Annotated in this window: 55 protein-coding genes and 2 pseudogenes (2 of these 57 cut by a window edge); 34 read left to right on the forward strand and 23 right to left on the reverse strand. The window is 63.0% G+C overall.

The features are described 5' to 3' along the window. From H7828_RS17040 to H7828_RS17060, 5 genes are all read left to right on the forward strand, one after another. On the forward strand, positions 1–508 hold the 3' portion of the coding sequence (locus tag H7828_RS17040) for an amidohydrolase family protein (protein ID WP_226782270.1). Its footprint begins 368 nt before the window's first position; 508 of the gene's 876 nt are visible here — the last part of the coding sequence; the start codon falls outside the window, past its left edge; its stop codon occupies positions 506–508. Positions 509–519: 11 nt separating this feature from the next. After that, entirely contained in the window at positions 520–1,368 is an 849-nt protein-coding gene (locus H7828_RS17045) for an N-acyl homoserine lactonase family protein (RefSeq protein WP_226782271.1), read from the forward strand. 3 nt (positions 1,369–1,371) lie between these two features. After that, entirely contained in the window at positions 1,372–2,973 is a 1,602-nt protein-coding gene (locus tag H7828_RS17050) for an isochorismatase family protein (protein WP_226782272.1), read from the forward strand. Positions 2,974–3,197: 224 nt separating this feature from the next. Next, positions 3,198–3,644, forward strand: coding sequence for a type II 3-dehydroquinate dehydratase (gene aroQ / locus H7828_RS17055; RefSeq protein ID WP_226782273.1), 447 nt, complete (start codon positions 3,198–3,200; stop codon positions 3,642–3,644). Next, positions 3,641–4,384 (forward strand): LuxR family transcriptional regulator, encoded by a 744-nt coding sequence (locus tag H7828_RS17060; protein WP_226782274.1) that lies wholly within the window; start codon positions 3,641–3,643, stop codon positions 4,382–4,384. The genes aroQ and H7828_RS17060 overlap by 4 nt, the downstream gene beginning before the upstream one ends. Before the next feature lie 255 nt (positions 4,385–4,639). On the opposite strand, the gene tsf is transcribed toward H7828_RS17060, so the two are convergent. Then, on the reverse strand, positions 4,640–5,515 hold the full coding sequence (gene tsf / locus H7828_RS17065; protein ID WP_226782275.1) for a translation elongation factor Ts: 876 nt from the start codon (positions 5,513–5,515) through the stop codon (positions 4,640–4,642). Positions 5,516–5,620: 105 nt separating this feature from the next. Further along, positions 5,621–6,487 carry a 30S ribosomal protein S2 gene (gene rpsB / locus H7828_RS17070; RefSeq protein WP_226782276.1) on the reverse strand — a complete coding sequence of 289 codons (867 nt, stop codon included), beginning with the start codon at positions 6,485–6,487 and terminating at the stop codon, positions 5,621–5,623. 304 nt (positions 6,488–6,791) lie between these two features. On the opposite strand from rpsB, the gene H7828_RS17075 reads away from it, so the two are divergent. The 3 genes from H7828_RS17075 to H7828_RS17085 all read left to right on the forward strand — a co-directional run bounded on the left by H7828_RS17075 (position 6,792) and on the right by H7828_RS17085 (position 9,378). Next, positions 6,792–7,679 carry a PfkB family carbohydrate kinase gene (locus H7828_RS17075; RefSeq protein WP_226782277.1) on the forward strand — a complete coding sequence of 296 codons (888 nt, stop codon included), beginning with the start codon at positions 6,792–6,794 and terminating at the stop codon, positions 7,677–7,679. Next, entirely contained in the window at positions 7,679–8,602 is a 924-nt protein-coding gene (locus H7828_RS17080; protein WP_226782278.1) for a pseudouridine-5'-phosphate glycosidase, read from the forward strand. Before H7828_RS17075 ends, H7828_RS17080 begins: the two co-directional genes overlap by 1 nt. Before the next feature lie 74 nt (positions 8,603–8,676). Continuing rightward, positions 8,677–9,378, forward strand: coding sequence for a DUF502 domain-containing protein (locus H7828_RS17085; protein ID WP_226782279.1), 702 nt, complete (start codon positions 8,677–8,679; stop codon positions 9,376–9,378). Between the two features lie 4 nt (positions 9,379–9,382). On the opposite strand, the gene H7828_RS17090 is transcribed toward H7828_RS17085, so the two are convergent. From H7828_RS17090 to H7828_RS17100, 3 genes are all read right to left on the reverse strand, one after another. Continuing rightward, the gene (locus H7828_RS17090) at positions 9,383–10,402 is read right to left on the reverse strand and encodes a patatin-like phospholipase family protein (protein WP_226782280.1); all 1,020 of its coding nucleotides are present in this window, start codon (positions 10,400–10,402) and stop codon (positions 9,383–9,385) included. Then, the gene (locus H7828_RS17095; RefSeq protein ID WP_226782281.1) at positions 10,399–11,172 is read right to left on the reverse strand and encodes a 3-hydroxybutyrate dehydrogenase; all 774 of its coding nucleotides are present in this window, start codon (positions 11,170–11,172) and stop codon (positions 10,399–10,401) included. The genes H7828_RS17090 and H7828_RS17095 overlap by 4 nt, the downstream gene beginning before the upstream one ends. 114 nt (positions 11,173–11,286) lie before the next feature. Continuing rightward, complete coding sequence (locus tag H7828_RS17100; RefSeq protein ID WP_226782282.1) at positions 11,287–11,427, reverse strand: hypothetical protein; 141 nt, start codon at positions 11,425–11,427, stop codon at positions 11,287–11,289. 220 nt (positions 11,428–11,647) lie between these two features. Here H7828_RS17100 and H7828_RS17105 point away from each other — a divergent pair, with 220 nt between their 5' ends. The 3 genes from H7828_RS17105 to H7828_RS17115 all read left to right on the forward strand — a co-directional run bounded on the left by H7828_RS17105 (position 11,648) and on the right by H7828_RS17115 (position 15,590). Beyond that, positions 11,648–13,462 carry an extracellular solute-binding protein gene (locus tag H7828_RS17105; RefSeq protein WP_226782283.1) on the forward strand — a complete coding sequence of 605 codons (1,815 nt, stop codon included), beginning with the start codon at positions 11,648–11,650 and terminating at the stop codon, positions 13,460–13,462. Between the two features lie 242 nt (positions 13,463–13,704). After that, positions 13,705–14,355 (forward strand): DsbA family oxidoreductase, encoded by a 651-nt coding sequence (locus H7828_RS17110; protein WP_226782284.1) that lies wholly within the window; start codon positions 13,705–13,707, stop codon positions 14,353–14,355. Then, positions 14,352–15,590 (forward strand): multidrug effflux MFS transporter, encoded by a 1,239-nt coding sequence (locus tag H7828_RS17115; protein WP_226782285.1) that lies wholly within the window; start codon positions 14,352–14,354, stop codon positions 15,588–15,590. Before H7828_RS17110 ends, H7828_RS17115 begins: the two co-directional genes overlap by 4 nt. A 173-nt stretch (positions 15,591–15,763) precedes the next feature. Here the strand turns inward: H7828_RS17115 and H7828_RS17120 are convergent, their stop codons facing one another. Next, positions 15,764–16,636 carry an NAD(P)-dependent oxidoreductase gene (locus tag H7828_RS17120; RefSeq protein WP_226782286.1) on the reverse strand — a complete coding sequence of 291 codons (873 nt, stop codon included), beginning with the start codon at positions 16,634–16,636 and terminating at the stop codon, positions 15,764–15,766. A 71-nt stretch (positions 16,637–16,707) separates the two neighbouring features. Between H7828_RS17120 and H7828_RS17125 the strand changes: the two genes are divergently transcribed. Beyond that, complete coding sequence (locus H7828_RS17125) at positions 16,708–19,164, forward strand: penicillin acylase family protein (RefSeq protein WP_226782287.1); 2,457 nt, start codon at positions 16,708–16,710, stop codon at positions 19,162–19,164. Positions 19,165–19,229: 65 nt separating this feature from the next. On the opposite strand, the gene H7828_RS17130 is transcribed toward H7828_RS17125, so the two are convergent. Then, complete coding sequence (locus H7828_RS17130) at positions 19,230–20,768, reverse strand: helicase HerA-like domain-containing protein (RefSeq protein WP_245398767.1); 1,539 nt, start codon at positions 20,766–20,768, stop codon at positions 19,230–19,232. After that, positions 20,765–21,076, reverse strand: a complete 312-nt coding sequence (locus tag H7828_RS17135) for a hypothetical protein (RefSeq protein WP_226782289.1) — start codon at positions 21,074–21,076, stop codon at positions 20,765–20,767. Before H7828_RS17135 ends, H7828_RS17130 begins: the two co-directional genes overlap by 4 nt. 94 nt (positions 21,077–21,170) lie before the next feature. Here H7828_RS17135 and H7828_RS17140 point away from each other — a divergent pair, with 94 nt between their 5' ends. Next, entirely contained in the window at positions 21,171–21,815 is a 645-nt protein-coding gene (locus H7828_RS17140; protein ID WP_226782290.1) for an invasion associated locus B family protein, read from the forward strand. Positions 21,816–21,888: 73 nt separating this feature from the next. On the opposite strand, the gene H7828_RS17145 is transcribed toward H7828_RS17140, so the two are convergent. From H7828_RS17145 to H7828_RS17160, 4 genes are read right to left on the reverse strand one after another with little or no spacing between them, the layout of a single operon-like run. Continuing rightward, complete coding sequence (locus H7828_RS17145; protein WP_226782291.1) at positions 21,889–23,097, reverse strand: beta-ketoacyl-[acyl-carrier-protein] synthase family protein; 1,209 nt, start codon at positions 23,095–23,097, stop codon at positions 21,889–21,891. Next, positions 23,094–23,363, reverse strand: coding sequence for an acyl carrier protein (locus H7828_RS17150; protein ID WP_226782292.1), 270 nt, complete (start codon positions 23,361–23,363; stop codon positions 23,094–23,096). Before H7828_RS17150 ends, H7828_RS17145 begins: the two co-directional genes overlap by 4 nt. A gap of 36 nt (positions 23,364–23,399) precedes the next feature. Further along, positions 23,400–24,488 (reverse strand): UDP-3-O-(3-hydroxymyristoyl)glucosamine N-acyltransferase, encoded by a 1,089-nt coding sequence (lpxD, locus tag H7828_RS17155; RefSeq protein ID WP_226782293.1) that lies wholly within the window; start codon positions 24,486–24,488, stop codon positions 23,400–23,402. A gap of 28 nt (positions 24,489–24,516) precedes the next feature. Then, the gene (locus H7828_RS17160) at positions 24,517–26,124 is read right to left on the reverse strand and encodes a L,D-transpeptidase family protein (RefSeq protein ID WP_226782294.1); all 1,608 of its coding nucleotides are present in this window, start codon (positions 26,122–26,124) and stop codon (positions 24,517–24,519) included. Between the two features lie 356 nt (positions 26,125–26,480). On the opposite strand from H7828_RS17160, the gene mepK reads away from it, so the two are divergent. Next, complete coding sequence (gene mepK / locus H7828_RS17165) at positions 26,481–27,050, forward strand: peptidoglycan L,D-endopeptidase MepK (protein ID WP_226782295.1); 570 nt, start codon at positions 26,481–26,483, stop codon at positions 27,048–27,050. A 188-nt stretch (positions 27,051–27,238) separates the two neighbouring features. On the opposite strand, the gene H7828_RS17170 is transcribed toward mepK, so the two are convergent. Then, a complete protein-coding gene (locus H7828_RS17170; protein ID WP_226782296.1) occupies positions 27,239–28,783 on the reverse strand; it encodes a trimethylamine methyltransferase family protein in 1,545 nt (514 codons plus the stop codon). A gap of 181 nt (positions 28,784–28,964) precedes the next feature. Between H7828_RS17170 and guaA the strand changes: the two genes are divergently transcribed. From guaA to H7828_RS17215, 9 genes are all read left to right on the forward strand, one after another. Then, a complete protein-coding gene (gene guaA / locus H7828_RS17175) occupies positions 28,965–30,527 on the forward strand; it encodes a glutamine-hydrolyzing GMP synthase (RefSeq protein ID WP_226782297.1) in 1,563 nt (520 codons plus the stop codon). After that, on the forward strand, positions 30,518–31,432 hold the full coding sequence (locus tag H7828_RS17180; RefSeq protein ID WP_226782298.1) for a DMT family transporter: 915 nt from the start codon (positions 30,518–30,520) through the stop codon (positions 31,430–31,432). The genes guaA and H7828_RS17180 overlap by 10 nt, the downstream gene beginning before the upstream one ends. Before the next feature lie 93 nt (positions 31,433–31,525). Next, positions 31,526–32,671: an OmpP1/FadL family transporter gene (locus tag H7828_RS17185; RefSeq protein WP_342592305.1), complete on the forward strand. Its 1,146-nt coding sequence runs from the start codon at positions 31,526–31,528 to the stop codon at positions 32,669–32,671. Between the two features lie 125 nt (positions 32,672–32,796). Next, a complete protein-coding gene (locus H7828_RS17190) occupies positions 32,797–33,726 on the forward strand; it encodes a DMT family transporter (protein ID WP_226782299.1) in 930 nt (309 codons plus the stop codon). 27 nt (positions 33,727–33,753) lie between these two features. Continuing rightward, positions 33,754–34,632, forward strand: coding sequence for an ATPase (locus H7828_RS17195; protein ID WP_226782300.1), 879 nt, complete (start codon positions 33,754–33,756; stop codon positions 34,630–34,632). 51 nt (positions 34,633–34,683) lie between these two features. Further along, complete coding sequence (gene metA / locus H7828_RS17200; RefSeq protein WP_226782301.1) at positions 34,684–35,601, forward strand: homoserine O-acetyltransferase MetA; 918 nt, start codon at positions 34,684–34,686, stop codon at positions 35,599–35,601. Beyond that, positions 35,576–36,556 carry an alpha/beta fold hydrolase gene (locus H7828_RS17205; protein WP_226782302.1) on the forward strand — a complete coding sequence of 327 codons (981 nt, stop codon included), beginning with the start codon at positions 35,576–35,578 and terminating at the stop codon, positions 36,554–36,556. The genes metA and H7828_RS17205 overlap by 26 nt, the downstream gene beginning before the upstream one ends. 45 nt (positions 36,557–36,601) lie before the next feature. Then, positions 36,602–37,468 (forward strand): polyphosphate kinase 2, encoded by an 867-nt coding sequence (gene ppk2 / locus H7828_RS17210; protein WP_226782303.1) that lies wholly within the window; start codon positions 36,602–36,604, stop codon positions 37,466–37,468. Further along, positions 37,461–38,078, forward strand: a complete 618-nt coding sequence (locus H7828_RS17215; RefSeq protein WP_226782304.1) for a TetR/AcrR family transcriptional regulator — start codon at positions 37,461–37,463, stop codon at positions 38,076–38,078. The genes ppk2 and H7828_RS17215 overlap by 8 nt, the downstream gene beginning before the upstream one ends. A 322-nt stretch (positions 38,079–38,400) precedes the next feature. Here H7828_RS17215 and H7828_RS17220 read toward each other — a convergent pair whose 3' ends face one another. Together H7828_RS17220 and H7828_RS17225 are read right to left on the reverse strand one after the other, a co-directional pair. Beyond that, positions 38,401–39,120, reverse strand: a complete 720-nt coding sequence (locus H7828_RS17220; RefSeq protein ID WP_226782305.1) for an ImmA/IrrE family metallo-endopeptidase — start codon at positions 39,118–39,120, stop codon at positions 38,401–38,403. After that, positions 39,117–39,437 (reverse strand): helix-turn-helix domain-containing protein, encoded by a 321-nt coding sequence (locus H7828_RS17225; RefSeq protein ID WP_189044636.1) that lies wholly within the window; start codon positions 39,435–39,437, stop codon positions 39,117–39,119. The genes H7828_RS17220 and H7828_RS17225 overlap by 4 nt, the downstream gene beginning before the upstream one ends. A 185-nt stretch (positions 39,438–39,622) precedes the next feature. Between H7828_RS17225 and H7828_RS17230 the strand changes: the two genes are divergently transcribed. The 3 genes from H7828_RS17230 to H7828_RS17240 are packed head-to-tail and all read left to right on the forward strand — an operon-like array spanning position 39,623 to position 42,353. Further along, positions 39,623–40,870 carry a nucleotidyltransferase domain-containing protein gene (locus tag H7828_RS17230; RefSeq protein WP_226782306.1) on the forward strand — a complete coding sequence of 416 codons (1,248 nt, stop codon included), beginning with the start codon at positions 39,623–39,625 and terminating at the stop codon, positions 40,868–40,870. Then, the gene (locus H7828_RS17235; protein WP_226782307.1) at positions 40,870–41,322 is read left to right on the forward strand and encodes a type II CBASS E2 protein; all 453 of its coding nucleotides are present in this window, start codon (positions 40,870–40,872) and stop codon (positions 41,320–41,322) included. The genes H7828_RS17230 and H7828_RS17235 overlap by 1 nt, the downstream gene beginning before the upstream one ends. Continuing rightward, positions 41,319–42,353, forward strand: a complete 1,035-nt coding sequence (locus H7828_RS17240) for a CBASS cGAMP-activated phospholipase (protein WP_226782308.1) — start codon at positions 41,319–41,321, stop codon at positions 42,351–42,353. The genes H7828_RS17235 and H7828_RS17240 overlap by 4 nt, the downstream gene beginning before the upstream one ends. A gap of 22 nt (positions 42,354–42,375) precedes the next feature. On the opposite strand, the gene H7828_RS17245 is transcribed toward H7828_RS17240, so the two are convergent. Beyond that, complete coding sequence (locus tag H7828_RS17245; protein ID WP_226782309.1) at positions 42,376–42,816, reverse strand: hypothetical protein; 441 nt, start codon at positions 42,814–42,816, stop codon at positions 42,376–42,378. Between the two features lie 368 nt (positions 42,817–43,184). On the opposite strand from H7828_RS17245, the gene H7828_RS17250 reads away from it, so the two are divergent. The 4 genes from H7828_RS17250 (at position 43,185) to H7828_RS17265 (ending at position 47,167) form a co-directional block, all read left to right on the forward strand. Further along, a complete protein-coding gene (locus tag H7828_RS17250; RefSeq protein ID WP_226782310.1) occupies positions 43,185–43,394 on the forward strand; it encodes a hypothetical protein in 210 nt (69 codons plus the stop codon). Further along, positions 43,391–45,847 carry an ATP-binding protein gene (locus H7828_RS17255; protein ID WP_226782311.1) on the forward strand — a complete coding sequence of 819 codons (2,457 nt, stop codon included), beginning with the start codon at positions 43,391–43,393 and terminating at the stop codon, positions 45,845–45,847. Before H7828_RS17250 ends, H7828_RS17255 begins: the two co-directional genes overlap by 4 nt. Positions 45,848–46,454: 607 nt before the next feature. Further along, positions 46,455–46,700 (forward strand): DsbA family protein, encoded by a 246-nt coding sequence (locus tag H7828_RS17260; RefSeq protein WP_226782312.1) that lies wholly within the window; start codon positions 46,455–46,457, stop codon positions 46,698–46,700. Next, positions 46,694–47,167 carry a GNAT family N-acetyltransferase gene (locus tag H7828_RS17265; protein ID WP_226782313.1) on the forward strand — a complete coding sequence of 158 codons (474 nt, stop codon included), beginning with the start codon at positions 46,694–46,696 and terminating at the stop codon, positions 47,165–47,167. The genes H7828_RS17260 and H7828_RS17265 overlap by 7 nt, the downstream gene beginning before the upstream one ends. Here H7828_RS17265 and H7828_RS17270 read toward each other — a convergent pair. From H7828_RS17270 to H7828_RS17290, 5 genes and pseudogenes are all read right to left on the reverse strand, one after another. After that, positions 47,159–47,299: a hypothetical protein gene (locus tag H7828_RS17270; RefSeq protein ID WP_226782314.1), complete on the reverse strand. Its 141-nt coding sequence runs from the start codon at positions 47,297–47,299 to the stop codon at positions 47,159–47,161. The two genes, H7828_RS17265 and H7828_RS17270, sit on opposite strands and share 9 nt — an antisense overlap. Before the next feature lie 241 nt (positions 47,300–47,540). Beyond that, a complete protein-coding gene (locus H7828_RS17275) occupies positions 47,541–48,044 on the reverse strand; it encodes a MaoC family dehydratase (protein WP_226782315.1) in 504 nt (167 codons plus the stop codon). A gap of 102 nt (positions 48,045–48,146) precedes the next feature. Further along, positions 48,147–48,971, reverse strand: a pseudogene (locus H7828_RS17280) (conjugal transfer protein TrbE); the annotation flags it as partial. Between the two features lie 6 nt (positions 48,972–48,977). Beyond that, a complete protein-coding gene (locus H7828_RS17285; RefSeq protein ID WP_111774803.1) occupies positions 48,978–49,271 on the reverse strand; it encodes a VirB3 family type IV secretion system protein in 294 nt (97 codons plus the stop codon). A gap of 77 nt (positions 49,272–49,348) precedes the next feature. Then, positions 49,349–49,930 (reverse strand): annotated as a pseudogene (locus H7828_RS17290) (ATPase, T2SS/T4P/T4SS family); the annotation flags it as partial. 624 nt (positions 49,931–50,554) lie between these two features. Between H7828_RS17290 and H7828_RS17295 the strand changes: the two are divergent. Genes H7828_RS17295 through H7828_RS23000 form a run of 4 tightly spaced genes read left to right on the forward strand, consistent with a single transcriptional unit; the run spans position 50,555 to position 54,692 of the window. Next, the gene (locus H7828_RS17295; RefSeq protein ID WP_226782316.1) at positions 50,555–51,838 is read left to right on the forward strand and encodes an HNH endonuclease; all 1,284 of its coding nucleotides are present in this window, start codon (positions 50,555–50,557) and stop codon (positions 51,836–51,838) included. Between the two features lie 12 nt (positions 51,839–51,850). Further along, positions 51,851–52,432 carry a hypothetical protein gene (locus H7828_RS17300; RefSeq protein ID WP_226782317.1) on the forward strand — a complete coding sequence of 194 codons (582 nt, stop codon included), beginning with the start codon at positions 51,851–51,853 and terminating at the stop codon, positions 52,430–52,432. Continuing rightward, on the forward strand, positions 52,429–53,163 hold the full coding sequence (locus tag H7828_RS17305; RefSeq protein WP_226782318.1) for a hypothetical protein: 735 nt from the start codon (positions 52,429–52,431) through the stop codon (positions 53,161–53,163). Before H7828_RS17300 ends, H7828_RS17305 begins: the two co-directional genes overlap by 4 nt. Next, complete coding sequence (locus H7828_RS23000) at positions 53,163–54,692, forward strand: hypothetical protein (protein WP_425354957.1); 1,530 nt, start codon at positions 53,163–53,165, stop codon at positions 54,690–54,692. Before H7828_RS17305 ends, H7828_RS23000 begins: the two co-directional genes overlap by 1 nt. A 70-nt stretch (positions 54,693–54,762) precedes the next feature. Here H7828_RS23000 and H7828_RS17320 read toward each other — a convergent pair whose 3' ends face one another. Next, the gene (locus H7828_RS17320; protein ID WP_226782320.1) at positions 54,763–55,851 is read right to left on the reverse strand and encodes a PIN-like domain-containing protein; all 1,089 of its coding nucleotides are present in this window, start codon (positions 55,849–55,851) and stop codon (positions 54,763–54,765) included. Between the two features lie 3 nt (positions 55,852–55,854). Beyond that, a protein-coding gene (locus tag H7828_RS17325; RefSeq protein WP_226782321.1) for a hypothetical protein crosses the window boundary here: on the reverse strand, positions 55,855–56,210 show its 3' portion. The gene runs 172 nt beyond the window's last position; only the last 356 of its 528 coding nucleotides appear in the window; its start codon lies off the right edge, out of view; the stop codon is at positions 55,855–55,857.

Consider the following 56,210-nt stretch of genomic DNA (forward strand, 5'->3'; position numbering starts at 1 on the left):
CTACCGCTTTGCCCGCGACCCCGACCTGTGCCGCGATGAAACGGTGCAGAAGAACATCGCCCGTTTGGGGGATTACGGCTGGTCCTTCGATCTTCAGGTCTTTGCGCCGCAGATGGCGGGCGCGGTGGACCTGGCCCGTGCCTGTCCTCACATCACCTTCATCCTGCAACATGCCGGAATGCTTGAGGATCTGTCGGACTCAGGGCGCAAGCAATGGCAGGACGGGATGAAGGCGCTGGCCGATTGCCCGAACGTGGTGACAAAGCTCAGCGCCTTTGGCACCTTCATCCACCGCAACGATCCCGATTTCATCGAAGAGATGATCGTGACCACCGAAGGCATCTTCGGCGCCGAGCGGTGCATGTTCGGCAGCAACTTTCCCATCGAAAAGCTCTGGACCAGTTATACCGAGCTGTTCAACGCCTTCAGATCGGGCGCCAAATCACTGAGCAAAAAGAAACAATCCGCAATCTTCAACGACACGGCCGCCCGTGTCTACGGCATCTAGGGAGGGGCAGCATGGCCTTGCAAATTCACGTTCTCGATTATGGCGACATCGAACTGGAAACCTCGTTCCTGGTTCTGGGCCATGAATGCGGTCGGGTGCGCCGGGTGCCGGTTTACGGCTTCTTGATCACCGGGGGCGAATATCCGGTCCTGGTCGATACCGGCTACCGCGACAATGCGATCATGGAAAGCCTGGGGATGCGGGGGCTGCAATTCCACGACAACATGATCGAAAACCAGCTGGCCAAGCACGGGCTGAAGCTGGGCGATATCCGCTATATCCTGCACACCCACCTGCATATCGACCACGCCGGGCAGGACGACAAGTTTCCGATGAACACCACCGTCGTCATCAACCGGCGCGAGATGGAGTTTTCGGTCAGCGGCATTATGTTTCCGCAATACCCAAAGCCCGACATCAAGCACCTGGTGGACCGCATCTATGAGCCCGAGGCGATGCGTTTCCTCGACCTCGACATCACCACGGCGGAAGAGATCATTCCCGGCGTCTGGTGCGAATATGCCGGTGGCCACACCGAGGGCAGCATGAACGTGGTGGTGGAGACCGCCGAGGGCCTGGCCTGTATCTGTGGCGACGTGATCTATGATTTCAACGACCAGATCGTGAACCATGTCTACACCAACAACTGGATGGAACCGCGCGTCACCGGCAACCACAGCCAGTCGAAACGCGAGGAGAAGGGCGCGATCAAGAAGCTGCTGAACAACTACACTTTCCTTCTGCCCATCCACGACAAGCCCGCCAAGATCGAGCGCCAGAAGGTTGTCGGGCGGCTTGGCATGACGGTGCCGGGGCCGCTGACCCAGACGCTGCCCGACCGCCCCTGGTTCCCGGTCTGAGCCATGGGCCACACTGCCATCTCCGACAGCTTCCGCGCCATCATCGACGAACACGAACCGGTGCGCCAGCTGGCCACCGGGTTCATCTTTACCGAGGGGCCGCTGTGGCATCCGGTGGATCAATCGCTGATCTTCTCGGACATGCCGGGCGACGTGCGGCGTCAGTACGTGCCGGGGCAGGGCGTGCGTGAAATCGCAAGGCCCAGCAACAAGGGCAACGGCATGACCTATGATGCCGGGTTGAACCTGCTGGTCTGCGAACATGCCACCTCGTCGGTGGTGCGGCTGCGCCCGGATGGCACGCGCGAGGTGCTGTGTTCGCATTTCCAGGGGCGCGAGTTGAACAGCCCCAACGATATTGTCGTCGGCAATGACGGCGCGATCTGGTTCACCGATCCCACCTATGGCCGGCTGGAACATTTCGGCGTGCCGCGTCCGACGCAACTGGGCTTTCAGGGCGTCTACCGTCTTCCACCCGGTCACCAGCCTGGTGCAGAACCTGAACTTGTGGTAGACAAGTACCTGTTTTCACAGCCAAATGGCCTATGCTTTTCACCGTGTCAGCGCTGGATGTGGGTGAACGATACCGATCAGGCGAACATCCGCATGTTCGACGTGGTGAACGGGCGGCTTGAGAATGGCCGGGTCTTCGCCGGTGGCATCAAGGACGATCTGAAACCCGGCGTGCCCGACGGAATGAAGGCCGACAGCAAGGGCAACCTTTACGTCACCGCGCCCGGGGGGATCTGGGTCTATTCCTTCCATGGAGAGCTGATCGGCAAGATTTCCTGTCCCGAGATGGTGGCGAATTTCCACTGGGGCGGCCCGGATTGGAGCACGCTGTACCTCTGCGCCATGACCTCGCTTTATTCGGTGCAGACGCGGGCGAAGGGGCGCGACGAACCCTTCATGTATCCGGTTGTGCAACCGCCACGTCGGGTACAGGCGCAGGCTCCGCAAACCGTCCCGGCAGCACCTTCGCTGATAACGCACCCGGTGGAACAACCCATCATTGCGTCGCGTAGCGCCTTGATCTTGCAGGATCTTCAGAACGACGTGATCATCGACGGCGGCGCCTTTGCGGCATCGGGTTCGCCGGAGCACGCCCGCAGCCAGAAGGTGCTGGCCAATGCGGCGCGGCTGGCGGCGGCGGCAAGGGCACAGGGCGTGATGGTGGTGCATGTCTGGATGGTCTGTGAACCGGGGCATCCGTACCTGGCGCAGCACGCCGACCTGATGCGCGGGCTCAAGGGCGAGAACGCGCTGGTGCGCGGCACCTGGGGCGTGAAACCGGCACCGGGCATCGAACCGCAGCCCGGCGATCTGATTGTCGAGAAAATGTCGATGAGCGCATGGGAAACCTCCCGTCTGGAAAGTTATCTGCACCACGGCGGGCGCGACACGATCATCAACTGCGGCGCCTGGACGAACATGAGCGTCGAACACACGGCACGTACCGCCGCTGACAAGGGGTTTCGCGTCATCGTGCCCGAAGATGCCTGTTCGTCGATGAACGCCGACTGGCACGCGGCATCCATCAACTATGCGATGCAGAACGTCGCAACGGTCACCACGACCGACGCGATCCTTGCAAAACTGGCCTGAAGGGGGGCCGCTCGGTGGGTTAACAGAATCTTAATAATCGGTATTATGTGTATTTTAGACGTGACGAAACACTGATGAACCCCTGACAAGGCCGTGCTATACAAGGACAAAGCCGATCCTTCGATCGGATTTGTCACCCCTGCGTCGTGATTTCCGGCCAAACGGTCTCGACAGCGTGGCGGGCGCGCGGCTAATTGCAATGGCACAGTATAGGAAAGCAACAGATGCCATCGGTCTTGATCTTGAACGGTCCCAACCTGAATCTCCTGGGCCAGCGCCAACCCCAGGTCTACGGGCATACCACCCTGGCCGAGGTCGAGCAGCAGTGCCGCGAGGCTGCGGGCCCCCTGAACCTTGAGATCCAGTTCGAGCAGACCAACCACGAAGGCGGCATGGTGGATCTGATCCACGCGGCGCGCGGCAAGCATCAGGGAATGATCCTGAACGCCGGCGCCTATACCCACACCTCCATCGCCTTGATGGACGCGATTTCGTCGGCGGAATTGCCCACGATCGAACTGCACCTGTCCAACGTCCACGCCCGCGAGGCGTTTCGCCACCAGTCCTATATCGCCCGGGTCGCCATCGGCGTGATCTGTGGCTTCGGGCCGCGCGGCTATACCCTTGCTCTCGAGGCGATGGCAGATCACCTGGCGGAGAAAGATCCATGATCGATCACCTGGAACGGATTGTCGAAGCCACCTCGGTCGAGGATGTGTGGCAACTGCACTGCGACAAGATGCTGAGCTATGGCTTTGACCGGCTGCTCTATGGCTTCACGCGGTTCCGGACGGCAACGGGTTTCGGGGATCGCGAGGATTTCCTGATCATGACGAACCATGACCCGGAGTATGCCGACAAGTTCATGAACGGTGGTTTGTATTTCCATGCCCCGATGGTGCACTGGGCGCTGAACAACAACGGCGCCTGCAGTTGGGGCTGGTGGGCCAACAATGCCGACAGCCTGACCCCCAGCGAACGAAAGGTCGTCGCCTTCAACCTGTCGCACGGCGTGACGGCGGGCTATTCCATCAGCTTTCGTGACGCCTCGATCCGCAACAAGGGCGCCATCGCGCTGACGGCCCGCCGCGGCATGAGCCAGGACGAGGTTGAGGAGATCTGGAGCGAGCACGGCCGCGACATCACGGTGATGAACAACGTGGCGCACCTGAAGCTGATCCAGCTCCCCTACTCCACCCCCGCGCGCCAGTTGACGAAACGCCAGCGCGAGGCGCTGGAATGGGTGCGCGACGGCAAGACAACCCAGGACGCCGCCGAGATCATGGGCCTGACCGCCGCAACCGTCGAAAAGCACCTGCGCCTTGCGCGCGAGGCTTTGGACGTGGAAACCACCGCCCAGGCCGTTCTGAAGGCATCCTTCCAGAACCAGATTTTCGTCGTGGAGCGTTGAGCGCACCGCTTACGGGCCAACATCCCCGCGTTTCGTGACAAAGCCTGTCAGCAATGGCCGCCCGGCTTCCCGTGCCCACGCGAAATTGCGAAAAGGATGGCGTTCCGCCTGTGGTGGCATTTCGGCCATGGAACAGCCCCCCGATGCGCCTGTTATTGATCGGGAGGGATCGGGGGGCACCCTTCTGCCCGCCCCCCAAACGCAAAAAAGGCGCGCCATGACGACGCGCCTTTCCCGAATGCTGTTGCTTAGGGCTCAGCCCTTGGCGGCCTTGGCAACCTCGGCGGCGAAATCCTCTTTCACCACTTCGATGCCTTCGCCCACTTCCAGGCGCACGAAACCGGTGACGGTCACGCCGGCTTCTTTCGCGGCGGCCTCGACCGTGAGGTCGGGGTTCACGACGAATGCCTGGTTCAGCAGGGTCACTTCGGACATGAATTTCTTCATCCGCCCGACGATCATCTTCTCGATCACGGCTTCCGGCTTGCCGCTTTCGCGGGCAATGTCCATCTGCACGGTCTTTTCCTTTTCGACGACGGCAGGATCAAGATCCTCTTCCGACAGCGAAGCGGGGTTGGTGGCGGCGATGTGCATGGCGATCTGCTTGCCGATGCCGTTGTCCGCACCGTTCAGCGCGACCAGCACGCCGATCTTGCCCATGCCTTCGGCGGCGGCATTGTGGACGTAGGACACGACGGTTTCACCGGTGATCGACGACATGCGGCGCACCGACATGTTCTCACCGATCTTGGCGATGGCGTCGGTGATGACGGTTTCAACGGGCTTGCCGTTGATCTCGGCCGCCTTCAGCGCCTCGACGTTGTCGACGGTCAGGGCAACATCGGCGATGTCGCTGACCATCTTCTGGAACTCGGCGTTCTTGCCGACGAAATCGGTTTCCGAGTTCACCTCGACGGCGATACCCTTGCCACCATCCACCTTGACGGCAACAAGGCCCTCGGCGGCGGTGCGGCCCGATTTCTTGGCGGCCTTGGCCAGGCCCTTGGTGCGCAGCCAGTCGACGGCGGCTTCCATGTCGCCATCGGTTTCGGTCAGCGCCTTCTTGGCGTCCATCATGCCGGCACCGGTGGTGTCGCGCAGTTCTTTCACTTGAGCAGCGTTGATTGCCATGGCGTGGCTCTCCTTCATGAAACGTGTCGGGATCGAAGCAGGAGGCATGGCCCGCTTCGATGACAATGTAGTGACAGGCGCGCCGGCATGCGGCGCGCCAAAGGCTCAGGCCTTCTGGTCTGCGGGCTTGTTGTCCAGGTCATAGGGGGCATCCTTGGCGATGCCGCTGTTGGCCTGGGTCATCTCGGTGTCGCCCACGGGGGTCTCGGCGGCCTGCTGCTCGGCGAGAACCTCTTCGACGGCGGCTTCTTCCATGGCGCCCATGTCGACGCCGGCGGCGCTCATCTGGGCGGACATGCCGTCAAGTGCGGCGCGCGCGGCCAGATCGCAGTACAGCGCGATGGCACGGGCGGCGTCGTCGTTGCCGGGGATGATATAGTCGATGCCATCGGGCGAGCAGTTGGAGTCGACCACGGCAACCACGGGAATGCCCAGCTTCTTGGCTTCGGCGATGGCCAGGTCTTCCTTGTTCACGTCGATCACGAACAGAAGGTCGGGCACGCCGCCCATTTCGCGGATACCGCCCAGCGATGCGTTCAGCTTGGCCTGGTCACGCTCCATGCTCAGGCGTTCGCGCTTGGTCAGGCCCTCGGCGCCCTGCTCCATCTTCTCGTCGATGGATTTCAGGCGGTTGATCGACTGGGAAACGGTTTTCCAGTTGGTCAGCGTGCCGCCCAGCCAGCGGTGGTTCATGTAGTACTGCGCGCATTTCTCGGCGGCGTCGGCGATGGGCTTTTGTGCCTGACGCTTGGTGCCGACGAACAGGATGCGGCCGTTCTTGGCGACGGTGTCACGGATGACCTTCAGCGCCTGGTCCAGCATCGGAACCGTCTGGGTCAGGTCGAGAATGTGAATGCCGTTGCGGTCGCCGTAGATGAATTCCTGCATCCGCGGGTTCCAGCGCTGAGTCTGGTGACCATAGTGAACGCCAGCTTCCAGAAGCTGACGCAGGGAGAAATCGGGGAGCGCCATGTCCATTTTCCTTTTCCGGTTTGCGCCTCGGCAGGGCCATCAGAGCATACGCTCAACCGGCGGACCGTAACGGGATGTCTCCCCGTCAGGCCCAAGCCCCACCTGTGAAGTGGGGGCGCGATACACCGGTTGCGCGCCATGTGCAAGGGCGGCGATGCAGGAAACCGCAGGACGCCTCCGGCGGGAGTACTTGGGCAAGAAAGAAACCCGACCGTCGCGGACCGGCTTCTTCGTTGCGAAAATACTCGGATGGCGTAGCGTCCGCCATCTTGCGCCAGGGGGCGGGCTGCTGCAAAACCGCCGGATGAACACGCCTGACATCCTTTGCATCGGTTCCGTCCTGTGGGACATCATCGGCCGCACCGCCACCCCGATGCGGCTGGGCTCGGACGTGGCCGGGCGCATCACGCGCCTGCCCGGTGGCGTTGCCATGAACATCGCGATGACCCTGCGCCGCTTCGATCTGACGCCCGTGCTTCTGAGCGCCGTGGGCCGCGATGCCGAGGGGGACGAGCTTTTGGCCGCCTGCGCCGGCCTTGGCATGGTCACCGATCACGTCCACCGCCCCGAGAGCCTGCCCACCGATCTTTACATGGCCATCGAGGGGGCCGGCGGCCTGGTCGCCGCCATTGCCGATGCCCACACGCTTGAGGCGGCGGGCGATGCCATCCTGGCACCCCTTGGCGACGGGCGCCTGGGCACCGCCGATGCGCCCTTCGGCGGGATGATCGCGCTGGACGGCAACCTTACCATCGACCTGCTGAGCCAGATCGCGCTGAGCCCCTTGTTTCGCGCCGCCGATCTGCGCGTCGCCCCCGCGTCCCCCGGCAAGGCCGAACGCCTGGCGGGGCTGTTCGACCATCCGAACGCCACCTTCTATGTCAACCTGGAAGAGGCCGGCATCCTGGCGCAGACGCCGTTCACGAATGCCGCCAGCGCCGCCGCCACGCTGATCGAACGCGGCGCGCACCGGGTGCTGGTGACCGATGGCGGTTCGATGGCGGCCATGGCGGACGCCAGCGGCGTGCTGACCGCCCTGCCCCCGCCGATCACCGTTGCCCGCGTCACCGGCGCCGGCGATACCTTCATGGCCGCCCACATGGCGGCCGATCTGGGCGGTGCGCCGCCACAGGATGCCTTGCACCGCGCCCTGGGCGCGGCGGCCGAATATGTTTCAGGAGTTTCCCTCTGATGTCGCTTCCCCTGCGTTTTTCCCCCGAAGTCGAAGAGGCCCGCGAAGGTGGCCTGCCCATCGTCGCCCTTGAAAGCACGATCATCACCCACGGCATGCCCTATCCGCAGAACGTGGAAACCGCGATGCTGGTGGAACAGACCGTGCGCGACATGGGCGCCGTTCCCGCCACCATCGCCGTGATCGCCGGTGCCATTCACATCGGGCTGAGCGAGAGCGAACTGACCGCCCTGGGCCAGGCGCAATCGGTGGCCAAGCTGTCGCGCGCCGATCTGGCCGCCTGCGTGGCCACCGGTGGCACCGGCGCCACCACGGTTGCCGCCACCATGATCGCCGCCCGGCTGGCCGGGATCGAGGTTTTCGCCACTGGCGGGGTTGGCGGTGTCCACCGCGGGGCCGAGCGCAGCTTCGACGTTTCGGCCGACCTTCAGGAACTGGCGCAGACGGCGGTGACAGTGGTGGCCGCCGGGGCCAAGGCCATTCTCGACGTGCCCAAGACGCTTGAGGTGCTGGAAACGCTGGGCGTTCCGGTCATCGCCTATGGGCAGGACAGTTTCCCGGCCTTCTGGTCGCGCGAATCCGATCTTGCGGCGCCGCTGCGCATGGATGGCGCCGGCGATATTGCCGCGGCGCATGTGATCCGGGGGCGGATGGGTCTGCCCGGCGGGCAGTTGATCGCCAACCCGATCCCCCGGGACGAGGAGATTCCCGCGGCCGAACTTTCGCCGATCATTGCCCAGGCGGTGCAAGAGGCCGAGGCCCAGGGCATCGGCGCGAAATCGGTCACGCCCTTCCTGCTGGCGCGGATATTCGAACTGACCGAGGGCCAGTCCCTGCGCGCCAATATCGCGCTGGTGCTGAACAATGCGCGGCTGGCCTCGGAAATTGCCCGCGAAATCAGCGCCCTGCGCCGCCAGTCCTGACAAGCACCGCTGTGACATTGCGCGACGCCCGTCGAGCCCCTAGATAGCATGGGCAGCGATTACAACGGTTCCAGATGACACCCGGACATAACGACGAACACGATTCCAAGCGGCGACGCCCCCTCTTCGGCAGCCTGCGCGCCAGCTTTCTGACCGGTCTGGTGGTGATCGCGCCCATTGCGCTGACCATGTGGCTGATCTGGTCCGTCGTCGGCTGGATCGACAGTTGGGTGCTGCCCTTCGTGCCCCATCAGTTCAAGCCGGAAACCTATATCGGCATCAACCTGCGCGGTGTGGGCGTGGTGATCTTCCTGATCTTCACGGTGATCGTCGGCTGGATGGCCAAGGGGCTGATCGGGCGGTCGCTGATCCGCTGGGGCGAGGGCATCGTCGATCGCATGCCGGTGGTAAGATCGGTCTATAACGGGTTGAAACAGATCGCGGAAACCGTCTTTGCCCAGACCGACACCTCGTTCGACAAGGCCTGCCTGATCGAATATCCCCGCCGGGGCATCTGGGCCATCGCTTTTGTCTCCACCGATGCCAAGGGCGAGATCGAGGCGCGGATTCCCGCGGACCAGGGCAAGATCTCGGTGTTCCTGCCCACCACGCCCAACCCGACCTCGGGGTTTTTGCTGTTCGTGCCGCGCTCCGAGGTGATCGAGCTGGACATGTCGGTCGAGGATGCGGCCAAGCTGGTGATTTCCGCTGGCCTTGTCTATCCCACGCCCAAGGCGGCCCCGCCCCTGAAGCTGCCCGACCGGGCGGCGGAATAGGCGCCTAGCCGAACATCTGTTTCAGATCGACGGTGCCGACCGTGTTCAGATCGTCCAGATGGGCGCTCAGGAACCGGTCGGCCGCCCCACGCCCCGCCGCCCGCAGCCGCGACACGATCACCGGGGTTGCCACGGTTTTCGTCGCGACCCCCAGATCGTTCATCAGGGCATCGTCCGCGATCATGTGAACCAGCACGCGCTTCATGGTGCCCGGCGGCATGCGGCCTTCATCCAGAAGGCGCTGGACGAAATGCACCGCCCGCAGCTCCCGCAGGAGCGAGGTGTTGAAGCTGATCTCGTTGATGCGGTTGACGATCTGCTGGGGGGTGACCGGGATCGACGCCCGTTCGATGGGGTTGATGTTCACCACCACGATGTCGTCGGGAAACCGGTCTTCATACAGCGGATAAAGCGCCGGATTGCCCGTGTAACCGCCATCCCAATAGGCCGCGCCGTCAATCTCGACCGCGCGGAACAGCGTCGGCAGGCAGGCCGAGGCCAGGATCGCATCGGTGGTGATCGCGTCGCCGCTGAACACCTTGATCTTGCCGCTGCGCACATTGGTGGCCCCGATGAACAGCTCGGGGCCCTCATCGGCACAGACATTGGCAAAGTCCATCTGTTCGACAATCCGGCGCAGGGGGTTCTCGATCCCCGTGCCAAAGGAATAGGGGCTGGCGGCGCGGGTCGCGGCATCCAGCATGAGATAGGCGGGCGACATCTCGAGCATGGCGCTGAACATGTCGGTGGGCATGGCCAGCGACGACAGCCAGTCGGCCACCTTCATGTCGTCCAGCCCGCTGACCTTGCTCCAAAGCCAGTCAAGATTGTCGCGCGCGCCCTGCCGCCCCCCGGCCACCAGCCCGGCCTTCAGTGCGGCACCGTTCAGTGCCCCCGCCGAGGTCCCGGAAATGCCGGCGATCTCGATCCGCCCTTCCTCAAGCAGCCTGTCCAGAACGCCCCAGGTAAAGGCGCCGTGAACGCCGCCCCCCTGAAGCGCCAGGTTGATACGCTTTACGCTCACAATGCGGTCCAGCCACCATCGACGCTGATGGTGGTGCCGGTGATCTGGGCCGCCGCATCCGAACAGAGGAACACGCAGGTGCCGCCCATCTGTTCGACGGTCGCGAATTCCTTCGAAGGCTGGCGTTTGAGCATGACCTCCTTGATGACGGTCTCCCGGTCCATGTCGTATTCCTTCATGGTATCGGGGATCTGCGATTCAACCAGCGGCGTCAGGACATAGCCGGGGCAGATGGCATTGCAGGTGATCGGCTCCTGCGCGGTTTCCAGCGCGACGGTTTTCGAAAGTCCCACGATGCCGTGCTTGGCTGCGATATAGGCCGATTTATAGGGGCTGGCGGTCAGACCATGGGCGCTGGCGATGTTCACCACCCTGCCCCATCCGGCCTTGCGCATCATCGGCAGGGCGGCGGCCGTGGTGTGAAAGGCGCTGGTCAGGTTGATGGCGATGATCGCGTCCCACTTGCCGGTCGGAAACGCGTCGATGGGCGCGACATGCTGAATGCCGGCATTGTTCACCAGGATATCACAGCGACCGGCCTGTTCGATCAGGGCGCGGCATTCCTCGCCCTTGCTCATGTCGGCCTTGATATAGCGGGCCGTCACCCCTGTTTCCTCGGCGATCTCGCGGGCCAGCGCGTGATCCTCGTCGCGGTCGGTGAAGGAATTCAGCACCACATCGGCCCCGGCCCGCGCCAGTTCGCGCGCGATGCCCAACCCGATGCCCGAGTTTGATCCGGTGATGATGGCGGTCTTGCCTGAAAGTTGCATGTCAGCTCCTGCGTGAAATCCCTTATGCGCATCCTAGCGCCCATCGCCGCAATGGCCATGGGGCACGACACCATTGTGATCGCGGGGGATTCGCAGGGTCGATTCGACGCGCCATCAGGCACTTGCGCCGCGCTCCGAGACATGAGACAGGCGCACATCACCGGCGTCCTGCCACGGGCGCACGCCACCGGTGGAAAACAGCGGATCATCAAGGATAAAAGGCGTTTCAGCGCGGCTGCGCCATTGGCCGTACATGCAGAACGCCGGACAAACCTGCCGGATCAAACGAAAAAAAACGCCCGCACAAGGCGGGCGTCAAGTTATTGAGGCAGGTTTCATACAGGCAAGAAACCTATCGAGCAGTGACGCCTTTATACCCAATTACGTTCCGGCATCCAAGCTAAAAGTTTGAAACACTTGGCAGACCTGCTTAGGGTCGGGTCAGACCCGAGGGAACGAAAGGACAAACCCGAAGATGAGCATTCATCGTTTCCATTTCCTGCGCAATTCCGCCCTTGCCCTGGTGGCCACCCTGGCTGGCGGGATGGCCCTGGCCGAACCGAAACATGGCATCGCTATGTATGGAGAGCCCGCCAACCCACCGGATTTTGTGTCGCTACCCTTCGTCAACGCCGATGCCCCCAAGGGCGGGCGCATCGTACAGGGCGAGGTGGGCAGCTTCGATTCCCTCAATCCCTTCATCCTCAAGGGCTCCACCCCCTGGCAGCTTCAGTTCCTCGCCTTCGAGACGCTGATGGGGCGCAGCTATGATGAACCCTTCACGCTCTACGGCCTTCTGGCCGAATCGGTCGAAACGGACCCAGACCGCACCTGGGTGGAATTCACCCTGAACCCCGCCGCGAAATTCTCTGACGGCAGCCCCGTCACCGTGGAAGACGTGATGTGGAGTTACGAGACCCTGGGTACCGAGGGCCACCCCAAGTACCACGGCACCTGGAGCAAGGTCGAGAAGATGGAACAGACCGGCGAACGTTCGGTCCGCTTCACCTTCAACGTGCCCGACCGCGAACTGGCACTGATCATGGGCATGCGCCCGATCCTGAAAAAGGCCCAATGGGAGGGCAAGGATTTCGCAGCCAGCGGAATCGATGACATCCCCATCGGCAGCGCGCCCTACGTCATCGCCGACTACGAACCGGGCCGCTACGTCTCGCTGAAACGCGATCCCGATTACTGGGGCGCCGACCTGCCCTTCCGCAAGGGCACCAACAACCTCGATGAAATCCGCATGGAGTTCTTCGGCGACGGCACCGCCATGTTCGAGGCCTTCAAGGGCGGCCTGCTGAACACCATGCGCGAAACCAACGCCGAAAAGTGGAATACCCAATACGATTTCCCGGCGGTTCAATCGGGTGACGTGGTGAAATCGGAAATCCCGCACAAGCGCCCCGCCGGGCTCAAGGGGCTGGTAATGAACACCCGCAAGCCCCAGTTCGCCGACTGGCGCGTGCGCGAGGCGCTGATCCGCGCCTTCAACTTCGAATTCATCAACCAGACCCTGAACGGCGGCGTGAACCCGCGCATCACCTCCTATTTCGCCAACTCGGTCCTCGGGATGGAAGACGGCCCCGCCCCCGAACCGGTGCGCAGCCTTCTCGCCCCCTTCAGCGACAGCCTGCTGCCCGGCGCGCTCGACGGCTACGAGATGCCCGTCAGCGATGGCTCGGAACGCAACCGCAAGGGCATTGCAAGCGCGATCGACATGATGGCCGAGGCCGGCTGGACCATCCAGAACGGCCAGATGAAGAACGCCGAGGGAATGCCCTTCACCTTTGAAATCCTGCTGAAACAGGGCGCGAACGAACCCCAGCAGATCGTCGATCTCTATTTCTCGGCCCTCAAACGCATGGGCATCACCCCCACGATCACCACCGCCGATACCGCTCAGTACAAGGAACGCACCAACCGCTTCGATTTCGACATGGCCTATCACCTGATCGGCCTCTCGCTCAGCCCGGGTAACGAACAATATCTCTACTGGGGGTCAAAGGCCGCCGATACCGAAGGTTCGCGCAACTGGATGGGCATGAAAAGCGACGCCGCCGAGGCGATGATCGACGCGATGCTGAACGCCCCCGACCGCGAGGGTTTCATCAACGCCACCCGCGCCCTTGACCGGGTGCTCACCTCGGGGCGCTACGTCATCCCGATCTGGTACGATCCCGTTTCCTTCCTGGCCCACGCCAGACAGCTGAAATATCCCGACACCATCCCGATGTACGGCGATTGGCAAGGCTTCCAGCCCGATACCTGGTGGTGGGAAGACTGAACCCGTGAAATGGGCGCGGATCACACCGCGCCCTTTTCTTTCTTGCACCAAATACTCTCGCCGAAGGCGTCCCTGCGCATCAGCCTTCACCACGCCCGATAACCTTACCCGCAGCCCGCCACGCGCGCCCGCAAAACATGTCGTGCGGGCGTCAGCCCGCTCCGCCGGATCACCCTTGCACCACCCGGCGTGACTCTCCCCAAGGACAGGCGTAGGAGGGCGCCATCCCGAAAGGAGCCGCAATGACATCCGTGAAACTCGATATCCTGTCCGACCCGATCTGCCCCTGGTGTCTGATCGGCAAGACCTGGCTTGACCGCGCGCTGGAGCAACGCCCCGACCATCCCTTCCACATCGAATGGCACCCCTTCCAACTCAACCCCGACATGCCCCCCGAAGGCATGGAGCGGCGCGCCTATCTCGAGGCCAAGTTCGGCGGCAAGGAGGCCGCGGTGCGCGTCTATGCCCAGATCGAAGAGGCCGCCGAAAAGGCCGGCATCTCCATCGACTGGTCCAAAATCACCCGCACGCCCAACACCCTGAACGCCCATCGCCTGATCCATTGGGCCGGGCTGGAGGGCCGGCAGACGGCGGCGAAAAGCGCGCTGCTGAACGGGTACTTCCGCGAAGGGCGCGATATCGGCGACACCGGCGTCCTGCTCGACATCGCCGAGAAGATCGAGCTCGACCGCGACCTGATCGCACGGCTTCTGAACACCGACGCCGATGCCGATGACATCCGCGCCCGCGATGCCCATGCCCGCGAACGTGGCGTCTCCGGCGTGCCGACCTTCGTGCTGGCCAACGCCCATGTGCTGCCCGGCGCGCAATCCACCGATCTCTGGCTCCAGGTGCTCGACGATATTGCCGCCCAGGCGGCGGATGCGTCATGACGGCCCCGACGCGCGCCCTGCGCCAGGGGGAATTCGTCGCGCTGATGGCAATGATGATGGCCACCGTGGCCTTCTCCATCGATTCGATGCTGCCGGTCCTGCCCGAGATCGCGGCCCAGCTGACCCCCGAGGCGCCCAACAACGCCCAGCTCATTCTCACAACCTTCGTGCTGGGCATGGGAATCGGCACCTTCGTGGCCGGGCCGCTCTCAGACACGCTGGGGCGGCGCACCACCATGCTGCTGGGCTTCGCGCTCTATGCCCTGGGGGCCATCGCGGCGGTCTTCGCACCGACGCTGGAAACCCTGCTGGCCGCGCGGCTGGTCCAGGGGCTGGGCGCCTCGGGGCCGCGCGTCGTGTCCTCGGCGATGATCCGCGATCTCTACCAGGGCCGCCGCATGGCACAGATCCTGTCCTTCGTGATGATGATCTTCATCGTCATTCCCGCCATCGCCCCCTTCATCGGCGCACAGGTGATCGGGCTTTTCGGCTGGCGATCAATCTTTGGCCTTTTCGTGATCTTCGCGATGACAGGCGCCCTCTGGATGATGCTGCGCCAGCCCGAAACCCTGCCCGTCGATCAGCGCCGACCCTTCCACCTTGCCCCCCTGCGCAGCGCCTTCATCGAGGTGCTGGCCAACCCCATGGTGCGCCTCTACATCCTCGTGCTGTCGCTGGGCTTCGGCCAGATGTTCGGCATGCTCAGCTCGATCCAGCAGGTTTTCGACATCACCTTCGGTCTGGGCAACAGCTTCCCGCTCTATTTCATGGGCATCGCCATCCTGTCGGGGCTGGGCACGGTGCTGAACGCGCGGCTGGTGATGCGGCTGGGCATGCGGCGCCTGGCCATCACGGCCTATGCCACGCAGACGGTCCTTTCGGGGGTTATCGTGCTGGTCACGCTGGCCGGGCTGATGCCCGCGGCACTGGCGCTGCCGGTGTTCCTTGGCTGGGCGGTATCGGTCTTCTTCATGGCCGGGCTGACCTTCGGCAACCTCAACGCCCTGGCGCTTGAGCCTCTGGGCCATATCGCGGGCATGGGGGCATCTGTCGTCGCGGGGGTCTCCACCGTCACGGCGGTGCTCATCGCCATCCCCATCGGCCTGGCCTTCGACGGCACGCCGGTGCCCCTGACCCTGGGCACCCTGGCCTGTTCGGCCGCGGCATGGTGGCTCATGCGTAAATCGCGCGAGGCCGATCCGACACCGAAGAAGACGCTTCCAGATCCGGGCTGACCCGCCCGAACCGGAGGGGCGCAAAACACGCGCCCTTCCCATCTTTGGTCTTCAAATATCCCCGCCGGAGGCTCCTGCGCTTTCCCCGGCCACAACGATGGCGGGGAAGCGCCGGGCGCCCGTCATGGGCGCCCCAAAGCCATGTCGTGCGGGCGTCAGCCCGCGCCGCCGGATCAGTCCAGCGCCTTCAGACGCTTGAACAGCGACGAGGTGTCCCAGCGCCCGCCGCCCATCTTCTGCACATCCTTGTAGAACTGGTCGACCAGCGCCGTCACCGGCAGCGACGCGCCGTTCTCGTCGGCGGTGTCCAGGCAGATGCCCAGGTCCTTGCGCATCCAGTCCACCGCGAAACCGTGGTCGAATTTGTCGTCCAGCATGGTTTCATAGCGGTTGGCCATCTGCCACGATCCGGCCGCGCCCTGGCTGATCACCTCGACCACGGCGCGCCCGTCCAGCCCGGCCTTGTCGGCGAAATGCAGCGCCTCGGACAGCCCCTGCACCAGGCCCGCGATGGCGATCTGGTTGCACATCTTCGTCATCTGGCCCGCCCCCGACCCGCCGATCCGGCGGCACAGCTTGGCATAGACCTCCATCACCGGTTCGGCCTTGTCATAGGCTGCCGCATCGCCGCCGCACATGATGGAAAGCTGGCCGTTCTCGGCCCCCGCCTGCCCGCCCGAAATCGGCGCATCCACGAAGGCGATGCCCGTCTCGGCGGCCAGGTCGTAAAGCTCGCGGGTCACCAGGGCCGACACCGTGGTATGGTCGACAAAGACCGCGCCCTTTTCCATCCCGGCAAAGGCGCCCTCCTCGCCCCGGCAGACCGAGCGCAGATCGTCGTCGTTGCCCACGCAGGCCATCACGAAATCGGCACCCTCGGCGGCGGCCTTGGGTGTCTTGGCGGCGCGCCCGCCGTGGGCCTTCACCCAGTCTTCGGCCTTGCTGAACGTACGGTTGTAGACGCATACGTCGTGACCGGCCCTGGCCAGGTGGCCCGCCATGGGGGCCCCCATGACGCCAAGTCCCAGAAACGCTATCTTGGTCATTGCTTTCCTCCGGGTTTCAAATCGCTTACGACCTTCCTAACCATCGCTTCCCAATGGTCAACCGAGGTTTCATGTCCCTGTTCTTTCGCTGGCTGCTGCGCATCTTCATCGGTCTGACCGGCCTTCTGCTTCTGGTGCTGGTGGTGGTCTACAGCTTCACCAGCCGCTCGATCCCGGATTACAGCGCGACATTCCGCGAACCGGCGCTTTCGGCGCCTGTCGAAATCGTGCGCGATCATGCCAATGTGCCGCATATCTTCGGCAGCCAGGATGCCGATGTCTATTTCGGGCTTGGCTTTGCCCATGCGCAGGACCGGCTGTGGCAGATGACCATGCTGCGCCGCACCGCCCAGGGGCGTCTGTCCGAGCTGTTCGGCGAACGCACGGTGCGCACCGACGATCTGTTGCGCCGTCTGGACATCTACAACCTGGCCACCCAATCCTTCGAGGCGCAGTCGGGGGAAACCAAGATCGCGCTGCGCGCCTATGCCGCCGGTGTGAACGCCTGGCTTGAGCAGGTGAACGACGGCGCCCGGGGCCGTGGCGCGCCCGAATTCTTCCTGTTCTCGCCCCAGATCGCCCCCTGGCAGCCCGCCGACAGCATCGCCATCATCAAGCTGATGGGCCTGCAACTTTCCTCGCACCTGGAAAACGAGGTGCTGCGCGCCCGCACCTCGCTGATGCTGCCCGACAACCGGGTGCGCGACATCCTGCCCGACGCGCCGGGCACCGGCATTGCCGCCCTGCCGGAATATGCCGCGCTCTTTCCCGATGTGCCGCGTTACGCGGCCGGAGATCCCACGCCCCCCGATCCGCTTTCGCCCTTCAAGCCGCGCGCCTTTGCCGGTGCGTCGAACGCCTGGGCGGCGGCGCCGTCACGCTCGGCCTCGGGGGGGACGCTGCTGGCCAACGATCCGCATCTCGGGTTCACCGCGCCCACCATCTGGTATCTGGCGCGCCTCGAGCTGCAATCGGGCGGCGTGATCGGTGCCACGATCCCGGGCCTGCCTGTCGTGCTGGTGGGCCGGTCGGCGCGGCTGGGCTGGGCCATCACCTCGTCCTATGTCGACGATCAGGATGTCTATATCGAGAAGCTGAATCCCGAAAACCCTCAGGAGGTGCTGACGCCCGATGGCTATGCGCCCCTGCGCACCCGCACCTCGATCCTGAACATCAAGGACCAGGACCCCCGCACCCTGACCCTGCGATGGAGCGACAACGGCCCGATCCTGCCCGCCCATCACTATGACCTGGGCACCGTCACGCCGCCGGGCCACGTCGCCTCGGTGGCCTGGACCGTGCTGTCGGATGCCGACACCTCGATGACCGCCGCGATGGAGCTGATGCAGGCCGGTTCCATCGCCGAAGGCATGGAGGCCGGAGAAGGCTTCATCGCCCCCGCGCAGAACCTGACCTTGGTGGATGAAACCGACATCGCCATGAAGGTGATCGGCGCGATGCCCGCGCGCCATGACGATCATCAAAGCCTGGGGCGGATGCCCACGCCCGGCTGGCTTTCTGAAAACCGCTGGGAAGGCCGCCTGCCCTATTCGGCCAACCCGGAGTTCGTTTCGCCTCAGGGTGGCATCCTGGGCAATACCAACAACAAGACGGTGGATCGGCCCTTTCCCCTGCATGTGTCCTGGGAATGGGGCGACACCCAGCGCGTGCTGCGCTGGCGCCGCCTGATGCAAAGCCGCGAGGTGCACACCCGCGAAAGCTTTGTCGAGGCGCAGCTTGATACCGTCAGTCCGACGGCGCGCGCGCTGCTGCCGCTGGTGGCGGCCGATCTGTGGTTTACCGGCGAACCGGCGCCCGACGGCACCCCCGAACGCCTGCGCCAGCGCGCGCTTGAACTGCTGGCCGGCTGGAACGGTGAAATGAACGAACATCTGCCCGAACCGCTGATCTATGCGGCCTGGATGCGCGCGCTACAGGAACGGCTGATCCGCGACGAACTGGGCCCCCTTGCCGAAGAATTCGATCATGTCGATCCGGTCTTCATCGAACGGGTGTTCCGCAACACCGGCGGCGCGGCTGTCTGGTGCGACGTGCTGCAAAGCGCGCCGGTGGAAACCTGCCAGGACATCGCGCGCCAGTCGCTGGACGCCGCCCTGATCTGGATTTCCGAACGCTATGGCACGGCGCTTGAATCCCTGCGCTGGGGCGATGCGCACGAGGCGACGCACGATCACCCGGTCCTTGGCACAACGCCGATCCTGCGCTGGTTCACCAACATCCGCCAATCCACCAGCGGCGGCGACAACACCCTGCGCCGTGGCCGCACCAGCGGCAAAGACCCAGATCCGTTCCAGAACGTCCATGGCGCCGGATACCGCGGTGTCTATGATTTCGCCGACCCCGACAGCTCGGTGTTCATCATTTCAACCGGGCAATCGGGCCATCCGCTGTCGCGCCACTATGACGACCTGGGCGAACTTTGGCGCCGGGGCGAATACATCCCCATGTCGCTGGACCCCGAACTGGCCCGGGCGGCTGCCGTGGGCATCACGACGCTGACGCCCTGACCCGCCATGCGGTTCGGCCGGCGGCTATGCCCCGATCGGCCGACCGCCCACCGCCACGGAAGCGCTCAGCGTCCCTTGAACAAGGTGCCGAAGATGCCGCGCACGATGCGCCGTCCGGTGGTGCCCTTCAGCTCTTTCACCACCATTTTCGCCATGGCCTCGCCGAAACTGTCATCGGCCTTGCGGCTGCGTCGGGTTGGTGTTTCGCGGTTCGGATCATAGCGGCGGGCATTGCGAAACTCGCGCTCCTTCTCTTCCTCGGCCTTCTCCGCCTCTTTCGCGGCCTGTTCGGCGCGGCGGGCCAGGATTTCGAAGGCGCTGTCGCGGTCCAGGCGCGTTTCGTATTTTCCCCGCAGCGGCGAAGCGGCAATCACATCGCCCCTTTGCTGATCGGTGATCGGGCCAAGCTGTGACGACGGCGGACGGATCAGGGTGCGTTCCACCATCCCCGGCACGCCCTTGCGTTCCAGGAACGAGGTCACCGCCTCGCCCACGCCCACCTCGCGGATCGCGTCTTCGGTGGAAAAGGCCGGGTTGTCGCGATAGGTCTGCGCCGCCTTGCGCAGATCGCTCTGGTCGCGGGCGGTGAAGGCGCGCAGGGCGTGCTGCACCCGGTTGCCAAGCTGGCCCAGCACATCCTCGGGCACATCCGCCGGGTTCTGGGTGATGAAATAAACCCCGACCCCCTTGGACCGGATCAGCCGCGCCACCTGTTCCACCTTGTCCACCAGCGCCTTGGGGGCGTCGTCAAACAGCAGGTGCGCCTCGTCGAAGAAGAACACCAGCTTCGGCTTGTCGGGGTCGCCCACCTCGGGCAGTTCCTCGAACAGCTCGCTCAGCAGCCACAGAAGGAAGGTGGCGTAGAGGCGAGGCGATGACATCAGCCGATCCGCCGCCAGGATGTTGACCCGCCCGCGCCCTTCATCGTCAACCGCCATGACATCGGCCAGGTCCAGCGCTGGTTCGCCGAAGAGTTCCGCGCCCCCCTGATTTTCCAGCACCAGAAGACGGCGCTGAATCGCCCCGATCGAGGCGGTCGAAACGTTGCCGTAGCGCAGGCTGAGGTCCTTCGCATTCTCTCCGGCCCAGACCAGCAGCGCCTGAAGATCCTTGAGATCAAGCAGCGCCATGCTCTCCTCGTCGGCGACGCGGAAACAGATGTTGACGATCCCCTCCTGCGCCTCGGTCAGGTCCAGCAGCCGCGAGATGAGAAGCGGCCCCATCTCGGCCACGGTGGTGCGCACCGGATGCCCGGCCTTGCCGAACAGATCCCAGAAGGTGACCGGAAAGGACCGATAGGCATAGTCGGTGAACCCGATGGTGGCCGCGCGTTCGGAGAATGCGCCATGCAGCTTGAAATCCTCGGACCCCGCACGCGCCAGCCCGGAAAGATCGCCCTTCACATCCGACAGGAACACCGGCACCCCGGCGGCCGAAAACCCCTCGGCCAGGATTTGCAACGTCACGGTCTTGCCGGTGCCGGTCGCGCCGGCGATCAGGCCGTGCCGGTTGGCATATTTCAGAAGCAACCCCTGGGGCGTGCCATAGCCTTCGCCGCCCCCGCCCACAAATATCTGTTCTGCCACCCGCGCACCCCAATTCATCCTGTTCGCGGATCAAGATACAAAATTAACCATTCTGTGCCAGTGTCGATCTGTTCCCCGGTGCATCGCGCGCCGAGTGCGGGAACGATCCTCCCTGACTGACTGGCCGCGCCCTTCATGGCGCGGTCCTTTTTCAACTCCGGCCCATTTTGACGCGGCGTAAAAAACTGGAATTTTCCCTGTTGACGGGTGCCGACAAGTTTCATACCGTCGCCATCAATGAATAAGTCGGCCAGTCCGGCAGGGAGAGAAAAGCGAGGAAAGGGCCTGTATATACAGGCCCTTTTTTTACGCGCAGCGATTGCCATGGGTGGTTGTCCGCCAGCGCGCAAATCGCACCTGACAGCGGCTTTGCGTCGTGTTAAATCCCTGCCAGAACCGGATTTGAGTGATGGGAACAACATGTCTGATCTTTTGAAAACATTGGGTATTGTGGCGATGGTCGCCTGGGCGCCGATGGCGATGGCCCAGTCCACCGAGACCCCCGCAGATGACAGCGCGACCGCGCAGGAAGAGGCCCCCGCCGCCGATGGCGTGACCGACAACGGCCTTGCCCTGGGCGAGGAAGTGGGCGCGAACGGCGAAGGCGGGGTCGGCTCGACCTATATTTCCGCCGAGCATGGCGATTGGGAGGTGCGCTGCGTGCGTGCCGCCGAGGGCGACGATCCCTGCCAGCTTTACCAGTTGCTTTCGGATGACCAGGGTAACGCCGTGGCCGAGATCAGCATCTTCGGCCTGCCCAAGGGCCAGCAGGCCGCTGCCGGTGCCACGGTGATCACGCCGCTGGAAACGCTGCTGACCGCACAGATGACCCTGGCCGTGGATGGCGGCAAGGCGAAACGCTATCCCTATACCTTCTGCGCCGCCAACGGCTGTTTCGCGCGGATCGGGTTCACCAGCGCCGATGTGGCCGGCTTCAAGGCTGGCGCCGCCGCAACGCTGACCATCGTTCCGGCCGCAGCGCCCGACGAGAAGGTCGCGCTGAAGGTGTCGCTTTCGGGCTTTACCGCCGGCTATGACGCGGTGAACGAAGCCAACGGAAACTGAACCCTTCCGCAATCCAGCATCAGATGCCGCGCCCTTCGGGGGGCGGCATTTCTCGTTCTGGCGGGGCGCTGTCTTAGACCCGGCGCAGCGCAAGCACCGCGTTCAGCCCGCCGAAGGCAAAGGCGTTCGACAGAACCACGTCCACCTGCGCGTCGCGGGCCAGGTTGGGCACCACGTCAAAGGCGCATTCGGGGTCGGGTTCCTCAAAGCCGATGGTGGGCGCGATCACCCCGTCACGCAGGGCCATGATGCAGGCCAGAAGCTCGACCGCACCGGTGCCGCCAATCAGGTGGCCGTGCATCGACTTGGTGGAACTCATCATCAGGGTGTCGGCGTGGTGGCCGAACACATCGGCCACGGCGGCGCATTCAGTCTTGTCATTGGCGGCGGTGCCGGTGCCATGGGCGTTGATGTACCCAACCTGGTCACGGTTCACGCCCGCATCGCGCATGGCCCCCGCAATCGCGCGGGCCGCACCCTGCTTGCTGGGCATCACGATGTCGGCGGCGTCCGAAGTCATGGCGAAACCCGCCACCTCGGCCAGGATCTCGGCACCACGCGCGCGGGCGTGATCGTATTCCTCGAACACGAAAATCCCCGCGCCCTCGCCCTGAACCATGCCGTTGCGGCCTAGAGAGAACGGGCGGCAGGCGTCCTTGCTCATCACGCGCAGCCCCTCCCATGCCTTGACCCCGCCAAAGCACAGCATGGATTCCGACCCGCCCGTCACCATGACCGGCGCCATGCCGCTGCGGATCATCATGAAGGCCTGGCCCATGGCGTGGTTGGACGAGGCACAGGCCGTGGCCACGGTAAAGGCCGGGCCCTTGAGGTTGTATTCCATGCTGACGTGCGACGCGGCAGCGTTGTTCATCAGCTTGGGCACGACGAAGGGGTGAACGCGGTTCTTCCCCTCTTCGTAGACGACGCGGTAATTCTCGTCCCAGGTCTGCACCCCGCCCCCGGCGGTGCCCAGAACGACACCCGAACGCGCGGCAAGGTCGCCCGAAAAGCTCAGCCCCGATTGCGCGATCGCCTCGCGCGCGGCCAGAAGCGTGAATTGGGTGAAACGGTCGTAAAGGGAAATCTGCTGGCGGTTGAACTCGGCCTCGGGATCATAGCCGCGCACCTGGCCGCCGATGCGGATCGAGAGACGTTCGACGTCGCGAAATTCAAGCGGGCCGATGCCGCAACGCCCCTCGCGCATGGCGGCAAGGGTATCGGGCACATTGTGTCCCAGCGCGTTGATTGTTCCCGCGCCGGTGATGACAACCCGTTTCATCCGTCTTTCTGTTCCCGCACGAGGCGTTCCACCGCGCCGATGATCGCGGCGACCGAGGAAATGTCGAAATCGCTTTCGCTGGGATCGTTGGCGTTGAAGGGCACCTGTATGTCAAATGCCTCTTCTATGGCGAAGATTGATTCCACCAGCCCCAGACTGTCGATGCCCAGATCGGCCAGGGTATGGTCCTTGTGCACATCCGACGGTTCGATGACGGCCTGTTCGGCGATGATGCGGATAACGGTGTCTTCGATGGTGTCTGACATGGCATCCTCCGGGGACAAGTTGCGCCTGAGGCTGACTTAGTCACTCTGCCCGGTCTTTGGAACCGATTTCTTGCCGCCCAGATCGCGCATCAGGCGGGGCAGTCGGCGGCTGGCCTTGTACATTTCCACATGCTGATCCATCCGCACCGCTGGATAGCCCATCATTACCCGGCCAGAAGGCACGTTCGACAGGATCTTGGTGCCGCCGGTCGAAATCACGTCGTCACCGATGAAGATGTTGTCGGCCACGCCGCTTTGCCCGCCAAAGACACAGCGGTCGCCCACGGTGGTGCTTCCGGCGATACCCGTCTGTGCGGCCAGAAGGCAGTCGCGCCCCAGGATCACGTTGTGGGCCAGGTGGCATAGGTTGTCGATCTTGCAGCCGTCTCCCACCTCGGTATCGCGGATGGTGCCCCGGTCGATGCAGGCATTGGCGCCAAGTTCGACATCGTCTCCGATTTTCACCGACCCCAGCGAATGGATGCGCGTCCAGCTCTGCTCGAGGATCTCGCCCTGGTCGCCCAGGGAATGGCGCGCCCGTTCCACCCCCGAGGTCTGGGGCGTGACAAAGGACAGGCCGTCGGCACCGATCACCGCACCGGGTTGGGCGATGAAACGGTCGCCGATGACGATCCGCGCGCCGATCCGCACGCCCGACAGGATCATCGCGTCGGCCCCGATGCGGCTGTCGTTTTCGATGCTGACATGCGCGGCGATGCGCGCGCGTGGCCCGATCCGTACGTTTGCGCCCACCACGACCAGCGGGCCGATGGCCGCGCCCTCGGCGATCTGCGCCGAAGGGTCGATCACCGCGCTCGGGTGGATGCCCGGCGCGATCCGGGGGCCCGGGTCCATCATCCGGGTCAGATGCGCCATGGCATAGCGCGGGCGCGGCACGACAAGGGCGGCTTTCAGGCCCATGGCCTGCCAATCAGCCCCTTCCCACAGGATGGCGGCCTGCGCCTGGCCCTGCGATAGCCCCTCGGCATATTTCGGCTGCATCGCCAGCGCCAAGTCGCCGGGTCCGGCCGTGGCCGGTTCGGCCGCGCCGGTGATTTCAAGGTCAAGGGCGCCGAAGGCTTTCGCCTCCAGCGTCTCTGCAATCTGTCTGATCGTGAATGCCATGTGATGCCCCCTGAATACGGGGCAACACTTAGCTGCCGATCTGCGGCATTTCCACCCCGGCCGCACGCAGCGCGTTCAGGATCTTCGCGTCACGTCCATAGACATCGCCCCGATACTCCATCCCGCCGGTCGGCTTGGTATAGGCGGTGCGATAGACCAGGTGCACGGGCACCGGCTGTTCGAGGTTCACGCGCGTCTCGGCGCCCGAGCGCAGGTACCGCTGGAATTCGCCAACCGGATCCTCGGTCTGCTTGGCCAGAAGAGCATAGCCGAAATCGAAGGGGTCGTTCAGACGGATACAGCCATGGCTGAAGGCGCGGCGTTCGCGCGAAAACAGGTTTTTCGCAGGCGTATCATGTAGATAGATATTGTACTTGTTCGGGAACATGAACTTGACCAGCCCCAGGGCGTTGCTGTTGCTGGGGGGCTGGCGCATGGAGAACGGGAAGGTGCGCGCGGTGTACTGGCCAAATCCCCGGCCACGGTTCACCTCGCGCCCGCGGCTGTCGGTGATCTTCAGATAGCTCAGCGCATAGGGGTTGCGCCGCAGCACCGGAAGGTATTCGTTCACCACGATGGAACGCGGGATGTACCAGCTGGGGTTGATGACCATGTGGGTCATCGAATCCGAGAACTCGGGCGTCTTGCGGTCGCTGACATCCTTGCCGATCACGCTGCGGGTTTCGAAGGTGACTTCGCCATCGTCGATGATCTTGGCGCGGAAATCGGTCAGGTTCACCCAGATGTGGCGCTTTCCCCGCTCGATGTTCATCCAGCGTTCGCGCTCCAGCGAAACAAGGATCTGGCCCAGCCGGGTTTCGGGGGCGACGTTGATCTCGCGGATGGTCGAGCTTCCGGCGACGCCGTCATCGGTCAGCCCGTTGTCGCGCTGAAACTGGGCCACGGCCTTCTGCATCTCGTCATCATAGACGCGGGTGGCGCTGCGCCGCAGATAGCCCTGGGCGATCAGGCGGTCGCGCAGGGCCACCACCTCGGCTCCGGTGGCGCCGGGTTTCAGCGAACCGGCACTGACGCGGGGGCCCCAGCCGCCCTGCCCGATCTGGCGCTGAATCTGCATCTTCTCGCGAATCAAGCGGGTGTATTCGGGCGAACGCGGGGTCAGCCCCCGAAGGTAGGCCAGCGGCAGGCTTTTCTCGAAGTCGTGCAGGGTTTGCAGCCGGTCGCGCAACGGCACCTCGCGCTTGATGCCGCTGTCCACTTGCGACGGGGTAAGAACGCCGGTGTTCAGGTCGCGCGCATAGCGCAGGAACATGCGGCTCATCTCGACCTCGATACGCCCGCGGTCGCGGGTGCTGCGCGCCGATGCCAGCAAGGCACGCACCGCATCGGGGCGGTAGCGGTCGGCGGGTAGCCCATGATCGACTGCCATTTCAATGACTTGCAAGAAGGCAGCACGGCGCTTCAGATCGTCTTCGCCATCGCCCACCCAGATCGGCTCGTACCCGTTTTCGCGATAGAAGGCGGAAATCGCTTCATCCTGGGCGGCCGATTCGGCGATCGCCTGCTTGAAAGCGGTCACCTGCGTGGCGGCGGCAACGGGAAGCGGGCCCAGCACCCCCGCCGACAGCAGCGCCGCGGTGGCCAGCGATCGAAACCGGGTCAGAGGGGCAGTCATCGAGGGTATTGGCACGTCATCAAACTCCGAAAGATAAAAAGCAACGTCATTGCACAGGTTTAGAACCCATAGCCGAAGTCAGGTTCGCCAGCAATTCCAACCCTGTCCATTCACGTTTGCGACAGGGCTGGATTTTTCCCCGACCGGGCATCGAGCGATGAAATCGGCAAATTGGGGCAATGAGAAGGCGCGTTAAGCAAATTTTTGCCGATCTGGGGTAAACCGGACACAGAATGGAACCTTCCGCCTTGGTCCGACGGGCGAGCCATGTCATAGAGGCTCTGCAACCTGGGGGACGAGGTGGCAAAAAATGCCGCAAAGGCGGCAGACAGGTAAGAACGGGACAATAGTAATCAATGACTGATACAAGCTCGAAGGGCCTGACCAGGCGTGCATTGCTGGGGGCCTTCGCCGCAACAACCGTGGCTGCGGCTCCGACCTATTCCAACGCTTTCGGCTTCCTGCGTGGTGGTGGCGACATCCGCCGTCTGAAGATGTATTCAGGCCGGACCGGCGAAAGCATCGACATGATCTACTGGATCGAGGGCAACTACATCAAGGACGCCCTGACCGAGATCACGCATTTCATGCGCGACTGGCGGAACAACAAGGCCCTGAACATCGACGCGCGTACCGTCGACATCATGACCGCCGCGCACAACCTGATGGATACGTCCGAACCCTACATGCTGTTGTCGGGCTATCGGTCGCCGGAAACCAACGCGATGCTGCGCAGCCGGTCCTCGGGCGTGGCCAAGAATTCGCTGCACCTGCGCGGCCAGGCCGCCGATCTGCGGTTGCAATCGCGCTCCGTCAACCAGATGGCACGCGCTGCTGCGGCCTGTGCGGCCGGCGGTGTCGGGCGCTATTCCCGGTCGGATTTCGTCCATATGGATTGCGGCGCCGTCCGGTCCTGGGGCAGCTGATCGTCTGACTGATGTGGTGGCCCGTGCCGCCATCTGAAATTCCGTTCGCCTTAGGCGGCTGCATCACGCAGTCGCCTTTTTTGATTGCTACGCTGACAACTCTGAAAGGCGCATCGGGTTCCACAGGCGCATGAAAAAACCGCCCGACGCCATGCCGGGCGGCCTGATAAGGCAGAAGCGTGGCAAACTCAGCCGAAAGCGTCGGGCATCGAGGCCTTTCTTTCCGCCACATAGGCATCAAGCGATTCGGCAATTGCCGGATCAAGCGGCGGCTGAACGTAGTCACCCAACAGCTTCTGCACTCGAAGGGCCGCCAGCGCCTGGGTGTCGCGCGCGCCTTCCTCGTCCCATGTCTCGAAAGGTTTGTAGTCGAACATCTCCGAGCGCCAGAAGGCGGCCTTGAAATTGTTCTGGGTATGCGCGCAGCCCAGGTAATGCCCCCCCGGTCCCACCTCGGCGATGGCATCCATGGCCTGACCGTTTTCGGTAATGTCGACGCCCCGCGCCAACCCGTGCAGGGCGCCAAGCTGATCGGCATCCATGACGAACTTCTCGTATGACGACACAAGCCCGCCCTCCAGCCACCCACAGGCATGAAGCATGAAGTTCACCCCCGACAACAACCCCATGTTCAGCGAGTTCGAAGTCTCATAGGCCGCCTGCGCATCGGGCAGCTTGCTGCCGCAGAACGACCCGGCCGAGCGGTACGGAAGGCCAAGGCGGCGCACCAACTGCCCCGCGCCATAGGTGATCTGTGCCGCCTCGGGCGTGCCGAAGGTGGGCGCGCCGCTATTCATGTCGATGCTGGTGACGAAGGCCCCCGCCACCACCGGCGCACCGGGGCGCACCAATTGCGAATAGGCGACGCCCGCCAGGATCTCGGCCAGAACCTGGGTCAGCGTGCCCGCCACCGACACCGGCGCCATGGCCCCGCCGACAATGAAGGGCGACACGATGCAGGCCTGGTTTGCGGCGGCGTAGACCTCAAGCGCGCCCATCATCGTCGCATCGAATGTCAGGGGCGAGTTGATGTTGATGAGCGAGGTCATCACCGTGTTGGCACCCACGAAATCGGCACCAAACAGCAGCTTGCACATCTCGACGGAATCCCGCGCGCGCACGGGCTCGGTCACCGACCCCATGAAGGGCTTGTCCGAAAGCACCATGTGGGCCTGCAGCATATCCAGGTGACGCTTGTTCACCGCAACGTCCGTCGGCTCGCAAACCGTACCGCCGGAATGGTGCAGCCACTTGGACATATAGCCCAGCTTCACGAAGTTGCGGAAATCCTCCATCGTGGCATAGCGCCGCCCGCCGCTGGCATCGCGCACGAAGGGCGGCCCATAGACCGGCGCCAACACCAGGTTGCGCCCTCCGATCTCGACGTTGCGCGCCGGGTTGCGGGCATGCTGGGTAAAGGTGGCAGGCGCGGTTTCGCACAGCTTGCGGGCCAGGCCGCGAGGGATGCGCACCCGCTCGCCGTCGATCTCGGCGCCCGCGTTGCGCCAGCGCTCCAGTGCGGCGGGGTTCTCGGGGAAATTCACGCCGATCTCGGCCAAGACCGTTTCGGCGTTACGCTCGATCAGCTCGATCGCCTCGGCGTTCAGAATCTCGAAGTTCGGAATGTTGCGCTCGATGAAGCGGGCGGATTCGATCCTGACGGCGGTCCGCTCGGCGCGTCGTGCTGCTCCGCCACCGCCCCTGGCCCGTCGGGGTGCTGCTGTTTCGGACATCGTGATACTCCCCGTGTGTCTGACATGGATGTAACCCCTCGCCCGGCCCCGTCAGCGCCGGTTTTCGCCCCATCCGGGCCAATAGCGACCTTGCCGTTTCTTCTTTGCAGAAATACTCAAATCCGCCGCTGCGCCACGCGCCATCTTGCGCAAGGGCGCGCCCTGCCATATCCCGCTTGCCATGACCGATATATCCCACGAACGCCTACTCATCATCGACTTCGGAAGCCAGGTGACCCAGCTTATCGCGCGGCGTCTGCGTGAACTGAATGTCTATTGCGAAATCCACCCGTTCCAGAACGTGAGCGAGGCGTTCCTGGCCGACTTCGCGCCACGGGCCGTCATCCTCTCGGGGGGGCCGGCCAGCGTGATCGACGCCGATTCTCCGCGCCCGCCCGCCGGCGTGTTCGAACTGGGCGTGCCGGTTCTGGGCATCTGTTACGGTCAGCAGGTGATGATGCAGATGCTGGGCGGCGAGGTGCTGCGCGGTCATGGCACGGCGGAATTCGGGCGCGCCTGGGTCACGCCCACCGATCACAAGACCGACCTTCTGACCGGCTGGTTCCTCGAGAACCGCGAACAGGTCTGGATGAGCCATGGCGATCATGTTGCCAAGATCGCCCCCGGATTCGGGGTTTCGGCCACCTCGCCCAATGCCCCCTTCGCGGTGATCTCCGACACCGAACGGCGGTTTTACGCGGTGCAGTTCCACCCCGAGGTGCACCACACCCCCAACGGCAAGACGCTGCTTGAGAATTTCGTCAAGATCGCCGGGTTTTCCGGCGACTGGACCATGGGCGCCTACCGCGAACAGGCGGTGCAGGCGATCCGCGACCAGGTGGGCGACGCCAAGGTGATCTGCGCGCTGTCGGGCGGAGTGGATTCCTCGGTCGCGGCCGTGCTGATCCACGAGGCGATCGGCGAACAGCTGACTTGCGTCTATGTCGATCATGGCCTTATGCGCGAGGGTGAATCCGAACAGGTCGTCGGCATGTTCCGCGAACATTACAACCTGCCCCTGATCCACGCCGATGAAAGCGATCTGTTCCTGGGTGAACTTGACGGTGTAAGCGACCCGGAAACCAAGAGAAAAATCATCGGCCGCCTCTTCATCGACGTGTTCCAGAAACATGCTGATGCCATCGGCGGCGCCCAGTTCCTGGCCCAGGGAACGCTGTACCCCGACGTCATCGAATCGGTCAGCTTTTCCGGCGGCCCCTCCGTCACGATCAAGAGCCACCACAACGTCGGCGGTCTGCCCGAGAAGATGGGCATGAAGCTCGTCGAACCCCTGCGCGAACTGTTCAAGGACGAGGTGCGCGCCCTGGGTCGCGAGCTTGGCCTGCCCGACAGCTTCATCGGCCGCCACCCCTTCCCCGGACCCGGCCTTGCCATCCGCTGCCCCGGAGAGATCACCCGCGAAAAGCTGGCGATCCTGCGCCGCGCCGATGCCGTCTATATCGACCAGATCCGCAAGCACGGGCTGTACGATGAGATCTGGCAGGCCTTCGTCGCCATCCTGCCCGTGCGCACCGTCGGCGTCATGGGCGATGGGCGCACCTATGATTTTGCCTGCGCCCTGCGCGCGGTGACCTCGGTCGATGGCATGACGGCCGATTATTACCCCTTTACCCATGATTTCCTGGGCGAAACGGCCACCCGCATCATCAACGAGGTGCCGGGCATCAACCGCGTCACCTATGACATCACGTCAAAGCCCCCGGGCACCATCGAATGGGAATAGGCGCGGCCATTTCGCCGCGCCCCCTGTCCGACCCACAACCGTTCAAGGCGGCGCTCTGGATGGCGGGGGCCATCGCCTCGTTCTCGACGATGGCGGTGGCCGGGCGATCCCTCTCGTCCGAACTTGATACCTTCGAGATCATGCTCTTCCGCTCGATCGTCGGCTTCATCCTGGTGCTGTCGGTCGCGGGTCTTGCCGGCACCCTGCGCCAGGTGGAAACCCGGCGCCTGCGCCTACACATCCTGCGCAACATTTTCCATTTCACCGGCCATAACCTGTGGTTCTTCGCGATAACCGTGGCGCCCCTGGCCCAGGTCTTCGCGATCGAGTTTTCGTCGCCCATCTGGGTTGCCCTGGCCGCGCCCTTCTTCCTGGCCGAGCGGCTGACGCGCATCCGGCTGCTGACCGCCTTCCTCGGCTTCATCGGCATCCTGATCGTGGCGCGCCCCTCGCTGAGCACGGTCGATCCCGGTCTCCTGGCCGCTGCCCTGGCCGCCATCGGGTTTGCCTCCACCAACATCATCACCAAGATCCTGACCCGCGACCAGACGATCACATGCATCCTGTTCTGGCTGACGGGTATCCAGACGATTCTGGGCCTTCTTTGCGCGGGTATCGACGGGGATATCGCTATACCTTCGGTTGAACTCTGGCCCTGGGTTCTGCTGGTGGGGCTTGCGGGCCTTCTTGCGCATTTCTGTCTGACCAAGGCGCTTTCCGTGGCCCCGGCCACCATCGTGATGCCTTTCGATTTCCTGCGCCTGCCGGTCATCGCCATCGTCGGAATGCTGATTTATGGTGAAAGTCTGGATATTTACGTGCTGATCGGGGCCGTCATCATCTTCGGTGCCAACTACCTGAATATCTGGACCGAAAAAAAGCGGCACAAAAGTAACGGTTCTTAACCGATAAATTACTGACGCCGCGTCAAGAATTGACCCGTGGCGCGCTCTGCTCAAAGTAGTATGCGACAGATCAACGCATCGGGGGGAGTATCGATGATGAACAAATTCATGTTGGCCGGACTGGCCGGAGCAATGACCGCAGGTGTCGCCCATGCCGGCGCCGTGGACCGTTCCGGGCAATCCGTCGCCGTCATCTTCGAACCCGGCAACTACTTCGAAGCCAGCTTCGGCAGCGTGTCGCCCAAGGTCAGCGGTGTCGGCACCGCCTTTAGCCCCACCCCGGGTGGCAGCTCGGGCAACATGACCGAATCCTATACCCAGATCGGCACCGCCTATAAGCACGACTTCGGCAATGGCCTGGCCGCCGCGCTGATCTTCGATCAGCCCTTCGGCGCCGATGTGAACTATCCCGCGACCCAGCCCTATTTCGCGCGCGGATCGGTTGCCGAACTTTCGGCCGATGCCCTGACGGCGGTGGTGAAATACAAGTTCGCCTCGAACGTCAGCCTCTATGGCGGTCTGCGCTATCAGACCTTCAGCGCCGATGCGACGATCCCCTTCGTCACCGCAGGTCCGGGCACGCCGGGCGTCGTGAACCCCGGTGCCGTCTACACCGCCAAGGCCGACAAGGACGAAGGCTTCGGCTATCTGCTGGGCGTCGCCTATGAAAAGCCGGAAGTCGCGCTGCGTGTCGCGCTGACCTACAATTCGAAGATCAAGCATTCGCTGGCCACCAGCGAAACCTCGGCCTTCGGCGGCCCGGTCAACACCACGACCGAAATCGAAACGCCCCAGTCCGTGAACCTTGAATTCCAGACCGGCGTTGCCAAGGATACCCTGGTCTTCGGTTCGGTCCGCTGGGTCAACTGGAGCGATTTCGACATCACGCCCGTCGTCTATCAGGGCCTGACCGGCAACTCGCTCGTCAGCTATGCCAAGGATATCTACACTCTGAACCTGGGTGTGGGCCGCAAGCTGAACGAAAACTGGTCGGTCGCCGCCAGCGTCGGCTATGAAGAGCAGCAGGGCGGTTTCTCGTCCAACCTCGGCCCGACCGACGGCAACGTCTCGTTCGGCCTGGGCGCGACCTATACCCAGGACCGCATCAAGGTGACCGGCGGCATCCGCTATGTCGACATCGGCAATGCCCAGACCACTCTGGGTGGCGGTGTTGCAGCCTCCGAGTTCAGCTCGAACCACGCCGTCGGCTTTGGCCTGAAGGTCGGCTATACCTTCTGATCCGCCCAAAGGGTGAAAACGAACCGGCCCCGGACCATGCGTCCGGGGCCTTTTTCATGTCTGGCGCACTGTCTTGCCGCAGGAATCGGATCGTGTGGCGAACCGCCCGCTGCTAGGACAGTGCGATGTCAGATCAACGCAGCCTTTCCCCCCGCGCCTGGAGCGAGCTTTTGCTCCTTTCCCTCATCTGGGGCGCCTCGTTCCTTTCGATCCGCGTGGCGCTGGATGAGATCGGCGTTGCCACCACCGTTGCCCACCGGGTCGGCTGGGCGGCGCTGATCCTTTGGGCGGTCGTCGCGTTCCGCCGCCTTCCCCTGCCGCGTGATCCCCGCATCTGGGGCGCCTTCCTGGTGATGGGTGTGCTGAACAACGTGATTCCCTTTTCGCTCATGGCCTGGGGGCAGTTGCATATCGAAACCGGCCTCACCTCGATCCTGAATGCGGCGACGGCCATCTTCGGGGTGCTGGTCGCCGCGCTGGTCTTTGCCGACGAACGCCTGACGTTGCGCCGGATGATCGGCGTTTCGCTTGGTTTTCTCGGGGTGGCCACGGCCATCGGGCTGGATGCGCTGGCCGGGTTCGACCTTCGGTCGCTGGCGCAACTGGCGGTGCTGGGCGGCACGCTCAGCTATGCCTTTGCCGGGGCCTGGGCGCGGCGCATGCTGGGCGGGCTGCGCCCCGAGGTGGCCGCCGTCGGCACGCTTACCGGTTCGGCCGTCGTGATGATCCCGGCGGCCTGGATGATCGACGGGCCCATCACCCTGGATCTTCGGCCGCGCACCATGCTGGCCATCGCCTATTACGCGGCAATCGCGACGGCACTGGCCTATCTGCTGTATTACCGCGTGCTGGCCATGGCGGGTGTGGGCAACCTGCTGCTGTGCACCCTGCTGATTCCGCCGGTCGCCATCGTTCTGGGGGTGCTGGTGCGCGGTGAAGCCCTGCATCCGGGCGCCTACCTGGGCTTTGCGCTTCTGGCGATCGGCCTGCTGATCCTCAACGGGCATCCTCGCCGGCGCATTCGCCCTCTACCAAATTCCCGGCGGGCAGGATAAGACCGCCGGAAAACGCCCGGAGGTGCAATGCTTTATCCCACCGCTGAAGACTGGAACGCCGCCCCGGGCAAACGGGTGATGCTGTTCGGCATGTCGGGCCTGGGCAAGACCCATGTCGCCAACATGCTGCGCGAGGGGGGCGGCTGGTTTCACTATTCCATCGATTACCGCATCGGCACCCGCTACATGGGCGAACATATCGCCGACAATTTCAAACGCGAGGCCATGAAGGTGCCGCTTTTGCGCGAACTGCTGCTGAGCGACAGCATCTATGTCGCCTCGAACATCACCTTCGACAACCTTGCGCCCCTGTCCACCTACCTTGGCAAACCGGGCAACCCCGACAAAGGCGGCCTGCCCTTCGACGAATACATGCGCCGCCAGGCCCTTCACCGCGAGGCGGAAACCGCTGCCCTGCTGGACACGGGCCATTTCATTGACCGGGCGCACGGGCTTTACGGTTACGACAATTTCGTCTGCGACACCGGCGGTTCGATCTGCGAGGTGGTCAACCCCGAAGATCCGGGCGATCCGGTGATGGCGGCGCTGGCGGCGCAGGTTCTGCCGGTCTGGATCGAAGGGTCCGAGGCCCATACCGCCGAACTGATCCGCCGCTTCGATCGGGCGCCAAAGCCGATGTATTATCATCCCGATTTCCTGTCGGGCTGCTGGGCGGAATACCTTTCTGAAAACAAGGTGGAAGAGGGCGAAGTTAACCCAGATGCCTTTGTGCGCTGGACCTATGCCCGTGCCCTGGCCCACCGCCAGCCCCGCTATCGCGCGATGGCCCGGAACTGGGGTGTCAGCGTCACCGCCGAAGAGGTTTCGGCCCTGCGCGGCCCCGATGACTTCAACGCCCTGATCGCCGCGGCGATCGCCAGAACACCTTCCCGCGACGAGGGTTGAGAGACCGCCCGCCGCCCCCTATCTGACCAACGCCATCAAAGGAACATCGTCATGCCCATCAAACTGCCCTCCGACCTGCCGGCCTTCAGCGTGCTGAAGAACGAGGGCGTGATGGTGATGGACGAAACCGATGCCGCCCGTCAGGACATCCGCCCGCTGCGCATCGCCCTGCTGAACCTGATGCCCAAGAAGATACAGACGGAGAACCAGTTCGCCCGCCTGATCGGTTCGACGCCGCTGCAGATCGACCTGCACCTGATCCGCATGTCCGAACACCAGACCAGGAACACCGCCGCCGAACACATGGAGAATTTCTATCGCCCCTTCCAGGAGGCCAAGCACGAGAAATTCGACGGGTTGATCATCACCGGCGCCCCCATCGAACACCTGCCCTTCGAACAGGTCACCTACTGGGATGAACTGCGCGAGGTCATGGACTGGACCCAGACCAACGTGCATTCCACCTTCGGCGTCTGCTGGGGCGGGATGGCGATGATCAATCATTTTCACGGCGTGCAGAAACACATCCTCCCCGCCAAGGCCTTTGGCTGTTTCCGCCACACCAACCTTGCGCCGACATCGCCCTATCTGAACGGGTTTTCCGACGATTGCGTGATCCCCGTCAGCCGCTGGACGGAGATGCTGCAATCCGAGATCAGCGCCGCCCCCGGCCTGACCACCCTTCTGGCCAGCGATCAGGTGGGCCCCTGCCTTGTGGAAGATCCGGCGCATCGCGCGCTCTATATCTTCAATCATTTCGAATACGACAGCGACACCCTGAAACAGGAATACGATCGCGACGTGGCCGACGGCACGCCGGTTAACGTGCCCGACAACTATTATCCCGGGAACGATCCGGCGCAGAAGCCGTTGAACCGTTGGAGAAGCCACGCCCACCTTCTCTATGGCAATTGGCTCAACCAGATATATCAGACCACGCATTATGACATTTCCCAGATTGGCAGTTAGTCTCGTCGCCGCCGCAGCCCTTGCCGGGTGCGGCGTCTTTGTCGATGACCGCGCCGACCGCCGCGAAGCGCTGGCCGAGGAACAATATCCCCCAGAAGGCCGGTTCGTGACCGTCGAAGGGCGCCGGGTGCACTATGTCGAGGCCGGGCAAGGCCCCGACCTGATCCTGATCCACGGTGCCAGCGGCAGCACCCGCGATTTCAGCTTCCGGTTCATCGACCGCGTGAAAGACCGCTATCACGTCATCGCCTTCGACCGGCCCGGCCTTGGCTATACCGATCGGATCTCCGAGGCCTTCAGCGGCGCCACCAACACCGCCGCCGAAAGCCCCCGCCAACAGGCCGCCTTCCTGAAGGCCGCCGCCGACAAGCTGGGCGTGCAGCGTCCCATCGTCCTGGGCCATTCCTACGGTGGCGCGGTGGCGCTGGCCTGGGGGCTTGATCATGATCCGGCGGCGCTTGTGGTGGTCTCGGCGGCCTCCAACCCCTGGCCTGGCGGGCTTGGCGCGCTTTACAACATCGCATCCTCGGCGTTCGGCGGGGCCGCCATCGTGCCGCTCATCACCGCCTTCGCGCCCACCGGCCAGGTCAAAAGCACGATCGAGTCGATCTTCGAACCGCAGGAACCACCCCCCGGCTATGCCGAATATGTCGGCCCCGGCCTGACCCTGCGCCGTGCCAGCTTTCGCGCCAACGCCCGGCAGGTCAATTCCCTGCGCCCCCATGTGGTGGAAATGTCCAAACACTACGGTGACCTGACCATGCCGGTCGAAATCCTGCACGGCACCGCCGATGACATTGTGCCGCTGGATATCCACTCCGAGCCGCTGTCCCGCCAGGTGCCCGGCGCCACCCTGACCCGGCTTGAGGGCATCGGCCACATGCCCCATCACGTCGTGCCCGACGCGGTAACCGACGCCATCGACCGCGCCGCAAAGCGCGCCGGATTGCGCTAGGGCGCAGCCCGCAATACTGTCGGGCGACATCAACAGGAGACAGCCATGCCCCTGCCCTTCGACGGCGCCATCAGCCAGTATTTCGAGATCGAGGCGCCCGAACCGGTGCGGGATGTGATCCGTTCCAGCAGCAAGAAAGACATGCTGGACCCGAACTTCCCCTATGACCGGAAGATGGACAGCGACACCTACGACGAAACCATGGAACGGCTGCAACTGAACCTCGTGCGCCTTCAGGCCGATGTGAAGGCCACCGGCAAGCGCATCGCCGTGGTGTTCGAAGGCCGCGACGCGGCCGGAAAAGGCGGCGCAATCAAGAGGTTCCGCGAAAATCTTAACCCACGCGTTGCCCATGTCGCCGCCCTGCCCAAACCCACCGAACGCGAGATGAGCGAATGGTACTTCCAACGCTACATCCACCACCTGCCCGCGGCGGGTGAAATCGTGCTGTTCGACCGTTCGTGGTACAACCGCGGCGTGGTCGAACATGTCTTCGGCTTCTGCACCCCGGAGCAGCGCGAAAGGTTCTTCCAGCAGGTGGATGAATTCGAACACATGCTGGTCAACGACGGCATCATCCTGGTCAAGCTCTGGCTCAACGTCGGACGGGCCGAACAGCTGCGCCGTTTCCTGAAACGCGAACGCGACCCCCTGAAGCAATGGAAGCTCAGCTGGATCGACGTCGAGGGGCTGAAGCGCTGGGATGCCTATTCCGAGGCGATCACCGAAACGCTGGCGCGCAGCAACACCGCCAGCGCCCCCTGGACGGTCATCCGTGCCGACGACAAGAAACGCGCCCGCATCGCCAGCATTCAGGCCGTGCTGCAGAATATTGACTTCAAAGGAAAATCAGACGATCTTGGCGAACCCGACCCCAGAATTTCGGGCGGTCTAGAAAGTTGGAATGGCTAAACGCGGATATCACCACGGCAACCTGCGCCAGGCCCTTGTCGACTCAGCGCTCGAGCTGATCCGCGACAAGGGGCCCAACGGGTTCACCCTGTCCGAAGCGGCCAAGCAGGCCGGCGTTACCCCCGCCGCCGTCTATCGCCATTTCGAGGGCCGCGAAGACCTGATCGCCGAGGCCGCAACCCAAGGCTACGCCATCTTCGCCGATCTGATGCAATATGCGTATGACAGCGGCCAACCTTCGGACCTTGCCAGTTTCGAGGCGACGGGCCGCGCCTACCTCGCCTTCGCGCGCCGCTATCCGGGGCACTACGTCGCGATGTTCGAATCCGGCATCTCGGTGAACCGCACGCCGGAACTGGCGCGCACGGCCAACAAGGCCCAGGCGGTGCTGGAAAAGGCGGCCGTCAAACTGTCCGAACATATCCCCCCCGCCAAACGCCCCCCACCCCAGATGTTCAGCGCCCATATCTGGGCCATGTCCCACGGGGTGGTCGAACTCTTCGCGCGCGGCAGCCCCGGGCGCACCTCGCCCTTCCCGCCCGAAGACCTTCTGGAAACCGGCATCGGCATCTACCTGCGCGGCCTCGGCCTGATCCGGCCCGACAATTGACGCAGCCCGCACAGGACGCGCCGACCGCAATCGGAACGAGAAGTCATTCACCGAGGAAATATGGCGGACCCAAGAGGATTCGAACCTCTGGCCTCTGCCTTCGGAGCAATTAATCGTGGCCTATCCGAAATGCGCGACGCAGCACGCCACGGCACGCTAACATCTTAAAATCGCTTGTGTTTAAGTTCGCTCGTCGTCGAAACCAGTAGCCGCAACTACTCCGTAGCTTTCGCCCGACTGCTTACGTGGTGCTTACGCGGCTCAGTTGCTCTGATGACGAGGTTGATGATGCCAAAGATCACAAAACGGCTGGTTGAAAGCGTCAAGAGCCAGAAGAAGGACTACGTTGTCTGGGACAGCGACCTGCCTGGCTTCGGGTTGCGTGTTTTCGCTTCTGGGACCTAAGCGCCGCTTTGCTGGGCTTCGCCCAATGGGCGAATCCCTCATTCGACACCACCATGATTGCCCGCGTCTCGGTGTATTCGAGCCAGCGCAGAATCGTCGCTGTCAATGAAACGCCATAGCGCTTTGCCAGTCGACCGAGCGCTTCGAAATCGGCGCGAGCCTTGGCTGGCAGTTGGCGACGAAAGTCATGAAATGGCATCAGCAACGCGGCGGCGAACTCGTCTGCATCCTGCTCGATGCCGGATCCGTCGCGCCGAACCACCGCGTTCTCGTCACAATAGATGCCGCCGTCGTAACGCCCATCCTCTTCAATCAACTGGCGGTGCAGCACGTAGTGGGCGAACTCGTGCCCCACGGTGAACGAGCGACGTCCATCAGACTGACCTGCATGGTACATGATCGCCCATTGGCGCGGCCGCGCCTCCCCATAGACCAGCGCGCCGACGCAGCCCGGGATGTTACGCTCGACGACCTCGTGGATGGGACTGTCCGGCGCGACCTGACGAGAATACTCCAGCGCGAGGCCGATCACATCGACCGGCGCTCGATCAAACCGATCCGCTCCAAGGACCAGGTCGAGCATTTGCGTGATGCGGGCCGCCTCCTTCAACGGCTGGAGGCGGATCCGCTCGCTCATTTGCGGGTCTTCGTGTCGAGGATGCGAGCCATCTCGCGAATCTGCCGGCGCGTTTCTTCCGGGAGGCCGCTGTACTGCCGGAAGAAGGCGGTGTCCTCCGCCTCGCTGAGGGTCTGCGTGTCAGCCCCGATTAGGTAGTCGACGGTCACCCCCAAGGCACCAGCAATTGCGGACAGCTTCTCGGCCGATGGCCTGGGCGGATTCTTGTTCTCAAGTTCCCAGATGTAGCTCTTCGATGAGCCGGTCTCCTGCGCAAGCTGATCGAGCGTCAGGCCCTTTTTCGTTCGTAAGTCCTTGATTCGCTCACCAAATTTCATAACCGGCCCTTCTACTCGATCCGCCCCAACCCTGCGTTCGGAGTAGCTATATTCTATGTCCCTTGACAGACGCATTCAAGCTTCCCATCTTGTTCGGAGTAGACGCACTTAGATTCATATCATCCCGAACATCGCGCGGGCGGTGGCGAGATGCACAGACGCAGCAGCCCGCCACGGAGATCGATGTGAACATTCAACTTGCGCCGACTGGCCTCAATCCCTTCGACGACCCTCTCGACCGCATCCTTGCCGAGATCGCGCTCAGCGTTCAGTTGCCGCCCTCGCTGCATGACAAGGCGAAGTCGCGTTACGAGGCGGTGCGGCGCCATCTCGCGGCCACGACGGCCTTCTTCGACCAGATCGAACACTTCTACCCGCAGGGCTCCATGGCGATCGACGCCACGATCTCGACGCGCGGCACCGACGACGAATATGATCTCGACATCGTCTCGCAGGTCGGCGGCCGCTTTCGTGGCATGACGCCTCTCGAAATCCTCACCGAGCTCGAAGCCGCCCTCGCCGACTATCCGGTCCAGCGGGTGTTGCGGCAGACGCGCTGCGTCACCCTGTTCTACGCCGACAAGATGCATCTCGACGTCACGCCGTCGTTGCGTGTCTACGGCACGCTCGATCGCGAAAGCCTGATCACTCACGCCAAGGGCCCGCGCTGGTCGGCCGACGACCGGTTCGTCGACATGAACGCCTATGGTTTCGCGCAGTGGTATGCGAGCAGGACGCCGCTCGAACTTCGCATGGCGAAGGAATTCCATCGGCGGTGGCTTGACCATGCCGGTCTTGCCGCTCGCGCCGACGCCGATGTGGATGATGTTCCGGATCAGTGCGATTTCATCGTCAAGAACACCGCGACGCTCGCCCTCCAGCTCCTCAAGCGCTTTCGCAACATTCGCTACGCGAGCTACACCGGCCGCATCCCGCCGTCGGTGATGCTCTCCTACTACGCCGGGCTCGCCGCGCAGCCGAACATGTCGCTCAGCGCCATGCTCGTTCGCCTTGCGAGCTGGATCATCCGCGACATCGAGCAGGCTTCGCTCTACAGGCGGCTTCTGCATGTCGCCAATCCGATCTGCGAGACCGATGTCTTCACGGACCGCTGGCCCGAATCCATCGCTCAACAGGACGAGTTCGCCGGGCATCTGCGCGAGCTCATCCGTTCGCTCGAGGCGATGCGCAAGGGGGAGATGTTCCCCGACACGATGATGGACACGCTGCGCGGGAACTTCGGGGACCGCGTCGTGACCCGGGCCGCCGACCAGATCGCCACCGAGCTCGGCGGCGGCATCCAGCAATCCCGTCAGCTCTACACGCGACGCGGCGGCCTCCTGTTGCCTTCTGCCGCTGCGGTCGCGGCGCCGATGGTCAATCCGGCGGTTTCGGTGGCACGGCCTCACACCTTCTTCGGGCGCAAGATCTGATGACAGCGGCGATCCTCTCCATCGACGAGCAGGTCGCCGCGATGAAGGCGGCCTGGCCGCAGTTCGCGGCGCGCCGGATCGATCGCCGCGCGCAGTCCGCGCGGTGGGTGGGGAGCGTGAGACCGCAATATGCGAACTACTCGCTGGAGATCCGCTATGAGGTCGGGTCGTTCCCCGAGGTGCGCGTACTCTCACCCAAACTGGTTCGGTTGCCCGGCAATTCCGAGGGCCAGCTGCCCCACGTCTATCCGCCGGCCGAGGATCCGACCCTTTGCTTGTTCGACCCCCGTGAAAGGGAATGGACAGCGGCGATGACAATCGCGAGCACGACCGCCCCTTGGGCGCTCGACTGGCTCGCTTGCTACGAACTTTGGGTGATGACCGGGCGCTGGACCGGCGGCGGGCGCCACGCCGGACAGGACATCGGCGAGGCAAGGGAGACAACACGATGAACTATGTTCCGCCGCGGCGATCGGACGGCACAATCCAGCACGCGCGTCTGAAGCAGCCATGGCCACAGGGCCGCCCGTTTCGTATTCTGTCGATCGACGGCGGCGGAATTCGTGGCGTCTTTCCTGCAGCCGTCCTGGCCGAACTCGAAAGCCGCTTCCTGGGCGGCGCGTCCATCGCCAATCACTTCGACATGATCGCGGGCACGTCGACGGGCGGCATCATCGCGCTCGCCCTTGCCCATGGGATGACGGCTCGACAGGCATTGAACATCTATCTCGAGCGCGGCGACCGCATCTTTCCGCCAGCGGCTGGGCTCGGCAAGGTGTCGAGGGCGCTGCGCTGGGTGTTCAAGCCGAAGCACGACCAGGCCGCCCTCAAGGATGAGCTGCTGCGGATCTTTGGTGACAAGGTGCTCGATGATGCCATCACCCGGCTGGTGATCCCCAGCTTCGAAGGGCGCCACGGCGAGCCGTTCCTCTACAAGACGCCACACCACCCGGACTACCAGAAGGACCGCCACAAGAAGTTCGCGCATGTGGCGCTCCACACAACGGCGGCCCCGTCCTATTACCCCGGCGTCGAGGACGATGGTTACGTCATGATCGATGGCGGCATCTGGGCCAACAATCCGGTCATGAACGCCCTGGTCGACGCCCTCGCCTGTTTCGACATTGCGCGCGAGGACGTGCGTATCCTGAGCCTGGGCACCGGTGAGTCCACCTTCTCTGTCGATGAGCGGGCGCGCAACGGCGGCATCAAGGATTGGGCGTTCCTGCGCTCCTTCAATGCGGCCGCCCGTGCGCAGTCCCGCAATGCCCTCGGCCAAGCCTATCTGCTGGTCGGCAAGAACAACGTCACACGGATCGATGTGCCGGAAAGCGATGCGCCGATCGCGATGGATGACGTGCAGCGCTCCGTCCGGGAACTGCCGATGGTGGCGCGCAGTCTCGTCGAAGGCGCAGGGCATCACATCGAGCGCATGTTTCTCGACGGCGCGGTCGAGCAATTCATCCGCTGCCCGATGACGTAGACGTCTGGTCGAGCACCAGTCCCTACCGGGCCGTAAGCAGACGACAGGCCAGTTCTCGCTCGCCCCAGCGTGTCGAGAAAGTGTCGGAGACCTCGAACCAGCTTCCGTCATTGCCCATGCCATGATTGGCACCCATGCAGGAACACTGGCATTCGTGCCCCTGTGCTTCTTGGCACGCTCGCGCGCAGATCTCCTGCTCCCGATAAGGCTGGATGATGTAGACCTTGCCGTAGCGCTGCAGCGCCCGATCGACGAAGTCGTTGAACCAGGATTTCGGCAGCTCCCAATAAGCATGATCGCCGCCGATCCACTCCGGTGCCGTTCGCCGGCCGTCCTGAAGCCATTGCCGATTGTCGTCAGCAAACGGTAGTCGCACTCGAAGCTTCTCACCACGCCCAGTCCGGCGCAGTACGACTGGCGTTGTCTTCTGCTTCCAGACGTAGTTGAGGGTGAGCCGCTCCATGGACACCTTCTCCAGTTCACCGGCCGCCGCGTCGTGCTCGGCTGAGAATTGATCTTAGCGCGACTGCCGCTCAAGGGCCTGCGCGCAGGCGTCATCCACATTCCCGGCCCGCACATAAACAAGACAAGTAATACTCCACGATTTTCGCTGGAAAACCAGACCGAAGTCGCATGCCGGAGGATCCATGACCAAAGATGAACTGCTGGAATTACTGAAGGCGCGCAAAGCGTTCATCGCTCAATGCGCGCGGCCAGGTAAGGCTGATAAAGGTCTCCGCATGCATCCTCGCGCCGCGTCTCCCTGCGCGCGAGTCGCACCATGACTCATGCAACGTTTTCTGCTATTTTGCGTGCGCTGGGGGAAGAAAATTGAATATCACGGAAGACCAAGATGAGGCGACCGAGTCGCCTGCAAAGGTGAAGTCGGTCGCCGCTACTCTTCTTGGCGAGTTCTTCGACTCCCTGGAAAAAGAAGAAGGCTTCGGCGAAATAGCGCCCAGGCTTCGCAAGGTTGTTCTCGAAGACGGTGTCTTCGCAGAACCGTCAATTCGCGCCGCCTTGTTTCCGGACGCCTCATGATCCGGATCGAGAAGATACATATTAAGGAATTTCGCGGTATCCGAGAGCTGACACTTGAGCTGAAGGGTCAGAACTTCGCCGCCTGCGGACCGAATGGAACCGGCAAGAGCGGGATCGTGGACGCGATCGAGTTCGCTCTGACGGGCAACATCTCGCGCCTGGCCGGCGCCGGAACCGGAGGTCTCTCTGTCAAGGCGCACGGTCCGCATGTCGACAGCCGTAACAAGCCCGAGACGGCGTCAGTCACCCTGGATGTCATCATCCCCTCACTTGGCAACAAGAAGGCCCAGATTCGCCGCACCGTGAAGTCGGCAAGCGCGCCGGAAATTAAGCCCGCAGACAAGGGCGTCATCGCCGCGTTCGAGAGCGTCAACCTTCACCCAGAGTTCGTCCTTTCACGCCGCGAGCTGATCCGATACGTCCTCTCCGAGCCGGGTCAACGGTCGAAAGAGGTCCAATCGCTCCTGCGCCTCGACGACATCGAAAAGTTGCGAGGTGTACTGCAGAAGATAGCCAACGCCTGCACCAAGGACCTCCCGGGGTTGGAGCGCGCGGAGAAAGACGCCATCACCAACCTTCTTGCTGCACTCGACACCGCGCAGCTCAGCAAGAAATCCGTCCTCGACGCCGTCAATCCGCGACGGGAGTTACTCAGTCTCCCGCCGTTGACCGACCTCGACGCTAACACCTCAGTAAAGGACGGGCTGACCACCACCGCTGCAAGCGCGCCGGGCTGCGTGCCGAAGGTGCAGGCTGCCGCAGATCTTTCGACATTGCGAGAAACGCTTCTCGCGCTCCAGGCCGATCCATTCAAGCATGCGTGCTCAACCGCCGACGCGAGCGCCGCGGAACTCGGGAAGGACGCCGAGAGCCTCAACGGCCTATCGCGCGAGTCCCTCCTGAAGTCGGCGCTGGAGCTGTATGACGGGACCGCCTGCCCGGTATGCGACACGCCGTTCGAGCCCGACGCCTTCACGGGTCACCTAGCCGGAAAGCTGGCGCACCTCGAAGACGTAAGCAAACGGCGCGCAGCACTCGAAGCTGAACTTAAGCCAATCCTCGACGCCCTCCATGCCGCTGGCACGGCCCTGAACACCATGATCGATCACGCTGGCATGTTCTCCCCGAAGATCGACGCCACCGCGCTCACCGAGTTCAGGACCGTTCTTCGAGGACGATACCTGCAGCTTCAAAAACTCCTGCCGCTCGATGATACACGCGCGGTCCTATCGGCGGCTCACAGCATCTCGGACATGGAGCCATCGCTGGCCGCGCTTGCCGCTGCGATTGCTGCGATACCAGAACCCACCAAGCAGGATGCGGCGCGCGACTTCCTCGTTCTCGCGCAGGAGCGGCTGGAGACCTACCGAACCGCGCGGCTCAGGTTCGCGGCCGGCAAGGTTCGTGCGGACCGCGCCACAAAGGTCTTCACCAGCTATGGCACCGTGACGACGACCGCCCTCGAAAAGATCTACAAGAACGTCGAGACTGCTTTCGCAGGCTACTACAGCAAGATCAACGAGGACGACGAGAAGGCGTTCACCGCGAAGCTTATGCCCTCGATCGGCAAACTCGGCTTCGATGTGGACTTCTACGGCCGCGGCCATTTCCCGCCCGTGGCGTACCATAGCGAGGGCCATCAGGACGGAATGGGGCTCTGCCTGTATCTCGCGCTCATGAACTATCTGCTGGGTGGAAACTTCACGTTCGCGGTCCTCGACGACGTGCTGATGTCCGTCGACGCTGGCCACCGCCGTCAGGTCTGCACCCTCATCAAGGAGATGTTCCCCAACACACAGTTCATCTTCACGACGCATGACGAAATCTGGCTGCGCCACATGAAGTCCGAGGGTCTCATCAAGGGGCGCAACTTTGCCCACTTCCGGACCTGGACGGTTGATTTTGGACCGACCGAGTGGGACGATCGCGACGTCTGGGCGGAGCAGGAAAGCTACCTCGCCAAAAACGACGTCCGCGCCGCTGCCGGTCTGCTTCGCCACTACCTCGAGCATTTCGCAAAAGAAGCGTGTGATCGCCTGCGGGCAAATGTCGAATTCCGCGGTGATGCCCAGTTCATGCTAGGCGATCTTCTTCCGAACGCGACCAGCTCGCTGGGCGAACTCCTCAAGAAGGCCAAGGTCGCTGCCAACTCTTGGAACCAGAAGGATGTCGTTGAGCGGATCAGCGCTATCGAGGTCGCGTTCGGTGAAGCCAAGACCAAGACCGGTTACGAGAATTGGCAGATCAACACTGCCGTCCACTTCAACGAATGGGCCGACCTCAAGAAAGAGGATTTCGCCCCCGTGGTAACGGCGTTCCGCGCATTCACTAGCGCTTTCGGCTGCAATACATGCAACGAGATGTATTTCGTTGCTCCCGACCGTGGCAAGAAGGAAGCGCTACGGTGCGGATGCGGATCCTTAAATCTCAATCTTTTGCAGAAAGGCGGTTAGTCGCGGCCAACTAACGGATTTATCGGCGGGCTTCCCGAATCCATGGCAACCTGTTTGTTTGACCCCCTCTAGAATCCAAGAATAACCGTCATTTCAAGATCGCTTCGACCACAATACTGCGCTGCCGTCAGGTGGCATACCCCCTCGTTGACCAAGTTGCGAACTTGCTTCTGTCCTCCCGAATGGCCGTTGTTGCAAGGTTGCTGCGATTGCCATGCCGCGCTGCCATCAGTCGGCTTCCCGCCCCTTCGTGCCATAGCCAAGACGAAGTGCGGCCATGGCCCATTCGTCGGCCTCGACGCGTCAATCGTAGGCAGCCCAGGGCAGCACAAAGCTCTGCTCCGGCGCCTAACATTCAGTTGGAACTGAGAATTCCTCACGCGCTGAGACCTTTGCCTCATGCATACTTCCCCCGCCAAGATGTGGAGGAAGAATATGCAGGTCGGCGATCCAATTCCTGAGGAAATCATCATCCGAGCACGAGAAAGCTTTGCACGACAGGGACTTATGGCGCATCTAGGGGCCGAAATGGCGGATATGCGCGCGGGGCTTGTCACGCTGCGACTGCCGTTCCGCCAAGAACTCACGCAGCAGCATGGCTACTTCCATGCTGGCGGGACATCGGCCACCCGAAGCCGTCTCGCGGCTCGCCCCTGAGTTCGGTCTCAAATCCGAAGCCCTTCTGGCCGGCATCGCCGACCCTGCCCTGAAAGAAAAAGTCCGGAAGATCGGAGAAGACGCGGTGGCACGGGGCGTCTTCGGATCTCCCATCTTCATCGTCGATGAAGAGCCTTTCTGGGGCTGGGACCGCATAGAGATGATGGCAGAGTGGGTCAGGACCGGCGGATGGTGAACGTACCGACGATCCGCCGCCTGTCCGCCGCGGACGCTCCGCGCCTTGCCGATCTGATGACGGCCTATCGGAGAGCCATGAGCGGACCGGCAGAGGCAATGACGCCGGAACAGGCCACACCTCTGATCGAGCGGGCCGGCAGCGAGCCGGATCTGCTGCTTCTCGGGGCGGTCCATGGCGGCGCGCTTGCCGGCTTCGCGCTGGCCTTCGACTTGCCCGAGATCATCTCAGGAAGCCGTGCCGGTCAGCTCGACGACCTCTTCGTCATGCCAGAGGCCCGGGGAAGCGGCCTTGCCCGCGCCCTGATTGGCCAGTTGACCGAGATCGGTACCGCGCGCGGCTGGACCCATCTGCGCTGGCTGGTGCCGCAGGACAATCTGACGGCGAAACGGTTGTATCTGTCGATCGCCGATCCCGCGCCGTGGGACAGTTTTCGGATCGAGCTGAGCCAACGCCGCTCAATCTAGGTCGATCCGGTACCGTTTCACCGGATCGAGCGTGGCAATCCGGTCATAGAGCCGCTGCGCAATGAGGTTCTCATCGCCGGTTTCCCATTCGATGCGGCGCCAGCCCTGCTCGCGCCCCTCCGACCCAACCACCTTTGGTGCGTCGAGCTATCGGGAACTCGCAAAGGCGGGATGTTTCGCGCATGGCAGCGCGTACCTGGCTGACCAATTCGAAACCTGCGGTTTCGAGATCTGCGAAGTCAGCGAGATCATCCATGAGCAAAGCTCCACGCAGAAAATCCCGGGTTTCGTCGCGGTGCTGCGCAAGAGGAACGGCGTTGAAGGCCCCCTAAGCAACGGCCCCTTGCCGGGCCATTGATCTGAGCGATCCCGTCTATTGCCCGGAAGCGGCAGGTCTCTTCCCGATGATGTTCATCGCCTTGAAGCTGGCGACCACCTCGTCGCGCTGGTTCACCGCCTCCACAAAAGAATGCACCAGCCCCCGGTCCGCCTTCGTTCTTGACGGTCGGGCTTCTGTGATCGTGATCCTCACCTGGAGCTGATCGCCCGGACGCACGGGCACAGACCACCGTATCTCATCCACTCCCGGAGACGCCATACTTGCAACAGAGGTCAGGTAGTGTTCCACGAAGAGCCTCATCATCAGGCCAATCGTATGCCAGCCACTGGCAATGATTCCACGAAATGGGCCGCTCTCTGCGGCGCCCCGATCTATGTGGATTGGCTGCGGATCAAACTGGGCGGCAAATTCGATGATTTCGTTTTCGTGAACCTCCACCCTGCCAAACTGGAAGCAACTTCTGGCGACGTAGTCCTCAAAATAACGCGCATTCCTGGGGACTTCGAAGGACGTCTGAACTGGGGGGTCTTGGCTCATGTCTCGCACCTTCATCCATTAGGAAGCGGGGCACAGCATTCACCGCAGCCCCGCTCAGCTCATGCGAGCTGAGTTCGATTGAAGGCAATATCTGCCGGGTCAGCTCAGCAGCTTCGTCGCATCCAGCTTGTCCATGAGAGTGGCCCGGGTCGACCAGCGATAGGGAAAGGCCAGCCGGTTCAGTTCGTCGAGCAGGCCCGGCGTCGTGACGCCAGGAAAGCCGGTGATCGTCAGGACGCGAAGGTGATGATTACCCAGGCGCGGCTCCAGCCCGCCGGCCAGCGCCTGGTCGGGCAAGAGTGCATCGAGATAGACCGGCACCTCGGGCACGCGCACGTGGTGCCGGTTGGTCGAGATCGTCGAATGCAGGTAGGTCAGCGTAGCGGCGTCATCGAGCCAGTGGCAGTCTGGCATGAAGCCGTCGAGCAGCGCCAGCACGCGATCGGTGCGGTCGATGAAACCGCGGACCTGTTCCCAGGGGTTCACACCTGAGGTCTCGCGGCCCTCGTAGAGCCAGGACTCCGAACGCGCCGCGTCCTCGGCAGGCGGAAGCCAGAGGAGCGTCAGGAAATAGCCGGAGACGAAATGGCTCCCCTCCTCCTCAAATTCGGCCTTGCGCTCGGAATCGACCAGCGCCGATGCCGCATCCGGAAAGATGCTCACCGGATACGTCGCGGCCTCAGAGCGCTGTGCTTCCACGAAGATCGCCCACCCGGAACCGAGGCGGCGGAAGGCGTTGTTCAGCCGTCCTGCCACCGCGACCAGTTCGGCCGCGACCGCGCTGTCGAGATCGGGACCCCGAAACGTCGCTGTCCTCTGAAACGAGCCGTCCTTGTTGAGGACCACGCCCTCCCCGACCAGCGCCACCCAGGGCAGGTAGTCGGCGAGGCGCGAGGCAGTGTGACGGTATTCTGCGAGATTCATCATGGGAGTTCACACCGAGAGATGACCGGGAATGCGCAAATGGCGGCGCGCAACCTCGACGAAGAGCGGATCGCGCCTTGCCGCCCAGACAGCAGCGATGTGGCCGACGGCCCAGATCAGGATCCCGACCAGCCAGAGCTGAAGCCCGAGGCCGACCGCACCGGCCAGGGTGCCGTTCAGGATCGCGACCGAACGCGGTGCGCCGCCGAGTAGGATCGGCTCGGTCAGCGCGCGGTGAACCGGCACGCTGAACCCCGGCACCGCGTCGAGGGCTTCGAAACTTTGCCATTCGCTACCGCTCATGGTGTTCCTCCCTCGAAACGCTCCCCCGGAGCCTTTCGTGTCCCTGCGGGCCAACGGTCGTCACCATCAGATCAGCGCTCCGCCAGGCTTGCCACTCCGTCCTTGGTGCGCATCGCCACAAGGTTCGGCGCGGCGCATTGCAGTTCTCGGGTGTCTTCGATGATCACGACGCGATCGGAGGACTTGGCCACCTCGGCGAGCAGCGCATTGGTCAGCGTGGTCTTGCCGGTCGAGGTACCCCCCGCCACCAGGATATTGGCACGTGCCGCAACCGCCTGGCGCAGCGCCTCGGCCTGCATCAAGGTCATGGTTCTGGCGGTGACGTAATCTTCGAGGGTGAAGACGGCGACAGCGGGTTTGCGGATGGCGAAAGCCGGAGCGGCAACCACGGGAGGCAACAGCCCCTCGAAGCGCTCGCCTGTTTCCGGGAGTTCCGCAGAGACGCGAGGGGAGAGGCCATGAACTTCGACCCCAACATGGTGGGCGACGAGGCGAACAATACGCTCGCCGTCCGCTGCGCTGAGCGTTTTGCCGCTGTCGGCCAACCCCTCGGAAAGTCGGTCGACCCAGAGCCGCCCATCGGGGTTGAGCATCACCTCGACGGTCATGGGGTCGTCCAAAAAACCGGCGATCGCCGGCCCGAGCGCGGTGCGCAGCATCCGCGCGCCTCTCCGGATCACCTCTGGTCTCTGATCGGTCTTTGCCATGCCGGCCCCGTTCCCTTACGGGCGCCTCCAACAGGCCGCCCTGGATCGGGGTCGATTAAGAAAGCCGTAGATGCCTACGGCTCAACAGGTTTCCGAGGGGTGTAGTAGCGTGGCGTGCAATGACAGGAAAACGGCGGAATGATCCCCAGTTTCATTCCGTGAGGAAGGTATAGTGGCAACCGTCATGAGAACATGGTGAATTCGGGCGGGAAGCAGCCTGATGGCAGTGCGGCATGGCGAGCGCAACAACTCTGGCGAACCAGACGTTCATGCAGGTCGCCGCGACCACCGTGGGCGAGTATTCCGTGTCGAACGGAGATCGGCCTGACGGCAATGCAGCATCCCCTACTTCTCCGGCCTCCATCGCCGCAAGTGCCTGGCAATTTACGAGCGCGCCGCGACCAGCCACCTGTCATACTCGGACGTCGTCGAACTCGAAAGCCTGGGCGGGTTGATCCGCACGCTTCAAAATCTCAAGATTCGCTTGTTTTTCGACCTACAGAGGTCGTAGTACTCAATGTGTGTCTGTCATCAGCAATGCACGATTTGGCCACTCCGCCAGATTGGATTTCATCAATGAGCGCCACCTTCAACAATCTGCTTTTGGAGCGTGGTATTGCTCCAGGGGAGGTCGCGCTTCTTCGCCATCACACTCCCAAACGCGGCGCTTCCGCAGCGAGCATCGCAGATCTTTGGCGCGACGACCCGGAGGGTTTCATCCTCTACCAAGACACCCAAGAGAAGGACCGCCCTATCTTGCGCAAGCGAAGGATATGGGCCTCGTTCGTCTCACCGAATCCGGGCGATACACTCTTCGTCGGGCTATTCGATGCGAAGTATTTGAATACGGGAGTGGCCGATTGGACCTGTCCGTATCGCGGGGACCAGCCCGGTGAAGGAAAGCCCGTCGACCGCTTTTCCACGCACCTCCGGAGCGAACTGTCCGAGCAGATTGGAAAGCTCCACGTTGACTGGCCGGATTCCAATGTCCGAACCTGGAAACGCAAAGCTGAGGGGCTGACCCTCCCGGTGGTCCCATCGACGCTCGTGCGGCAGACTGGACTTCCTATTCATGATGCGGACCTTGTCGATGCGCTGGAGACGTTGGGTTTCGAACAGCGTAATCACACCGGCAAGGTAGTGCAGATGCGACGCGGCGATTTCATTGTTTACGTGAAGCGGGAAACTGCTATTCGGCCCCTGGTCGTTCACCCAGGCTTCCTCGACGTGGCGGATAGCCTTCGGGCTCTAGGCGTCGATACCGTTGAGCCACCTCGGAGCTACGTGAACGCGCATCTTCGGGAATTCCCGGAATACATCGCGCCACATCGCACGACCGTCGGCCGTCACGGGTTTGCTCTCGGCGTCTCCGATAGCAATCTGGCTGCTACGATCGCGTTGTTGGAGCGCGCAAGTCGCCTGGAGACTGACGACGGCCCAGTCAGGGTGGTGGCGCCTCCCGAGGACCCGCTCACTGAAAAGGAGCGCTTGCAAGCCGCGAGGATCGGTCAAGGCGACTTTCGGAACGCCCTCGTCGTCGCTTGGGGCGGGACGTGTCCGCTGGCTGGCGTTGATCACCTTCCGCTTTTGCGTGCCTCCCACATCAAGCCGTGGCGAAGCTCCACGAACACTGAGCGGCTCGACCCCTTCAACGGACTCTTGCTCGCAGTGCATGTCGATGCCTTGTTCGATCGAGGTCTCATTTCCTTCCAGGACAACGGAACGTTGCTCGTCTCCAACACGCTGAGCCAGGATAATCTCGACCGATTGGGTATCGTCCGAGGCGCGATGATCTCCGGACTCGACGCACGCCATGGGGCGTACCTTGCGCATCATCGCGCCCACTGTTTCGTCCCATAGCGCGGCTCCGTAATGAGCACGTTTTCCCACATCACATTGGAGGGCCGTGACAAACCCCTGACCCTGGCCTTGCCGGCGACGGGCAACGCCGCAGCATTCCTGCATTTCGCCCGCGCGGACGCCTGGAGGGGCTTCATCGCCGGGCTGGGGATAGCCCGGCGAATCCCAGAGAATATCCAGCGAAAATTCGTCCGGGCGCAGACGCTCTACCTGTTGGGCTGGATCGACTTCAGCCTGATCAAGGCCGGCGAGCTGGCGGCACTGATTGCGCTCGAACGGGCCGTGATGGACCGCCACGGCGGGGAGCTCTTGAAGAGAAAACGCAGCTTCTCTGCACGCCTCAAGCATATGGTGACAGCCGATGGGCTGACCGGCAGGGACATACCTACGGTCGAGCGCTGCGGTGGGACAGCGATCGGGCAGTTCGCCGGCGACGTTCACCCAACCCTTGCCGAGCGGCGGAACACACTCGCCCACGGCGACCCGTTCGACGGCCTCCCGACCGGCAGCCTCCTTGAGCTCGTCCGCGACCTGATCAACTACGCTTATCGCGATTGCATCGCCGAGGCAGCTTCGTTGGGAGCGCCAACATGACCACGTTTCGCTGGAAGAACTGCTTCGCCGACGTCCTGACGAGCAAGCACGGCCTGACCATCCACTCCTACCTGGACGACGTGATGGTGCCGGCGCTCGAGACGCTCGACGCAAAGATCGCGGAACTGGGGGCGAGTGACTCGCCCGGTCATCAATTCGCTCAGGCCGACATGGAAGCGGTGAAGAGTGAGGCGATCTTGGCCTTCGGCTTGTCGATCCAGTCGATCTGGGAACGGCAGATTCGCAGCTATCTGCGCGGTTGCGCGAACAAACTACGCCCCGGCGAGCCCATCGCCGACAAGATCGACAAGGCCAACTGGAAAGATTTGCAAAAGTGGTTCCGAAGTTTGCGCGGCATAAATTTGGACGAGTTTCCGAGCTTCCCGCTCATCGATATCCTCCAGCACCTCGGCAATGCGTGCCGCCATGGTGACGGGGACTCGGCGATAGAGCTGCATCGGCGCCGACCCGACCTTTGGCCTGTGATGCCGCCCATGCCGCCCGGCTTTGGCGAGCCGCAGGCAGGGCCCGCGCCACCGCCTGCAGGCTCGATGGTGATCCCGGTCGCCGCCCTGCGCGAGTTCGTCACCGCGATCGCCGCGTTCTGGCGGGATGCCGAATATATCTACAATGAAAGCATTGAACGGAAGCACGAGAACCTCGAAGCCCATCTGGTCAAGCAGCGGGCGGAGCGCAGCTGGTTTCCACAGGCGCGCAACGAGGCCGGCTGATGGGCGCGAACGCCGCCATGATCACCGTGGTCGAGGATCTCTGGCGCATCCCTCGGCCAGGCCCCAAGAACCTCCTGAGAGCGCCGCGCTTCAACGCTCTGAGCGAGCTCTGCGCGGCGGAGTATGGCATCGACAAGCCCGTGTTCGCGCTCAGCACCGCTCTGCGATCGCTTGGGCTCCCGTGCCATCTGCCGGAAGGGAAGACTCATCTGGCGCTCGATCCTGTCGTTGCGGCGAAGGCTCTCGATGAGGCTTGCCGCCGCAAGACGTCGGTGCGCCGTCACTTATGCCCGCTCGATCTCGCCGACGATCTCCCGGTCATGACGTTTGGGCGGTCGCGGGTTGCGCAATTCAGTGCCGGCGAGTTGGCCGCTCTTTTCGATGCCCCACGGATTGAGCGGACCATGCCCAACGAGCCGCTCGACGCTCGGCGGCTTGCGCAATTTCAATGGTTGGTCGTCGAGGAGGAGATTGCCCTCGATCCTCAGCCGGAGAAGCGCGCGTCGCCGTGGCTGTATATGGCGATGAACCGCGACTTCGGGGAGATCGACCCGCACCTTGGGCAATTTCCGCCGGCAGTTGAGGCTGCGCTCTTCTACTTGATCCTCGCCCCGTGGGAGGACTGGTCGACTATGCAGGAGGTCGACTGGCGCGGCTTCCGGCTGCCCTGGATTCACACGGTGGACGAGGACCTGTTCATCCGGCCGGCGACCCCACCGAGCGCGGACAGCCTTACGCTCGAACCATGGATTGTCGATGACGACGGCGAAGAGATCGAACTTGAGCGGGCGACTGAGCTTCCACTGAGCGACGATGCCAAGCGGGGGCTCGCGTTGATGACCGATCAGGCTTGGCGCGTCGTTGAGACTGCCCGCGCAACCCCCCTATTCGAGACGCCGATCGTGCACTTTCTAGTGCGGGCCTTCCTGTCGGACGGCATCGATGAGGTCATGGCCCACATGACCGCGATCGAAGCGGCGGTTGGTCTGGAGATGGATCACAAGGCGTTTACCGCCGAGCGACAGCGCCTGGCGGAAGGTCAGCCAATGCTGGGTTGGATAGCCCTGCTGAATGACGGCGCCCCAGAGGATCAGGACATTGATCCCGGAATACTGCCGACCCGTGCTGGCGTTGCGCGGCATGGCGAGCGGCGCTTGCGCCGCCGCCGTCCCCCAGGGCTGGACCCAGGGCAGCCGGCCCTCCTCCAGCTCGGCGATGATCTTGTCGGTGATGTCGTCATAAAAGTTGGTGCGCGGGCCGCTTTTGCGGGCCGCGTGATGCTCACTGGTCATCGGGATGATCTCCGCGACGGGCGCCGGAGGCCTCTCCTCCAGCCCTCAACCCGTCACGGAAAACCCGTCCGCACTTTCACTCTCAGGGGGCGTTGCGGGGTCTCCCCGCTGATGGGGGTGTGTCGGCAACGCCAGTTCCAACCAGGGGGAAGGCTTTCGGCAGAGGTGCTGCGAGCGATACCGCACCAGCGCGGCACCACGCCCCAATTTATGCAGGCCAGCATGATTGTCGCTTGAAAAGCAAACTAAGAACAAGCTTTCTAGGTTTCAGTGCGTCCCTGAAACATGGATCTTAACTGCAAAAATCCTATGGATCCGAGGTATGATCGCCAAGCAACCCAAGCTGCCTGTCGATTTCCTTGAGTCGCAGCCGAACTGACGCTCGGTCAGATATCGGACTACGCGGCGCACTTCGATCGGGAGCACCAGACAACAATGCAATTAGCTCGTCGCGCTCGTCCTCCAATCCCGCCAACTGCTCAACGCGATTTCGTTCAGATTCACTCTTGGAGAGGCGTTCCTTGGCTTCACTATCTTGCCTCAGACTTTGTTCCACCGCGTCGAGATCTTTCTGAATCTCCGGATGATGTTCGGCGGCGATCCGTATGAAATTCCCAAATTCGTAGATGTGAAAGTCCTGATCGCTTTCCCGTTTGAACTCTTCGACCAGTTCCGGCCGCGGTCCAAGCTTTTTGCCCTTATGGATCCACCACCAGTCCTCCTTGACGTCATCGGATATGAAAATGATCGGTCTTTTCTCGGCTTTCGCCTTCTCGATCATGTCTTTCCATATGATCAGGTCTCCGTACTTGCGGTACTCGTCACCATCCTTCTTCGCGTCGAGGTATCCAGGGGGAACTTTGGCCGCGTATCGGGTCTCTCCCTCTTTCTTGATCTTCACGAGTTCCGCGTCCGGCCAGCGCTCTCCGACACGATCCTCCAAGAGCTCCGTCAGGCGGTCAACCACCGTCCCGATCTCCGCCTCGGGGTGTGCGTTCCGCGCGGCATCGATCCTATCTTTGAAATCCGCCAGCTGGACGTCGAGCGCCGAGACCTCGCGCTCAATGTCTATCGTGGGGTGCGCCCTCAACTGTCTCAGTTGGTCGCGAGCCTGCCGGATCGTCTTCTCGTAGTCCCGGAGGATTTGATCATAGGCGTCCACCACGGAACGCTCGACGTCGAGCCGGTTTCGATGAAACTCCAACGCCACCTGATAGGGCACCCAAAGGGACGGTTGCAGGACTCCGAAGAGCCGAAGCAACTCCTCGCGCACCGCTTTCGGGTGCCGCACGCAGTGCAGCAAGATATTCGCGTCGGGAACGAAGAGCGCGTGCTCCCAGATGTTGGCGAGCTCCTCGGCCGTTTTCGGATACCATCCCTCAAGCGCCTTCCGCATCCCTCACTCCCACCAAACGATCGGATCGACACCGAGGCGCGCGGCGGCGTCTCGAACCAGTTCTCGCGTATCGAGATCGACCGTTTTGCCATTCTCAATCACGACCACCGAGCACGCTTTCGCGCGAGACGACGCTCGCTGCCGCTCGAAAGCCGCCATCAGAAGGTGCTTCCAATCCCGGCTGTTTCCCCAGCAGACCACCCGTCCATCGCTCAAGAGCAGGCCGTGAGGTTTAATGTATTTTCGGACGATCGTGAGTTCTGGTGGAATGTCGAGGGCGCGAAGAACTTGATCCGCGCTTGCAAGCAACCGCTCGCGGGCGTAGTCCTTGACCAAAGTATCCTTGATATAAACCCGGA

This window comes from Oceaniglobus trochenteri (genome assembly GCF_020529025.1).
In the GTDB taxonomy this organism is placed as follows: domain Bacteria; phylum Pseudomonadota; class Alphaproteobacteria; order Rhodobacterales; family Rhodobacteraceae; genus Oceaniglobus; species Oceaniglobus trochenteri.

Bases quoted from the DNA above. Each gene is read 5' to 3' on its own strand.
- H7828_RS17045 (WP_226782271.1), top strand. From the start codon at position 520: ATGGCCTTGCAAATTCACGTTCTCGATTATGGCGACATCGAACTGGAA.
- H7828_RS17050 (WP_226782272.1), top strand. From the start codon at position 1,372: ATGGGCCACACTGCCATCTCCGACAGCTTCCGCGCCATCATCGACGAA.
- aroQ (WP_226782273.1), top strand. From the start codon at position 3,198: ATGCCATCGGTCTTGATCTTGAACGGTCCCAACCTGAATCTCCTGGGC.
- H7828_RS17060 (WP_226782274.1), top strand. From the start codon at position 3,641: ATGATCGATCACCTGGAACGGATTGTCGAAGCCACCTCGGTCGAGGAT.
- tsf (WP_226782275.1), bottom strand. From the start codon at position 5,515: ATGGCAATCAACGCTGCTCAAGTGAAAGAACTGCGCGACACCACCGGT.
- rpsB (WP_226782276.1), bottom strand. From the start codon at position 6,487: ATGGCGCTCCCCGATTTCTCCCTGCGTCAGCTTCTGGAAGCTGGCGTT.
- H7828_RS17075 (WP_226782277.1), top strand. From the start codon at position 6,792: ATGAACACGCCTGACATCCTTTGCATCGGTTCCGTCCTGTGGGACATC.
- H7828_RS17080 (WP_226782278.1), top strand. From the start codon at position 7,679: ATGTCGCTTCCCCTGCGTTTTTCCCCCGAAGTCGAAGAGGCCCGCGAA.
- H7828_RS17085 (WP_226782279.1), top strand. From the start codon at position 8,677: ATGACACCCGGACATAACGACGAACACGATTCCAAGCGGCGACGCCCC.
- H7828_RS17095 (WP_226782281.1), bottom strand. From the start codon at position 11,172: ATGCAACTTTCAGGCAAGACCGCCATCATCACCGGATCAAACTCGGGC.
- H7828_RS17100 (WP_226782282.1), bottom strand. From the start codon at position 11,427: ATGTACGGCCAATGGCGCAGCCGCGCTGAAACGCCTTTTATCCTTGAT.
- H7828_RS17105 (WP_226782283.1), top strand. From the start codon at position 11,648: ATGAGCATTCATCGTTTCCATTTCCTGCGCAATTCCGCCCTTGCCCTG.
- H7828_RS17110 (WP_226782284.1), top strand. From the start codon at position 13,705: ATGACATCCGTGAAACTCGATATCCTGTCCGACCCGATCTGCCCCTGG.
- H7828_RS17115 (WP_226782285.1), top strand. From the start codon at position 14,352: ATGACGGCCCCGACGCGCGCCCTGCGCCAGGGGGAATTCGTCGCGCTG.
- H7828_RS17120 (WP_226782286.1), bottom strand. From the start codon at position 16,636: ATGACCAAGATAGCGTTTCTGGGACTTGGCGTCATGGGGGCCCCCATG.
- H7828_RS17125 (WP_226782287.1), top strand. From the start codon at position 16,708: ATGTCCCTGTTCTTTCGCTGGCTGCTGCGCATCTTCATCGGTCTGACC.
- H7828_RS17130 (WP_245398767.1), bottom strand. From the start codon at position 20,768: ATGAATTGGGGTGCGCGGGTGGCAGAACAGATATTTGTGGGCGGGGGC.
- H7828_RS17135 (WP_226782289.1), bottom strand. From the start codon at position 21,076: ATGGCAATCGCTGCGCGTAAAAAAAGGGCCTGTATATACAGGCCCTTT.
- H7828_RS17140 (WP_226782290.1), top strand. From the start codon at position 21,171: ATGTCTGATCTTTTGAAAACATTGGGTATTGTGGCGATGGTCGCCTGG.
- H7828_RS17145 (WP_226782291.1), bottom strand. From the start codon at position 23,097: ATGAAACGGGTTGTCATCACCGGCGCGGGAACAATCAACGCGCTGGGA.
- H7828_RS17150 (WP_226782292.1), bottom strand. From the start codon at position 23,363: ATGTCAGACACCATCGAAGACACCGTTATCCGCATCATCGCCGAACAG.
- lpxD (WP_226782293.1), bottom strand. From the start codon at position 24,488: ATGGCATTCACGATCAGACAGATTGCAGAGACGCTGGAGGCGAAAGCC.
- H7828_RS17160 (WP_226782294.1), bottom strand. From the start codon at position 26,124: ATGACTGCCCCTCTGACCCGGTTTCGATCGCTGGCCACCGCGGCGCTG.
- mepK (WP_226782295.1), top strand. From the start codon at position 26,481: ATGACTGATACAAGCTCGAAGGGCCTGACCAGGCGTGCATTGCTGGGG.
- H7828_RS17170 (WP_226782296.1), bottom strand. From the start codon at position 28,783: ATGTCCGAAACAGCAGCACCCCGACGGGCCAGGGGCGGTGGCGGAGCA.
- guaA (WP_226782297.1), top strand. From the start codon at position 28,965: ATGACCGATATATCCCACGAACGCCTACTCATCATCGACTTCGGAAGC.
- H7828_RS17180 (WP_226782298.1), top strand. From the start codon at position 30,518: ATGGGAATAGGCGCGGCCATTTCGCCGCGCCCCCTGTCCGACCCACAA.
- H7828_RS17185 (WP_342592305.1), top strand. From the start codon at position 31,526: ATGATGAACAAATTCATGTTGGCCGGACTGGCCGGAGCAATGACCGCA.
- H7828_RS17190 (WP_226782299.1), top strand. From the start codon at position 32,797: ATGTCAGATCAACGCAGCCTTTCCCCCCGCGCCTGGAGCGAGCTTTTG.
- H7828_RS17195 (WP_226782300.1), top strand. From the start codon at position 33,754: ATGCTTTATCCCACCGCTGAAGACTGGAACGCCGCCCCGGGCAAACGG.
- metA (WP_226782301.1), top strand. From the start codon at position 34,684: ATGCCCATCAAACTGCCCTCCGACCTGCCGGCCTTCAGCGTGCTGAAG.
- H7828_RS17205 (WP_226782302.1), top strand. From the start codon at position 35,576: ATGACATTTCCCAGATTGGCAGTTAGTCTCGTCGCCGCCGCAGCCCTT.
- ppk2 (WP_226782303.1), top strand. From the start codon at position 36,602: ATGCCCCTGCCCTTCGACGGCGCCATCAGCCAGTATTTCGAGATCGAG.
- H7828_RS17215 (WP_226782304.1), top strand. From the start codon at position 37,461: ATGGCTAAACGCGGATATCACCACGGCAACCTGCGCCAGGCCCTTGTC.
- H7828_RS17220 (WP_226782305.1), bottom strand. From the start codon at position 39,120: ATGAGCGAGCGGATCCGCCTCCAGCCGTTGAAGGAGGCGGCCCGCATC.
- H7828_RS17225 (WP_189044636.1), bottom strand. From the start codon at position 39,437: ATGAAATTTGGTGAGCGAATCAAGGACTTACGAACGAAAAAGGGCCTG.
- H7828_RS17235 (WP_226782307.1), top strand. From the start codon at position 40,870: ATGACAGCGGCGATCCTCTCCATCGACGAGCAGGTCGCCGCGATGAAG.
- H7828_RS17240 (WP_226782308.1), top strand. From the start codon at position 41,319: ATGAACTATGTTCCGCCGCGGCGATCGGACGGCACAATCCAGCACGCG.
- H7828_RS17245 (WP_226782309.1), bottom strand. From the start codon at position 42,816: ATGGAGCGGCTCACCCTCAACTACGTCTGGAAGCAGAAGACAACGCCA.
- H7828_RS17255 (WP_226782311.1), top strand. From the start codon at position 43,391: ATGATCCGGATCGAGAAGATACATATTAAGGAATTTCGCGGTATCCGA.
- H7828_RS17260 (WP_226782312.1), top strand. From the start codon at position 46,455: ATGCTGGCGGGACATCGGCCACCCGAAGCCGTCTCGCGGCTCGCCCCT.
- H7828_RS17265 (WP_226782313.1), top strand. From the start codon at position 46,694: ATGGTGAACGTACCGACGATCCGCCGCCTGTCCGCCGCGGACGCTCCG.
- H7828_RS17275 (WP_226782315.1), bottom strand. From the start codon at position 48,044: ATGAGCCAAGACCCCCCAGTTCAGACGTCCTTCGAAGTCCCCAGGAAT.
- H7828_RS17285 (WP_111774803.1), bottom strand. From the start codon at position 49,271: ATGAGCGGTAGCGAATGGCAAAGTTTCGAAGCCCTCGACGCGGTGCCG.
- H7828_RS17295 (WP_226782316.1), top strand. From the start codon at position 50,555: ATGAGCGCCACCTTCAACAATCTGCTTTTGGAGCGTGGTATTGCTCCA.
- H7828_RS17300 (WP_226782317.1), top strand. From the start codon at position 51,851: ATGAGCACGTTTTCCCACATCACATTGGAGGGCCGTGACAAACCCCTG.
- H7828_RS17305 (WP_226782318.1), top strand. From the start codon at position 52,429: ATGACCACGTTTCGCTGGAAGAACTGCTTCGCCGACGTCCTGACGAGC.
- H7828_RS23000 (WP_425354957.1), top strand. From the start codon at position 53,163: ATGGGCGCGAACGCCGCCATGATCACCGTGGTCGAGGATCTCTGGCGC.
- H7828_RS17320 (WP_226782320.1), bottom strand. From the start codon at position 55,851: ATGCGGAAGGCGCTTGAGGGATGGTATCCGAAAACGGCCGAGGAGCTC.